41 protein-coding genes are annotated in these 47,884 nt (G+C 64.9%); 14 read left to right on the top strand and 27 right to left on the bottom strand.

What is annotated here, in order from left to right; all coding sequences use genetic code 11:
- Positions 1–121 precede the first annotated feature (121 nt).
- The 8 genes from QHF84_RS47775 to QHF84_RS47740 all read right to left on the bottom strand — a co-directional run bounded on the left by QHF84_RS47775 (position 122) and on the right by QHF84_RS47740 (position 7,375).
- Entirely contained in the window at positions 122–529 is a 408-nt protein-coding gene (locus tag QHF84_RS47775; RefSeq protein ID WP_281320334.1) for a hypothetical protein, read from the bottom strand.
- 18 nt (positions 530–547) lie between these two features.
- Entirely contained in the window at positions 548–799 is a 252-nt protein-coding gene (locus tag QHF84_RS47770) for a hypothetical protein (protein ID WP_281320333.1), read from the bottom strand.
- Between the two features lie 277 nt (positions 800–1,076).
- Entirely contained in the window at positions 1,077–1,913 is an 837-nt protein-coding gene (locus QHF84_RS47765; protein WP_281320332.1) for a hypothetical protein, read from the bottom strand.
- A gap of 21 nt (positions 1,914–1,934) precedes the next feature.
- On the bottom strand, positions 1,935–4,421 hold the full coding sequence (locus QHF84_RS47760; RefSeq protein WP_281320331.1) for a hypothetical protein: 2,487 nt from the start codon (positions 4,419–4,421) through the stop codon (positions 1,935–1,937).
- A gap of 48 nt (positions 4,422–4,469) precedes the next feature.
- The gene (locus tag QHF84_RS47755; protein WP_281320330.1) at positions 4,470–5,111 is read right to left on the bottom strand and encodes a hypothetical protein; all 642 of its coding nucleotides are present in this window, start codon (positions 5,109–5,111) and stop codon (positions 4,470–4,472) included.
- A gap of 91 nt (positions 5,112–5,202) precedes the next feature.
- Positions 5,203–5,661, bottom strand: coding sequence for a transglutaminase domain-containing protein (locus QHF84_RS47750; RefSeq protein WP_281320329.1), 459 nt, complete (start codon positions 5,659–5,661; stop codon positions 5,203–5,205).
- Positions 5,658–7,148 carry a hypothetical protein gene (locus QHF84_RS47745; RefSeq protein WP_281320328.1) on the bottom strand — a complete coding sequence of 497 codons (1,491 nt, stop codon included), beginning with the start codon at positions 7,146–7,148 and terminating at the stop codon, positions 5,658–5,660. The genes QHF84_RS47750 and QHF84_RS47745 overlap by 4 nt, the downstream gene beginning before the upstream one ends.
- The gene (locus QHF84_RS47740) at positions 7,145–7,375 is read right to left on the bottom strand and encodes a hypothetical protein (protein ID WP_281320327.1); all 231 of its coding nucleotides are present in this window, start codon (positions 7,373–7,375) and stop codon (positions 7,145–7,147) included. Before QHF84_RS47740 ends, QHF84_RS47745 begins: the two co-directional genes overlap by 4 nt.
- A 1,339-nt stretch (positions 7,376–8,714) precedes the next feature.
- On the opposite strand from QHF84_RS47740, the gene QHF84_RS47735 reads away from it, so the two are divergent.
- Both QHF84_RS47735 and QHF84_RS47730 read left to right on the top strand, forming a co-directional pair.
- Entirely contained in the window at positions 8,715–8,942 is a 228-nt protein-coding gene (locus tag QHF84_RS47735) for a hypothetical protein (RefSeq protein ID WP_281320326.1), read from the top strand.
- A gap of 506 nt (positions 8,943–9,448) precedes the next feature.
- A complete protein-coding gene (locus tag QHF84_RS47730; RefSeq protein WP_281320325.1) occupies positions 9,449–10,306 on the top strand; it encodes a site-specific integrase in 858 nt (285 codons plus the stop codon).
- Positions 10,307–10,840: 534 nt separating this feature from the next.
- Here QHF84_RS47730 and QHF84_RS47725 read toward each other — a convergent pair.
- From QHF84_RS47725 to QHF84_RS47705, 5 genes are all read right to left on the bottom strand, one after another.
- Entirely contained in the window at positions 10,841–12,763 is a 1,923-nt protein-coding gene (locus QHF84_RS47725) for a hypothetical protein (RefSeq protein WP_281320324.1), read from the bottom strand.
- Between the two features lie 4 nt (positions 12,764–12,767).
- On the bottom strand, positions 12,768–18,773 hold the full coding sequence (locus QHF84_RS47720) for an AAA family ATPase (RefSeq protein ID WP_281320323.1): 6,006 nt from the start codon (positions 18,771–18,773) through the stop codon (positions 12,768–12,770).
- Between the two features lie 440 nt (positions 18,774–19,213).
- The gene (locus QHF84_RS47715) at positions 19,214–19,555 is read right to left on the bottom strand and encodes a hypothetical protein (RefSeq protein ID WP_281320322.1); all 342 of its coding nucleotides are present in this window, start codon (positions 19,553–19,555) and stop codon (positions 19,214–19,216) included.
- A 20-nt stretch (positions 19,556–19,575) separates the two neighbouring features.
- Positions 19,576–20,205: a hypothetical protein gene (locus QHF84_RS47710; protein ID WP_281320321.1), complete on the bottom strand. Its 630-nt coding sequence runs from the start codon at positions 20,203–20,205 to the stop codon at positions 19,576–19,578.
- A 252-nt stretch (positions 20,206–20,457) separates the two neighbouring features.
- A complete protein-coding gene (locus QHF84_RS47705) occupies positions 20,458–21,516 on the bottom strand; it encodes an RNA polymerase sigma factor (protein WP_281320320.1) in 1,059 nt (352 codons plus the stop codon).
- Between the two features lie 258 nt (positions 21,517–21,774).
- On the opposite strand from QHF84_RS47705, the gene QHF84_RS47700 reads away from it, so the two are divergent.
- Entirely contained in the window at positions 21,775–22,665 is an 891-nt protein-coding gene (locus QHF84_RS47700; RefSeq protein WP_281320319.1) for a serine protease, read from the top strand.
- Between the two features lie 66 nt (positions 22,666–22,731).
- On the opposite strand, the gene QHF84_RS47695 is transcribed toward QHF84_RS47700, so the two are convergent.
- Together QHF84_RS47695 and QHF84_RS47690 are read right to left on the bottom strand one after the other, a co-directional pair.
- Positions 22,732–23,811 carry a hypothetical protein gene (locus tag QHF84_RS47695; RefSeq protein WP_281320318.1) on the bottom strand — a complete coding sequence of 360 codons (1,080 nt, stop codon included), beginning with the start codon at positions 23,809–23,811 and terminating at the stop codon, positions 22,732–22,734.
- A gap of 1,172 nt (positions 23,812–24,983) precedes the next feature.
- Positions 24,984–25,301: a helix-turn-helix domain-containing protein gene (locus QHF84_RS47690; RefSeq protein WP_281320317.1), complete on the bottom strand. Its 318-nt coding sequence runs from the start codon at positions 25,299–25,301 to the stop codon at positions 24,984–24,986.
- A 140-nt stretch (positions 25,302–25,441) separates the two neighbouring features.
- Between QHF84_RS47690 and QHF84_RS47685 the strand changes: the two genes are divergently transcribed.
- The 3 genes from QHF84_RS47685 to QHF84_RS47675 all read left to right on the top strand — a co-directional run bounded on the left by QHF84_RS47685 (position 25,442) and on the right by QHF84_RS47675 (position 27,897).
- On the top strand, positions 25,442–25,672 hold the full coding sequence (locus tag QHF84_RS47685; RefSeq protein ID WP_281320316.1) for a helix-turn-helix transcriptional regulator: 231 nt from the start codon (positions 25,442–25,444) through the stop codon (positions 25,670–25,672).
- Positions 25,673–26,039: 367 nt separating this feature from the next.
- A complete protein-coding gene (locus tag QHF84_RS47680; protein WP_281320315.1) occupies positions 26,040–26,807 on the top strand; it encodes a lysophospholipid acyltransferase family protein in 768 nt (255 codons plus the stop codon).
- Positions 26,808–27,075: 268 nt separating this feature from the next.
- Positions 27,076–27,897 (top strand): hypothetical protein, encoded by an 822-nt coding sequence (locus QHF84_RS47675; protein WP_281320314.1) that lies wholly within the window; start codon positions 27,076–27,078, stop codon positions 27,895–27,897.
- A gap of 28 nt (positions 27,898–27,925) precedes the next feature.
- On the opposite strand, the gene QHF84_RS47670 is transcribed toward QHF84_RS47675, so the two are convergent.
- The 11 genes from QHF84_RS47670 to QHF84_RS47620 all read right to left on the bottom strand — a co-directional run bounded on the left by QHF84_RS47670 (position 27,926) and on the right by QHF84_RS47620 (position 37,739).
- Complete coding sequence (locus tag QHF84_RS47670; protein WP_281320313.1) at positions 27,926–28,672, bottom strand: hypothetical protein; 747 nt, start codon at positions 28,670–28,672, stop codon at positions 27,926–27,928.
- A gap of 2 nt (positions 28,673–28,674) precedes the next feature.
- Entirely contained in the window at positions 28,675–29,349 is a 675-nt protein-coding gene (locus QHF84_RS47665) for a SpoIID/LytB domain-containing protein (protein ID WP_281320312.1), read from the bottom strand.
- Positions 29,346–29,744, bottom strand: coding sequence for a hypothetical protein (locus tag QHF84_RS47660; RefSeq protein WP_281320311.1), 399 nt, complete (start codon positions 29,742–29,744; stop codon positions 29,346–29,348). Before QHF84_RS47660 ends, QHF84_RS47665 begins: the two co-directional genes overlap by 4 nt.
- Positions 29,745–29,757: 13 nt before the next feature.
- Complete coding sequence (locus QHF84_RS47655) at positions 29,758–30,933, bottom strand: hypothetical protein (RefSeq protein ID WP_281320310.1); 1,176 nt, start codon at positions 30,931–30,933, stop codon at positions 29,758–29,760.
- Positions 30,934–30,951: 18 nt separating this feature from the next.
- Entirely contained in the window at positions 30,952–31,335 is a 384-nt protein-coding gene (locus QHF84_RS47650) for a hypothetical protein (RefSeq protein WP_281320309.1), read from the bottom strand.
- Between the two features lie 141 nt (positions 31,336–31,476).
- Entirely contained in the window at positions 31,477–32,313 is an 837-nt protein-coding gene (locus QHF84_RS47645; RefSeq protein ID WP_281320308.1) for a hypothetical protein, read from the bottom strand.
- Positions 32,314–32,334: 21 nt separating this feature from the next.
- Positions 32,335–34,785, bottom strand: coding sequence for a hypothetical protein (locus QHF84_RS47640; protein WP_281320307.1), 2,451 nt, complete (start codon positions 34,783–34,785; stop codon positions 32,335–32,337).
- Between the two features lie 48 nt (positions 34,786–34,833).
- Positions 34,834–35,475 (bottom strand): hypothetical protein, encoded by a 642-nt coding sequence (locus tag QHF84_RS47635; protein WP_281320306.1) that lies wholly within the window; start codon positions 35,473–35,475, stop codon positions 34,834–34,836.
- 91 nt (positions 35,476–35,566) lie between these two features.
- The gene (locus tag QHF84_RS47630; protein ID WP_281320305.1) at positions 35,567–36,025 is read right to left on the bottom strand and encodes a transglutaminase domain-containing protein; all 459 of its coding nucleotides are present in this window, start codon (positions 36,023–36,025) and stop codon (positions 35,567–35,569) included.
- Complete coding sequence (locus QHF84_RS47625; RefSeq protein WP_281320304.1) at positions 36,022–37,470, bottom strand: hypothetical protein; 1,449 nt, start codon at positions 37,468–37,470, stop codon at positions 36,022–36,024. Before QHF84_RS47625 ends, QHF84_RS47630 begins: the two co-directional genes overlap by 4 nt.
- The gene (locus QHF84_RS47620) at positions 37,467–37,739 is read right to left on the bottom strand and encodes a hypothetical protein (protein ID WP_281320303.1); all 273 of its coding nucleotides are present in this window, start codon (positions 37,737–37,739) and stop codon (positions 37,467–37,469) included. Before QHF84_RS47620 ends, QHF84_RS47625 begins: the two co-directional genes overlap by 4 nt.
- A 1,409-nt stretch (positions 37,740–39,148) precedes the next feature.
- Here QHF84_RS47620 and QHF84_RS47615 point away from each other — a divergent pair.
- The 7 genes from QHF84_RS47615 (at position 39,149) to QHF84_RS47585 (ending at position 46,578) form a co-directional block, all read left to right on the top strand.
- Positions 39,149–39,376, top strand: coding sequence for a hypothetical protein (locus tag QHF84_RS47615; protein ID WP_281320302.1), 228 nt, complete (start codon positions 39,149–39,151; stop codon positions 39,374–39,376).
- A gap of 67 nt (positions 39,377–39,443) precedes the next feature.
- A complete protein-coding gene (locus tag QHF84_RS47610) occupies positions 39,444–40,607 on the top strand; it encodes a site-specific integrase (RefSeq protein ID WP_281320301.1) in 1,164 nt (387 codons plus the stop codon).
- 1,501 nt (positions 40,608–42,108) lie between these two features.
- Positions 42,109–43,161: a hypothetical protein gene (locus QHF84_RS47605; RefSeq protein WP_281320300.1), complete on the top strand. Its 1,053-nt coding sequence runs from the start codon at positions 42,109–42,111 to the stop codon at positions 43,159–43,161.
- Positions 43,162–43,401: 240 nt separating this feature from the next.
- Positions 43,402–44,292, top strand: coding sequence for a hypothetical protein (locus tag QHF84_RS47600; RefSeq protein WP_281320299.1), 891 nt, complete (start codon positions 43,402–43,404; stop codon positions 44,290–44,292).
- A 15-nt stretch (positions 44,293–44,307) separates the two neighbouring features.
- Positions 44,308–45,321 (top strand): sigma-70 family RNA polymerase sigma factor, encoded by a 1,014-nt coding sequence (locus tag QHF84_RS47595; RefSeq protein WP_281320298.1) that lies wholly within the window; start codon positions 44,308–44,310, stop codon positions 45,319–45,321.
- An 800-nt stretch (positions 45,322–46,121) separates the two neighbouring features.
- Positions 46,122–46,292, top strand: coding sequence for a hypothetical protein (locus tag QHF84_RS47590; RefSeq protein WP_281320297.1), 171 nt, complete (start codon positions 46,122–46,124; stop codon positions 46,290–46,292).
- A gap of 31 nt (positions 46,293–46,323) precedes the next feature.
- On the top strand, positions 46,324–46,578 hold the full coding sequence (locus tag QHF84_RS47585) for a hypothetical protein (protein WP_281320296.1): 255 nt from the start codon (positions 46,324–46,326) through the stop codon (positions 46,576–46,578).
- Between the two features lie 24 nt (positions 46,579–46,602).
- Here the strand turns inward: QHF84_RS47585 and QHF84_RS47580 are convergent, their stop codons facing one another.
- Positions 46,603–46,944 carry a hypothetical protein gene (locus QHF84_RS47580; protein ID WP_281320295.1) on the bottom strand — a complete coding sequence of 114 codons (342 nt, stop codon included), beginning with the start codon at positions 46,942–46,944 and terminating at the stop codon, positions 46,603–46,605.
- Positions 46,945–47,183: 239 nt separating this feature from the next.
- On the opposite strand from QHF84_RS47580, the gene QHF84_RS47575 reads away from it, so the two are divergent.
- Entirely contained in the window at positions 47,184–47,714 is a 531-nt protein-coding gene (locus QHF84_RS47575) for an HNH endonuclease (RefSeq protein ID WP_281320294.1), read from the top strand.
- Positions 47,715–47,884: the final 170 nt, after the last annotated feature.

Below are 47,884 nucleotides of genomic sequence, written 5' to 3'. Positions count from 1 at the left end.
ACCTGCATATGTCGTCAGCAATCAAAAATGTACCGACGACTGGACCGAGCCTCGTTCGATTGATCCTACAAAGTGGGATGTTGGAGCCGATGGACCTACTCGACGGTTTATGAGATGAGTTCTAGTGACCGTCCTGGCGCATGACGAACTTGGCGTCGCGCGCCGTCCACTTGTTGAAGAGCTCGCGCGCACCGGTGTTCGGCGGGATGTAGTTGGGAGGCAATTTCGGGCGCGGCTTCACCTTCTGGGGCTGCGTCTTCTGCGCCTTCTTCATGCCGGCGCGCTGCCCGCGCGCCCGCGAGCGCCGCAGGAGCGTGGGCAGTTCCTCGAGCGGCACGTGCTTTTTCCCGCGTTTGCGCAGCGCGCGAATGTCGCCCGTGTCTTCCTCCTCGGCCTCGAGCTCGATCGCAGCCGTGTCGTCGTCTTCGTCGTCGGGACCGGCGGTATCGGATTCGTCGATTTCCTCGAAGGGCGAGGCGGTTTCCCCCTCTTCGTCGGATTGTCGCAAGATATCCAGTACACTGCTCATGGTCGCTTGTCCTTCTGGTTATGCGGTGTTCTGCACGCGGGTTGCCTGCATACGCCGCGAAATATGGGGCAATCGCACGAAACGGCCGTCGGGCGTCTGGAGCCAGAAGCCCGACTGCGGTCCCGGCGGCAGTATGCCGACGGGTGCGGCGGTGTCGTCGGCCCTGAAAACGGCCTGCTGCGGTCCGGCGGGGGCCTGCTTCTGCGCAGCCGCGGCCTTTTGCTGCGCCATGTACGCGAGCGCAAACATGGCGCCGCCCACCGCGATCACTGCGTTCGCGTGCGCATTGCGCCGCTTCCGCAGCGATGTATCCGATCGCGACCAGCGCGACCGGCATGAGCCACCAGTGGTCTTTGACCTCCTTGCTGTTCCGGATGTCGTCCAGGTTCGCGAGGAGAGCGACCACCGCACCGGCACCCGCGGTGTAGAGGAACCCGGTCCCCACATCGCGAGCCCAATGCCTACCGCTGTGCCGGCGCCGAAGCCGGGCGCGTGGAACCGCCACGAGGGAGCGGTCCACAGGAACTTTCCTTTCTTCTGCCATGCGTTACGATCTCCTTTCGTCATGGTGTTTGATGAGGAAGAAGGCTGCGAATACGAGTAGAGCCATAGGAAGGAAGCTCGTCGTCGCCTTGACGAGCTCCGTTGCGCCCTGGAAGGGCGACGGAAGCGGCCGGTGGCGCTGCGTGGCGAGGCGCCGCTGCACGTCTTCGAGTGCGAGGAGCATCGATCGCTCAGTTTCGTCGAACGGCAATTCGTGGCCGGCGATGCGCTCGCGTTCGATGTGCAGCGAGAGGATTTCCATGCTGCGGGCCTGCGCGGCGAGGAGGCGCTTGGTAATCTCGTCGTCGAAGTTGATGGCGTGGATGGACTGCACGGCGATGCCACCCAGGTACGCCGCTACAATGGCGACAAAGGTGACCAGCAGAATGGTCACAGCATGGATGATGCCGGTCTCGATCGTTCCTTGCGTCGGGTCACCCTCGTTCGTGACGATGTCGGACCCGGGGCGGATGTTGTCCGGCGCGAGAAGGACGAGCGTGCGAGCAATCGCCGAGCCTGCGGCATTTCGCTCTGGCGTGCTGTAGAGATGCGGACCGAGTTGCCCGAGTGGCACCTGCCGCCAGGACAGCGGCGCGATGCGGAGTGACATCACAACAAACGCCCGGAACTGGCGCGCACGCTTCTTCTTGTCGAGCGACGTCCACGTCCCGCGCTTCGCCGTTTCGAGCGCCGCAGCGCCCACGGTGGTCAGATCCCGGTCCTGGTGCATCCACCGAAAGAGACCGGAGGAATGGGGAATAGGGGCCGGCGTCGGGGCAGGCTTCGGCTGCTGGTGCCTTTGCCACCACTTCCACCACCAGAAAGGCAGGTAATCAGGCATGTCGACGCGGCCCCCTATTGGTCACGAGAATGCGAGCCCGGCACCAATGATGGCGATCACGGGCAGCAGACCTCCGCTACTGCCGCTGGACGAGGTGGAGGGCGTCGAGCTGCCGCCGTAGCTGCCGCTCCAGTTGCCGGAGCCGCCGCTCCAGTTGCCGTAGCCGTCCTCCTGCTCTGCGATCATCCCCCCTTCCGCAATGAGCGCCCGGCATTTTTCGGCGCGCTCGCGGAGGGCTTTGGCGGCGAGTGGATGCCCGTTCGATTCGTATGTGTCCGCCAACTGATCGAGCACATCCGGGTCAGTCACATAGTCCATGACCAGGATGATTTCAGCTCTCTCGTCTGGCCTCAGGTTATCGTCGAGCTGGGTGCCCGTCGTTTGCGAGCTCGTTGTGGTATTGCCCGAGCTCGTCGAGGAGGATTGCTGCGGCGCAGGAATTTCGTGCTTTCCGAACAGCGGCACGTCGACGACCACCGTCCCCGGCTTCGAGCCCGGCGTCGCGGGTAGGTCGAAGCTCCCCACAGGCGTCACCACGAGGACATGGCCGGGCTTTGTGCTTTGCTGGACGCTCACACCAGCCGGCAGCCCCGCGGAAGGCGCGGCGGGAGGAGGTGGGGGCGGCGGAGGCGGGGGCGGCGAAGGCGGGGGCGGCGGAGTCGGGGGCGGCGGAGTCGTGGACTGCTGCTGCGGTGCGGTCGGAGCCGGGACTTCGCGCTTTCCGAGCAGCGGCACGTCGACGACCACCGTCCCTGGCTGCGAGCCCGGCGTCGCGGGCAGGTCGAAGCTTCCCAGAGGCGTCACCACGAGGACATGGCCGGGCTTCGTGCTCTGCTGGACACTCACGCCAGCCGGCAGCCCTGTGGTTGTAGGAGCAGGAGGCGGTGGTGGCGGTGGCGGCGGCGGCGGTGGACTGGTCTTGGATTCTGACGTCGATTGGCCATCCGCCTTCGTTCCGCCGCTCGACGCGTTGTCGAAAGGCGTACCCGAAGCGTTGTTTTCCTCGACCAGCGCATTGTACGTCGCCTGGTCGAGCTCGCCCGTGGTGGGCAGCGGCCTCGTCGGCTGCTTCTTGTTCCACCACGTCTGGAACGAGGCGAGCGCCTGCGTCGTCCGCGGCGTGAATCCGCTGACGAGGTCCATCGGATTCCTCCCGAAGTCCGAAGGGTTGCAATCGCCAGGGTTCCGCAATGCCCAGCTCGCGAGAAGCGCCTGCGTATGCGGAACGACGGCAGGATCGAGCGTCGTCGTCTTCCCCGGAGCGGGCACGCCCGGGGTGGACGGCTGCGCAGGGGTGCCATTGACCGCGACCGCGAGCGGGTGGTCCGGCCACTCGTTGGGGATTCCGATCTCCTCACCCGGGTAGAGAGACGTCCAGTTCCCGTTCTCCGTGGCCTTGTGCGGGTTCGCGGCCCGGAGCTCGGACCACCACTTCGGGCGCGCAGGGAAGGCGCCCAGCTTCGAGGCGATCTTCTGCGGCCAGTCGTCCTTGATCACGACGTACTTGCGCGCCGTGCTGAGGTTCGCCCCCGTGTCGCCCGCATAATGCAGCCAGCCCGGCGGGATGTTCCACACGGGATCCGAATCCGGTTTGCCGGGGTTCGCCGCGAGTAGCTCTTGGGTGCGCTGGGTCTGCCCTGTGAGCTTCTTGGTAATACCGTGCGGCGTCTCGCCGGGAATCGCGTGATACGTGCCCGTGGTCGGATCGACGCCGGAGACGTCGCGCGCGCCGCCATCACCCGTGAGCGCGCGCAGGAGCCGCGGATCGTGCATGCGGAGCAGCGGGACAGCGTGGACCATTGCCGCGAGTTGCGCGGCGTTCATCGGCAAGGCCGAGACGTGCTGCAACGGGCGCGGCCTCGCGTCGGGCGACGCGGTATCGTTGTACGTCGCGTCGGGCTCCTTCAGGTGGGGCGAATTCGTCATCGCACCGAAGTTGAGCCGGGGACGCCGCTGCGGAGGCTCCGGCAGTGCCTCCGGCTCGGAATCGGCCGCAAGGACCTGGGACAAGAGCTGCCCCGCGTCGCGCTTGCGCTTGTACTCCGCCGGGCGATACACGCGGAGCCGCGCCTCTTGCGCATACATCGGATCACCGGTGCGCATCGTCATCTGCTCGCCGTCAGCGAGGATCTTCCGCTCGCGCTTCGTGAGCTGGCGCTGTTGCTTGCCGGGCTTCGGCTTCTTTTTGACCTGCGTGCGGACGAGGTTCTCCACCGCGCCGCCGGCCATCTTTCCGAGATTCGCGCCGATCGACGCGCCAGCCCCGCCCGCGAGGGTCCCGAGCCCCGCACCGGCGATCATTCCGAGGCTTTCGCCGATTCCACCGCCGCCCCCGCTGGGTTTGGCGCCGCCTCCTCCCCCCAGGACGGACGAGAGCAACTGCGCCCCACCGCCGAGCAGCGTATCGAAGAAATCGCCCGTGTCGTCGAACGGCGTCGCGCTTTCCTCTTCGGGGACGCCGCTGGTCTCCTCATCGGTCTCGTAGGACAAAGTGATAGCGTTGGGCATACCGAAATGCCTCCTCTCCCTGCTTCGGTTGTGTCTCGTGCGACGGCTCTACGAGGCCATCGGACGCTCGATCGTGCGCGGGCAAAGGCTCCAGCGGCACTTGGTTACTTCAATGTTCTTCGGCCGGACGATGGCCGTCGCATCGACGTCGTATTCGTTTCCCATGGGGCCCGCGAACTGGCCCGCCTTGTTGAAATGCGAGACGACGAGCACGGTGGGGCGCATCGTCGCGACCGTTTCGAGGAGCGTGGTCTGCTCGGCGTAGCTGCGCGCCCAGCGCTGAAGCGAGTCCACGACGATCACGGCGGCGTCGGGCGGTACGGCCTGGAGAGCGTCGCGCCATCCGACCTTGCATCCGCTTCCGCTGCGCCTGCTCACGAGGCGAATGTTCCGCGAGGACGAACCCGTGCGCGGAAAAAGCTCCTGCACGAGGTTCCGGTTCTGCTCCGCATCGAGCCAGTAACCGAGGCCGTCCAGCTTCTGAGCGATCTGCGCGGCGAGCTCGGCGCAGAGGGTCGACTTCCCGGCTCCGGGCGCACCGCCGACGAGCACCTTCAACCCGAGCACGACGCCGCCGAGTGCACGTGAGAGCAGCGCTGAGAAATGCGTGGGCCGCAATGGCGTGCTACGCTCTTCGAGCGATTCCACGACGATGCCCGGCGGGACCTCGTGCGGGATGAGTTCCCACACGGTCGCGCCGCATGCGCAGTATCCACCGCAAAGCTGGGGTCGCCGCCGCAGACAGACGGCGCATCGAAGGGGCGGTTTGTGCGACATGGCATCACCAGTAGTTCGTTCTCGCGAGCCAGGCGGGCGGGATACGCCCGATCGTCGAGTTCAGGATCGTCGGGTCCGCGGGTTGCCATCGGCCATTCACGAAGACTTCCGCGAGGATGTGCGGAAAGTCTTGCTCGGGGCGGACTGGCTTTTCACGGGCCGGGATCCCGCAGGCGCGGCAGAGTGTCACGAAGACACGCGTCTTCGCGTCGCAATCGCCGAACCCGCGGAAGAGCGTCACCGCCGAGTCTTCGAGGACTTCGCGCTTCGGATCGCGCACGTAGTCGATCGCGTACTGGCAGAACTTCAGGATCGCGGCGGCCCGCTCCTGGATCGGCAATCGCCGAAACACCGCGGCCCAGCGTTGGACCTCGGGAAGCAGGAGATCGCGCTTGCTGCCCTCAGCCATGTACCGCGCTTTCGCGAGGTTCGATGGGAAATGGATGATGCGCGGCCGGATCACTTGGCACCGTCCTTTTCGGCCATGGCGAGCACCTCGCCGAAGGCTTCGGGCGAGAATCCGGTCGTGGCGAGCGCCTGGAGTTTCGCGAAGAGGTCGGGGTTGTTGCTGAGAAGCTGCATCCCCTGCGCAACGGCCCCGCCGAGCGGGTCGGCAGACGGCGACGGCTCCGAAGGAGCGGCAACGAAGCCTGCGGCCGTGAGGTGCGGTGCGAGATTCGCCGATTTGTGCGTCCGGGACTCGGTCCGCGTGCTCGCGGGCGGAGGCGGTGGAGGCGGCGGCGGCGGCGGGACCGGCACGCTCATGAACGGAGGCTCCGGCACGGGCGGAGGCGGCGGCGGCGGCCGCGGCGGAGGCGCGACATGCTTCACGCCGTCGATGCATTGCGCGGGGGCCGCGGGCTGCACACGCACAGGCGCCACGGGCTCGAGCTGCGCGAGCTCGACGGGCACGGGGTCGTGCGGCACGGGCGCGGGTTGCGCGGGCGTGGGCTGCGCGGGCGCGGGCTGCGCGGGCGTCGCCGTCTGCCGCATGATCATGCCCATGGGCGTCTGGATCATCTCCCAGCCCTCCCAGGCTACCGGCGCCCCCATCGGCCAGGCATTGGCCATCTGCGGAGGCGGAGGAGGCGGGGGCGGAGGAGGAGGAGGAGGCGGGGTCTGCGAATTCGCCACGGTCGCGGACTTCACGAGCGTGAGAAGCTTGGCGATCTCGCCGAACTCGTCCCCGCCGCTTCCCCCACCGCCCCCGAGGGACTTTGCGAGCTCGAGCCCGCGCTCCATGCCTCGCTCGTAACCAGCGCCGCCGATCGGCTTGCCTACGTCGTTTCCGCGGATCAGCGGGACGATCTCGCGCACCACTTCGAGCGTCGAGGTGGATTGCGGCTGCTGGCGGTCGAGGAGCGGCACGATCACGTCGCGAATGACTTCGAACGCCGGGTTGGACTGCGGCTGCTTCGCCGTTTCGATGAACGACCGCATGAACGCAGCCTGCTGATTCGCGCTGGTTTCGAGGATGACCCGGAGTAGCGTGAGGAACTCGGCCCCCATCATCGGGGGGGCAGCCGGTGCGGGCGCGGGCGGCGGCGCAGGGACCGCGTAGTATTGCGGCGGCACCACAGCCGAAGCGACGGGGGCCGCGGGCGGAGGGGCCGGCGGAGTCGCGGCTGCGAAGAACGGCTTTCGCGCGGGACCCGCGACGTAGAATTTGTCCGACCATGCCTGGAAGCGGTGGGACTTCCCGCAAATCGCGGAGAACTGATACGTGCACTCACCGCCGTAATGATCGACGACCTGCTCCAAGCTCCGGAGGTCCGAGCCTTTCCACGCTTTCGGGCACACCTCTTTCGTGCCGTCCGGAAGGGTGCGGTGGATGTAGATGAGGTCGAATCTGCGCGGATCGGGGCCACTCTCCGATTCCGGGCGCGGAAACAGAGGATGACCGCCGAGCTCGGGCTCGGCCGCGGGGGCGCTGGGTTCGGCCTGGGTCATGGTTCGGACCTCCGTTTCCGGTACATCCCGGCGAGCTGAAACGTGCCCTCGCCACCGTAAAGCTCGATGAGCTGCTCCCAGCTCCGCAGCTCGGCCGCGGGGGCGCTGGGTTCGGCCTGGGTCGCGGCTCCGCCCGTGCCCTGGCGCGGAAAGAGCGGATGACCCCCGACATCCGGCTCGAAGGCAGACGACTGCCCTTCGAGCCCCGTAGGCTCTCGGTGTTTCATAGCGCTTGGCAGAGAATGAAGAACTCGAACGACGATTGCAAGTCCCCATGTGGGGCTGCACACGACGCATGCGTGGATGTTTTGTGATCAAACTATATGATCGCGGATTTGCGGTGTAGAGCAACAAATGAAGGGTTCTCGACACGTCTCCGACACGCTCGTGGAAGCGTGGTCAGCCGCCCGAGGAGCCCCCCAAAAAAATTTTCGGAGCGGCGAAGGCGCAGCGAACTCCGCTTCCGGGTTTGTATTGGCGAGCCGGGGCAACAAGACCGACGACGTGCCGATCGTTGGCTGGTCCGCGCGACCTCGGAAAACGTGCTGCATAGGGTTCGGCGAGGAACGAATTGGGCGGGGGGTTCGGATTTCGACGCTCGTGCCAGGTACGCCTCGCAGGCCGTTTGCAGGGCTCTGTAGGCATGTTCGGCGCGGTTGGCGCACCAAGGGTCGGTCGGGGCGAGCCGTTCGCGGCCGGCGATCTGCGCGTTCGCCAGGAAAAGACGGTATCGACGTTCGCGAATGTAGAACGGGCGGGGTTCGGATTGCGAGACGGAATGTTCGGAGCGACGAACGAGACGCTCCGGCAGGGCCGAACCAGGGCGTCCTGCTACTTTAGTAGTATTGCGTTGGCCGAAGACCCGGTCGCCGACGGGTACGGGAGCGGCTTCGAGGTGGGGCGTGCCTGGGTCGTCCCACCGGGAGATCCCAGTGCCGGCCAGTGGCCGTCCACGTCAAGGTCCACTGGACCGGGCATGGCCCCCTCGGCGAACGTGGGCGAGCTCCTGTTCGAGGGCACGCTGTCCGCGAACGACGCCGTCGAGCGCACCCTGAGCTGTGCGGAGACTCACGCTGCATCGCGAGGGCGGGGGCCTGCTGTGGTCGGAGTTCCACGCAAACCCCAGTGATTTGCCAGGACTCCCGCCGGAGACCCTTGGTTTCCAGGGGTCGGGTCCCAGGAAGGTCCACTTTTCGATCCACTTTTTGCCTTCCGCTGAGGGGCCGGCGCCATGTTGTCCCGCTGGTTTGCGCGACCGGCTCGAGAAGCCGATCGAAAGTGGATCGATCACTGGGCGGGAGTGGATCGACGACGCGGCGAAACAAGGGGGCGCGTTCCGGATCCTGCATTGAACGCGATACTTCGCGCGTGTCGCTGCAACCTGCGGATTTCTTTAGCAAATAGTGCTTGCAATCGGTTTCCGATTTCCTCAGAGTCCGGCGTCAGGAACGTTGGGAGAGGGGTCGCTCGCCAGGAGCTCGAGCGCCTTCTCCCTCTTGCTTTCACTCCACCCCACGGCTGGCCGTCGCGGATGCGGCGGCGCGGGGGCGGGGAGAGGAGGTCCGCATGTCGGCGAATCGGGGAGAGGCCGAGCGGGGGCCCGTGCCGTGGGTGTCGATCGAGCGCGCCGCGGCGTTTCTCGGGTTGAGTCCGGCGGCGCTGCGCAAGGCATTGGAGCGCCGGGCCGTGCGCGCTTGCGACGGGGCGACGGAGGCGCTGCTCGACGGCGTGCGGGCGCGGAAGTTCGGGCGGCTCTGGCGGGTGAAGTTCTCGGAGGCGTGGGGGGCGCCTTAGCGCCCGGAAAGGAGGGCGGCCATGGCCCTGCTCAAGGAACGGCTGGGTATCTGGAAACCGAGGCAAACGCGAAAGGGTTTTGGGGCGTGGTGCCGTCCCGTCAGCGCGCGGCACATGCTACAGTCGGGACATCGCGAAAGTGACCGGAACGACCAGAAAGGAAGCTGGTCATGACGGTACGCAAAGCCACGCGCCGCGGATTGCCGCGGTTGGTCATTGACATCGTGTTTACGAAACCGGACGGGACCCCCGGGCGGTATCGCAAGGATGCCCAGGTGCAGACGATGGCGGCGGCTCGAGCGGAGGAGCGACGGCTCCTGTCCTTGATCGCGCAGTATGGCGAGCCGCCGTCGGAAACCCCCGCAGTTCTTCCGGCGGCGGCGAAGGTGCCGCAAGCTCCGAAACCTGCGTCAGGTCCCACGCCGTCACCGGCGGGCGTTGTCGAACAAAGCTCGCCCCCTGAAAAGACGTTCGCCGAGGTCGTCGCCGAGTACCGGTCGACTTTCATGATCACCGATCTGAAGCCGACCTCCCGGCGCGGCTACGCGTCGAACCTCGAGTGCACTCTGCTCCCGAGGTTCGGCGAGGACCCGATCAGCAAGGTCGACGGCCCCGCCGCCTCCGCGCTCGATGTCGACCTGTCCAAGCGGCAGCGAGCTCGGGCAACCCGGAACAACATCCAGATCGTGCTCCGGTCGGTCCTCCAGTTCGCGGTCCAGCGCAAGTACCTCGCCGACATGCCGGCGAATCTGCCGAGGCTCAAACCCGTCGAGCAGACCCTCCTCGAGATCCCCTCTGACGATCAGGTCAAGAAGCTCCTCGACAGCGCGAACGAGCTCCATCGTCGCGCCTTCGCCCTCATGGCGTTCGCCGGGCTCCGCCCGAACGAACTCCGTGCGCTGCGCAGGAAGGACGTGAAGCTACGGCGGGAGGAGGGCGCCGTGGTGGGCGGCTTCCTCAGCATCCGCGAGGGCCGGTCGTACGGCGAGGTGCACACGCCGAAGACCGGCCAGCGGGAGATCCCGATCGCCCCGCAACTCGCGCCCCTGCTCGCTCCGATCGAGGAGGGGCCGCGAGACGGGCACGTCGCCGTCAACAAGCGCGGCACCCCGTGGGGCCAGTTCGGGATCGACCGCGCGTTCAAGCGGGTCGGCAAGCGGATCGGGCTGGAAGAGTGGTCCGTGTACTGCCTCCGGCACTACGCCATCACCCTGTGGCTCCGGGCTGGCATCCCGGTCCATGTCGTCCAGCGGATGGCAGGTCACAAGCACCTGTCGACCACCCAGAGGTACGTGCACCACCTCAAGCAGGACCTCGACGAGGCCGCTCGTCGGCTGGGGAGCCTCCAGAAGGGGTCGTGGTAACGGACTGGTAACAGCGTGGTAACAGGTCTCGGACGAACCTTCCGGGCGACCCTGGCGGCGGTCGCTAAGTCCGCGGAACCTATCAAGAAACGGCTGGCACCCCCGGCAGGAATCGGACCTGCGACCTTCGGTTTAGGAAATGATGGAGGGGGGCGCGAGGTAGTCCTCGCTAACTCCTGAGAAGGACATCGGAAACAGCATCATTCCAGCCACTTTTGCGAAGTTTGACGGGGGCGGGGTAGGCGACATGGTGAGACGTCTGGAGACGTCTTGGGATGCGGGTTGAGGCCACAGTGAGGCCACGGGCCGGGCCTGCTCGGCCGTCCCCAAGCTTTTTTGCTCGACCGCCACAAGGTCGTCCCCCCCCGGCCTTGCTCGCACGCCGCCCGCAGCTCGCTGACCGCGTCGGCGTGGCGGCCGCGGCCCAAGGTCGACCTCGAACGACCGTGGCACGGGCAAGGTTCGGGCTGCCGGCTGCCGTGTAGGGGAAGCCAGGAGGCGCGCGGTCGGGGACGGCTTCCCACGCAGATTTTTCTACGCCCAAATTGCCACGTTGTCCTCACCAACAACAGGGAGGGGCTCAACGTATGCGAGCAGTTCATCGCGCGAAAATGCCTCAACATGTCCTCTACAGGATGGCAACAGCGTATCGAACCAGCGGTCCACAAGCTCGAAGAGCTGGGTGCGCACTCTGCGGCTAGGTATTGTCAGGGCGTGTGCAGCATCCCTACGTACATCGAGCGTGGACATGGCTTTCGCGAGATCTCGGAGGCTCTGCTCGGGCATGGTGCATTTCATCGTTGCACGCAGTGCCATTGTCGTCGCAAAGTAAGCAAAGAGCTCAAAGCTGGTGAAGTGGCCTCCGGATGAGGGACGAGTTAATGTCTCATGGGGCCACTCTCGCCCAACCTCGGCCCATATGTCCTCGTGGTCCTGGGGGACTGTGTAGTAGCTGAGACCTAGGTTCCACATTGCCCAGACGCGGAAAACTTGCTCCGGAAGGGCCAGGATTGCGTGACAAGCCGAAGCGTCTCCGCTGATCGTGCGACCGGATTCAAGTCTCAGTATGAGGAGTAAAAGTGCCGTTCGTGGATCTATCGGGGTTCCGTCCACGCACCCAGCGAGAAAGTCCACAACCCTCCGATTGCCGTCCCTGGTGGCATTAGTAACGGAACTCGCTATGCCGTCGAGTTCGTCGTATCGCCTCTCGATCTCGGCGCACATTGGAACCTTTTCTCGGAAGGACGCAAGAACACGGCGTGCCTCGCCAATCTTAGCTCGTAATCCTCGCCAATCCGTGTCTACCCCGGGATCATACTCTTCACTTCCATACAGCTTAGCCATGATCTCCGCGTGTTCACGCAGCAGCTTTAAGTATGCTGGCCTCTGCAGTTCATTGCAGCTCGTATCGACAAGCTTAACTGCAGATGTATACTGCTTCCGCTGGTACATCCGGGTTGCCTTCGTCATTATATCAACAGCAACGGAGACCTCGACGCGTCGCTCAATAGATTCTTTGATTGCCGCCTCGACGGCAGCGCGCCCTAGGGCCTCAGCACGTAACCCGTCCTCGGTCAGAAGCAATCTGTCCCATGGGTGCCGGGAGAGCACCTGGAACGCCTCATCAGCTTCTTCGTCCCTAAGTTGATAGAGATCAATCAGCGCGTCACGGTACCGAGTCTCGCCAGGGGCGTCGAGTTGACGAACAAGTGGCGCCATGCGTTGCGCGGCTGTATCTCGCAATCGTTCGGCGACATCAGGCTTGAACGCGGGTTGCCCGTGCCGAATCCAATCCTCAATAACGCCCCTGAACGGCATCGGGTATCCGCCTGTATGTCGGAGCGCGAAGTCTACAAGATGCCGTGGGATCGAGCGGTCCCTGCAAACTCTCTCGATCTCCTGCGGGGACATGAGCTCTACCTCCTTAAGGCTGTGGAAGTCGCCATAGTCGCTTGCAATCAACAGTTTGCCTCGTCGTTCCCAGCGGCGCTTTAGCTCCTCGTAATCAAACGGTGCGATTGTTAGCGTCCGAAGCTTGCCCGCTTGCTCGGCATTGCGGACACTTCCAAGAACCCACTGATCGAGGGAGTCAAGGATCTTGTGAAACCGAGTAAGGATTTGTACGGCTGGCCGATCGGCCGGAACGGACATAAGGAGACGTTGTAAGGCCGCGTCAGCGGACGTGCCCCGTGTTGGCATAGGTAAACGTGCTGTCGCGCCCCATTGCTCGGAGAGCTTCTCGACATAATCGAAGGGCGTGTCAATCATGTCCGACGAGAGGACCGCAATGAGCGGCGCAGGTTCTTGCCGGCGGAGCTCCGCGGCAATATCCTCGCTGAGCTTCGCATCGTCGAAGACCGGCGGCAGCACGACGTTCCAGCTTGTTGGTACGCTCGGGTGTAGCAGCCCAGAGACAAGCTGCGAGACGACACCCTGATGGTCCTTGAACGAGATCATGCGCCTACCTTTCCTCGTGCGCGCGTAGCTCGCTGCTCGCTCCTTGGCGTATCAAGACTGCATCCTCTCGAACGGCAGCAGCAGTGAGCGGCACCCGGATCCGGACTCTCGGTATCCCTGCGCCACGATCGATCTCCAGCGCTCCTTCGCTGTCGAGAGCCTTGAGCGCATCAAGCCGTCTTGCGTCACCAACGGCACGCAGCTCCGAAGCATCAATAGCATCCGTCAATAGCAGCCACGGATACTCGGGAGTTGTCCGCTGAGCAATTTGTGTCAGCAGGATCTTAGCAATCGCACGCGTCCGAGTGCTTACGCGCTTCAGCGTCTCGAATATCGGCGCGTAGAACCGAGACGCATTGATCTTCCACCCAAGCGATCGCACTCGCCCGCCGATCATGTCCTCGACCACGCGATTAAGCTGATGTGGCGTCAAGCCCCGACCATTCAATACAATGGCGGCCGAAAATCCCAGCATTGCCAAATAGTAAGGATGACCGCCGCTAAGTTCGTACGCGTAGCGCGCAACGTCGTCCCAGACGTCATCTCGGCACATCTGCCGTCGAATCGAATGCGGCATAAACGTGCGTTCTATGGCGTCTCGATCGTTCTCCCAATTGAAGGGACCGATCTCAACCTCATTTATGCTTCCAAAGAGCGCCGCCTCGTAATCATCAACGAAGAGGCGCTGGATGCCAGATCCCGCAAGGACAAGGGCCAGCGACGGTGACTGCTGGATAATTTTCCGCAGCTCCCACATGAATTTATCAACCTCGCCCTTCTGTCCAGCTAGCAACGGCTCGACGAAGCGATCGAACTCATCCACGAATAGTGCCAGCCTTGACATGACGTTGCGTGAATGATGGGCGAGCTTTTGGACAAGGCCATCAAGTGCATAGTAGAGCGATGTGCTCGGATCGAGACCACGCGCCAGGCTCTTGACAGTAATGTCCCGAGTGTGCCGCTGAAGCTCCTTTCGGATAGGTTCGTTTCGTGGGTCGTTATCGAGGGCACCAACAATCATATTAAAGAACGACTTTGCGATAGCCCCAGGCTGCGGATCCAAAGCCGACACATCTAGGTACGCCGCCACGACAGCGCCGGGCCTAGGTGGAAGTTCACTCACGAGCTGCAATAACAACGACGTCTTACCAATGCGTCGTTGCCCGAATAACATCACACTCTCCTGTCGATCGTTCGCACGGATATGTGATTGTATTGCTTTGAGTTCGCGCTCGCGGCCGAAAAAGCTGCCGGAACCCGTGACAGGTGCGCCTGAGGCCCCTGGCCAAGCGTGCTTTAGCTCCTCCTCGCGGATGGGCGTGAATTCGCCAGCCTTCGCTGGCCGCACCGACCACGAGCCGCGGACGTCAATCTTGTTACCGTTGATCGTTTTGCCCGTAATTCGATATGGTATCTCAAGCTGCTCGGCTGATGCGCGAGTGGCTAGACGCGGTATCGGTACTGGCAGAATCTTCTCCTTCAGCAGGATCTCGTCTTCCAGTAAGATCCTTGTTGGACGCGCACCAGGGGTACTCGCCTGCTCGCCCCCTACCTCCAACTCGATAATCTCGGGCGGATCAGAAGCGGGGGGAACCAGTCTCAGGGGTATAACCACAGTACCGTCTGTCTCCTCCTCAGCGCGATCCGCGTCGATTGTGCACCGGAGCGCGCCCCCCTCCGCGGAAGCAGGCTCGATCCGGGCGAGCAAGAGAGTCCACGGCTTTGTGTTGGGTTTGCCCCGAGCCTGGTCACGCACTGCAGCGGCGATCTGAGACGTGCGGCCGCGAACCTCAGGGTCGGATTCAGCTCGCGCGAAAGCCGTAATGCAAGCTACAATCAGATCGTCCAGCGGCTTGGCTGTGCGAGCGAGGTACTTCAGTGTGTCGATCTGCCTCATCCGGTATAGTGCGTAGAGTAAATCGCATCGAGGCTTGGCTACGTCCTTATACCCTTTGAGAACCTCCCATAGCTGGAGGGCGAGCCGCGCGCTCCCCAGTACCCCTTCGGCATTAGTAAAAGAACCTGCCGCGCTCATGAGGTCTGATAGCCATTGATACGCGGGTGATGATGAAGTGGCATCGGCGATTGATGCCAGCACTCTGGCGAGAGACTCGCTCAGATGCGCCTCCTCATCCGCGGCACCGGCCACGAGCACTGCTCGCGCGACCATCTCGTCAATGGTATTACTTGTTACGTAATAATGAATGTCGCGTGTGTCCAAAGTGGCAAGGCAAGCATAATGCAAAAGCTCCGCTCGCCTAGAACGCTCCTCTGCTACGGAACCATGGGCAAGGCAGACAGCGTACGCGGTCTCTGCTTCTGACAGTCGCTGTCCCTCGGACTCGCTTCGTCCGAGCACCAGCTCGCCGGCAATACGTTGCGCACTTTGCCAATCACGTTTTCGCATCACGTCGCGAAGCGTCTCTCTCCGGGCCGCAACTGCCGGCGCGGGCTCGCTCTCTGCACGCTCCCTGAAAAAGGCGCGCATCTCGCTGACGATATTTGTAGCTTCAGGTGTAGCCTGTTTGACGAGTTCGTTACGCAGCCATGCGCCTCGCGGCACCCGCTGCCGCACCCACTCTATACCGTCGCTCTGCCAACTGCCTTGCGGTGCGATCGGCGCGACGCTCCCCGCCGCTTCTCCGAGAAGCTGCAGCACGCGCTGTATAGGACAAAAACTCTTGATCTCATTCGCCAGTTCTACGATCGGTGAACGCGTCTTGCGCTCCAATGCTTCCTTCATGCGTGCCGGAGTCCACTCCGCGAGACTCTCGACAAGAATATCGACTTGCGCAGGCTCTACCTCTCGGTGCCGGAGCCTCGTCTTCATGAAGCGCACAATCGTCTCTACGCTCTCAGCAAGCTCAAGCGACTGATCACCGTTCGGCCATAGCGCTGGTCGGTCAAGTCGTCTAGCCGCGGCGCTCCAGGCTTCACGGAAAAATGGGGGCAACGCTGGGTCGTCGGCTGCTTCGCGCAAACTGTGGAGGTGGAGGCGGCTATATTGATATTCGCTCCTTAATGCCTCGACCAGCTGCTCTAGTTGGTCGGTTGATGCTTCAGCGGGCGGAGTACGGCCGGCCTCAGTTAAGAGCTCAACAAGAGGCTGGCGTTTGGGATCGCGCTCAAGGTGGTACCTACGGACGAGCGCATCAAGTTCGCGGAGCCGCTCGGTTGCGTCTTGAAACTCAAGCGCGTTGAGGGCCTCCTCGACCTCTAGGAGCCCCAAATCGATGTACTCGTCGTGAACGCGCGCTGCCTGCGCGTTTGCGAGCAGCTCGGCGTTTTCACTACGGATGCTGGCACGTTTCTTCTCGATTTCCTCGGCAACGAATCGCTCAAGTTCGGCGTTTCCCAGCGCCGCAGAACGCGCGGCCAGTAACTGGTTGGCGTTCAGATACTCTCCGATCGCGGCCTCAAGGGTGCGCGGTCCGGCTCCCAGCGCACTCCGGAGGGTGTCGGCAATCAACCGCCAAAGCGGGACCACACCCTCCGCAGCTGCCTGTGGAAAACTCCATGTCAAGAGCGGACTAACGGCGCCCAACGATGCCCGGAGCAGCCGCTCCCCCTCAGGTCCCACCTCACACCGCTGACCGAAGTCCTCTCGTGGGTGTTCTGATGCGCTCGGGTTCAAAAGGACGCGCTCAATAGTTGAGAGGAGTGCCGCTCCTTGGGGGCTTCGGCCGCAACTGGACTCCAAGCGCAGGACGTCGAGGGACTTGGTCGTCTCAAGTCTTTCGCTGCTCTGAGTGAACTGTGAATTTCGCCACTGCAGGATACCGCTTTCAAACGCCCCCAAATAATTACGCGTCTGTTGTCGGTGCACGTGATCGACGATGCCAAGATGTTTAGCAGAACGCACGCATTGCTCTACCATGTCGTCAAGCGATCCGTGCATCTCCCATTGCCTAACCGCCTCACCAACGTCTCCTTGCTCAATGAGGTCCTTGAGCGGAAGAAAAAAACGTATTCGGGCTACCTGACGCAGGCGGTGGAAGTTGCCTGTCATCCCAGGTGTATTTTGGATGAGGTCGAGGAGGTGGCGCTTGGCTTCCTTGCTGTTGTCGGCAGGAACCGTCGCGGGCGCCTGCCCAAAAATTGGTCTCAGCTGAGCCGCTAAGTCCACGAGAAGTCCACGACGCCAGTCATGTACCGCAGCGCGATAGACGTCCTCGCAGGTTGGGTGCAGCCCTGGCGAGGAGAGCAGCGGTTCGATGAAACTCAACAACTCCGGCTTATTTGAGGCGATAGCCGCAGCAAAGAGGCCTTCACAAATTTCCGGTGTGAGGCTTGGGTGTTCCTCGGACAGTTCTCGAAGTTCGGCAAACGTAAGGTATGAGAGGACCTCCGCGCGCTGCATGCGGGAGAGCCTGTCTGACGTTCCGAATATCTCTGACAGCGTGCTGGACGCCTCAATGCCAGACGTTCGGAGTATCAGATATGCCAAGAGCGGGCCGAGGATCCCGATACTCTCAGCAATGTTTGAGTAACGTCGGCCAGCATCTGTGCACGGGTTTGCATTCCCTACGAAGAAGGCAAAATGCCTGATCTCTTCTTTTGTAATCTCTCGTACGAGCGACTCTGCCACACGCCTGTCGGCGGTCGATATGCGCTCCAGGAACGCACTCACACACGATTCCCTGGCATTAATGCGGCGCAATTCATCCTTAGTGTATTCGACTCGCGCCTCAATAAAATCTGTAACGGCATCAAGTGTCTTGATGTTTCGAGGTACGATTGGACCTGGCTCGCGCCCAAGCCTTTGCGTCAGCGCCTCAAGTTGGACATGTGCCTGCAAGAGCCGCGCGACATGTTGCTCGAGATGCGCAAAATTGTCGGTGGCCTTTGCTATGGTGTCGAGCTCAGGCACGTAGAGGGAACCGGGTGTCTCCAGCGGTGTAGCAAGCCAGGGGAGCTTTTTCGCCTCCTCTAGCTGACGATTGACTCGCAGACAATGATCCTCGACCGCACGGAGCTGCCACTCGAAACGATCCGCTCGTTCCCGTAGTAGTTGTACGCAATGTCGAACATCACCAATGCTTAGGCTTGAAGTCGACTCCAGGTCGCTAAGCGTCCGGAGCAGGTCGTGCACTGCAGTCGTGGACGTTGTCGGCGAAGCCGGGGTCTTGGTGTGGGGTGGCTCCGAGGTGCGCGTCTCGGCCGTGAGAGGCTGAGAGGGTCTCGGCGCCGGGATCTTACTGTGAGTGGGCTCTGAAGTAGACGCCGGGGTCTTGGTGTGGGGTGGCTCCGAGGTGCGCGTCTCGGCCGTGAAAGGCTGAGAGGGTCTCGGCGCCGGGATCTTGTTGGACGCCGGGGTCTTGGTGTGGGGGGGCTCCGGGATGGGAGCCTCCGCGATGGATAGTTTAGACGCCGGCGGCGCTGGGAGCTTGGCGTGGGTGGCTTCGGGTTCGTTCAGGTCGCCATCATCTGTCCCTGTGGCGTAAGCATTTGCCCACGCCCGAAAGGTATCGCCTCGCGCGTGCAACGCATCGCGGATTTCGTGTGCGAGCTCGGGCTGCAGCAGGGCGAAGGCGCAGCCATAGAGAACGACTAGCTTGACACTGTCTTCACCGTCCGGAGCCAGTCTTGCCAGCCATGCGGTGAATTTTTCGATGTTTAAATAATAGACGCCTTGCCGAAAATCGCACGAGTCAGTCCAGCCTAAGATCTGCTCTCCGTGCTTTGTGCAGAGAAGATAGTGGAGCTCTTTGGCGATATAAACATTTAATTTTATGGGGGGCTTTTTCTTGTGCTGGTTTCGCTCGAATTCACGAGCGAGCTCCTCCCGGCCGCCGCGCGACGCAAGGACCTTGAGAAATTGCGTACCGAATTGGCCGTCGTCCGTGACGTTGATGGTATGATTGTCGCGGACGCTCCTACGCTTAATGACACGCTTGAAGTGGTGCCGCCAGGCGATGTCACGGATGAGGGTACCCCAGAGCGCAGGATCATGGAGGGCCCTGCAGAGCCCATCGTGCTGGAACCAGGGGTAGGGGTTTTGCGCACCCACAAGCCTTTGAGGGAACGTGTGTAACGAAACCCGCTGCTTGCGTCAACTCCATCTTGGAGAACCACGTGCGCCTGTGCCTCCGCCAGCGTCTCGCCGCCGAGCACGTGCTGCACCTGCAGCTCGCGGTCCTCGCCCTGGATGCGGCGAAGCGCGCAGCGCACGTGAGCCCGCGCAAGCCCGTCCTCGGGGGCGGCCGCTGCACGCCTCACCACGCGAAGGTCGACGATCTCTCGCCGATGGCGATGCAGGCGCCCATAGTTCGCCGCGACCCTCCGCGCCGTCTGAACCAGCCAGCCACGCGCCGTAACGCCTCGCCGGAATGGCCAGCACGAGGACGTCCTGGCGGAGATCCTCGACCTCGGGACCGCTCATGCCGAACCGCCGGAGCGCGGCTTCCACGAGGGCGATCACGCGGGGGTCCGAGACGCGGCGCACGAAACCTACCGCGCTCGCAGCGCGGCGCCCGTCACGTTCAGCGCTGTGTGGTGGAGCTCCTGAAACACGCGCCCGGCTTCTTCGTCGGTCAGCGCGTATCCACGGAACACCTTGCGCCGTTTGGCCTCTATCGCGCGCTCCTCGACGTACACGCGCCCATCGCTCCCGAGCGCGAGGGTCTGGAGACACGCCCACCGGAGCAAGCCGCGCGTCCCATGCTGCGCCCGTTCCTTGGCAGTCAACGCGTACCCGACGAACACGCGCCGCCCCGGAGGCGGCTTGTTCTCGATGCGGACGTAGATCGTGCCATCGCTCGCGAACACGAACTCGGTCGGAAGAGTCGCCATCGTTCTTGACCTCCCTCTATTCACAGCGGGATCCGGAGTTGGATCCGCTCGGGTCGTGAACCAGGGTCCCGGCTCGTTGACGAGAGCGAGACGATTCCGCCCCTTTGCAGTCGAAGCAGCGCGGGCACGAGCGCCCCTGAATACGAAAGCTCGGGAAGCCGATCACGGAGACGCGCGACGGAGACGAACCCGTCCGCGTCTGCGCGCATCCGAGAAAGCGCGAAGTGCAGCAGCCCCTCGGCGTACGCGTCGTCCCCAAGCCTTCGAAGCGCCCCCGCGTAGTTGGCGACGAAGATCGCCGCATCCTGGTAGGCCGCATCCACGCGCATGAGCTCGAGCAGGAGCATCTCCCCGCGCTCGTCATGGCCGACGGCGCCCGCGGAGACGCGGGTTGCTCTCGCGGATCGCGGATGCGGAAGCGGCGGGAGGCGATCCGAGAGCCGGGCCTTGCGGAAGCGCTCGCGGACGCGGAGGACCATGGCGCCCATGAAAGCTCGCGCGCAGCTCCACGCCGAAGGCGGATCCACGATCGTATCGCGCGGCGGCTCGGAAAGCGCCACACTCATCCGTGTCCCGCTCTGCGGCGGCACCGCCGAGCGGTCCATCACGGTCGTTGCTGCGTCGTCGTCGACATCCCGAAGAGCATTCATGGTTCCTCCATGGGCGTCGCCGACCCGAGGCGACGGCGAATCAAGGGCGTGCGCGCGAGCAGTGGGGCGCCCCGACTCGCTGCCGCCTGAGATCGGCGACAAACGACCCCCAGGAGAGGGCGATGGGAACGCGTACCCAGAAAAAACATCCCCATCGCCCCCTTCTGCGGGTCGTTTTTCAGCTACGTGCGCCTTCTGGCGCGCACATACATAAAATTGGGTTGGCCGCCCCGAAGGGACACCAAAAAGTGATCAGGGAGCGCGGCGCGGTCGCTCGGCCCTCACGAGCTCGCCGAGGACGAACGCTCTCACCTTGGGCAGCGGGTTCGACGGGAACCGACGATCGTAGCGCTCGAACGCCGCTCGTGCGTCCGCGATGTCCCCTTGCTCCAGCGCACCCACCGCCCGATTCAGCAAGGCCCGAGCTTCGGTCACCGGATCCGCAGGACGCAGCATCGAGCTCGGCGGGCTCGGCGGCGGCGCAGGTGGCGGCGCTGCTGTCACAGGCAAAGCGGCAACAGCCGGGGGAATGCGCTCGTCGAGATGGCTCCTCGTGGCCTCTGGCACGACCGCCACGGGGCGCATGAGGAGATAAACGACGACCGCGCCGACAATCCCGCCCGTGATGTTTCCTCCGAGAAACGATCCGACGTCCGGCGCGGCCTGCCCCATCGCTGGAGCCTCGCCGTCCGGCGCGGTCGCGGGCGCTTCCGGCCCCGCAGCTCCCGAGCCCTGCTCGACGACGGCGCGGAGCCGCTCCCGCAGCTCCTCCGGCACGTGCTCCGTGCGAGCGCGAAGGAACGCGAACAGCCCGTCCACCGCAAACGGCAGGACGACCATGCCGTTGTCGCGCATCTTCCTCTTGATCCGCCGCGTGAAATCTTCCCGCGCGCGTTCGAGGCGATCTTTGACGGTGCGCTTCGAGACGCCGACCAACTGTGCCGTCTCCTCGTGGCTCAGCTCCCCGAGCTCGACGGCGGTCAGCACTTCGCGAAGGTCGGCATCCATCTCCCCGATGGTCTCGTGCATGAGTCGCACGTACTGCGCTGTAGCCATGGCCTCCTCGGGGTTGCGCGCGCCGCTTGGCGCCGCAATTACATCTTCATCAACGAAAAATCCTCCTCGATACTGCTCGCGCACCTGCCGATCGCGCGCCTTTCGCAGCGCAATCGCATACAGCCAGACAGCCATCGACCCCTTCGCCGGATCGTACCGCGGCAAACCCGCGACGGCTGCCGTCAAGACCTCCTGCGCGAGGTCTCCCACCTCGGCGGGCGGGACGGGCCCCCAGGGCGGGGGGAGCCGGGCCAACCATATCGGCACGCGGAGCGCAAGCTGCGCGAGTTGCTCACGAGGATCATCTGGGGTGTCGGATCGTCGGGTCACGTTCTATGGATTGGGTTGAGCACCCGAGAGGGACACCCAAATCGTCACTTGTCCTTCGGGCGGTAGCCCGGAGCAGGGGTGAGGTCCCCGGACATGAGGTCTGGAGGCATCGGATCCAGACTCGCTCCGGTTCGTGGTGCGACTTCCCCGGTCGAGATCACGAATCCACGGATGGTATGCGCGTTGCTTGAAGCGCGCCACGCCCGCGCCGTGGGCGTGACTTCATCCGACCTGGAGCGACAAACCATGAACCAATCCCCTGCTCGATCCTCCTTCGCGCTGATCTCGATGCTCGCCAGCTCCCTGCTGCTCGCAGGCTGGGGCGGGGACGGGCGTGAATCACCCCGTGACGAGGCGAAGCTCGGCGAGTCGTTCGAGGCCATCGTGGGTGGCACCCAGGCCGCCACCGGCGAGTTTCCGTGGGCGGCCGCTATGCTGTCGAATGGAAGCTTGATCTGCGGCGGCGTGATCATCGGCACGAAGACGGTCCTCACGTCGGCGCGCTGCGCGGCCGGACGCACCCTCTCCACATTCACGGTTCGGGTGGGGAGCAACTCCCCCACCTCAGGCGGCCAGGTGATCCAGGCCAGCGAGATCATCCCGCACCCCAGCTACAGCTCCAGCACCCTCGATTACAACATCGCCGTCGTCAAGCTGGCGAGCGCCGTTCCGTCGTCCTACGTCATCCCGATGGCTGCAGACGGCTCGGACCCGGGCGCTGGTGTGGTGGCGACCGTTGCTGGATGGGGGAGGACCGCTGGGGGCGGGGCCCTCCCCAGTACGCTTCAGAAGGCCGACCTCAACATCATCCCTCGCGCGACCTGCCAGGCGAGCTGGGGAAGCGTGAACACCATCACGGCACGCATGCTCTGCGCGGGCACGAGCACCAAGGGCACTTGCAGCGGAGACGACGGTGGGCCCCTCGTGATCCGCGGAACCGACGGGAGCTACCAGTTGCATGGGCTCGTGAGCTGGGGGGTGAGCAGCTGCCCGGCCGACACCACCATCCGCCCCATCGTGTTCACCCGCATCGGAGCGCTCCGATCGTGGATCCAGTCCACGTCGCCCGTTTGATCAGAGGCGCCGCGCCGCGAGGGCCGTGTTTTCGTCCCGCACCCGGGCGAGCGGCTCCGGGAATCGTCACTTGTCCTTCGGACGGCAGCAGATCGTCGAGGGGCGGAGCGCCTCCACCTGCCCGATGGGTTCCCCGCCCGTCGGCTGACACGTGCCCGAGTGGTACGTGACGTTCGAGATCGACTTGCTCCCGAGGGCCGAGCCCGCGGGCAAGTCGAAGCAGGCTTCCTTGAGGGATGAGATAGGGTAACCGAGGAGGAGAGGATCGACGCACGCGTCGTCCTTGTAGATCGAGGCCGTCGCCGTGCACATGCTGCCCTCGACCTCGGGCGTGCACTCGCACGTGGTGCATCCGCGTTTGTCCTCGAACCCGCTGTAAATAACGAGCCGGTCGGTGTAGTTCTCGCCCTCGCAGGGGACGTCCCCCTCCTTATACACGCAGACCCGAAACTCGGGCGGCGGCGTGGGCGCGGGGGCGCACTTCGCGCCGGATCCGCACCCGCCCTCGCCGCCTTCCGGGAATCCTTCGCAAGCAATGACCGTGAGCCCCCACGTTGGCTCGTCCGAAGTCCCGGTCAGGATCGGCTCGTAGTCGACTTCGCAGAATTCGTCCACGGCCTGCATGGGCCCGATGGTGAGCGACTCGACGCACGTCTTCCCGCCGCATTGCTTCCCGGCGGCGATCGCGTTGGAGCTCGAGCAGCTCCCATCCCAGTCAGCCGGGGGATCGAAGGACGTTGGGACCGCGCCGGGGGTGTTACAAGCCGCGTTGCTCGCGGTCATCGTCACCGGAAGGATGCACGAACCCGTCGAAGGCTTGCAGCCGCACTTGCAGGCGAGCGGTCCCGCGACCAGATCGGCGTACTTGGTGAAGTGGTGCTCGGGCGCTTCGGGCGGGCACTCGATGAGAGGGCCGGGGGACGTCGCCACGAGGATCGGATCGCTCCATCCGAGGGGCCGGAATGGGACGCACTGGCCCGTGCAAGTTTTGGCCTCTGTGCCGCCGTCTTCGGAGCCGGCATCCTCCACCCCGGCGTCTCCGGCATCCGTCCCGCCGTCACCCACCCAATAGATGACGGTTGTCCCGGTCCCGCACGCCATGGAACTCCCGGCGAGGAGGAACAGTAGTGCTGTGCGCATATTCATTATGGATTCCATACCAATGCCATTCCTACCGAAGGTAGTACCGCTGGTGTCGTCCAAAGTGTGCGCCCGCTTAGCGAATCCGGGGACACGTATTCCAAGCGGGCCCTACGCAAGCCGAAGAGGACTTCGGCATAACCCCGCAGCCCGACGTGCTTGCTGAGCGTTACGTCATACGAACCACGCAGCCCCACTCCCCCGAACGGCTGGGCCGCGTCCGCTTCTACTGTCAGCACGTCAGCCAGACTGAGTTGATAAAATCCGCCGGCGATGGGAATGCAGACGCGCCCACGTTGGAGCACGAGGCATGGCAGGGCGCTCCCCGTCGCGAGCCACGTGCGTAGCGGCACGTTGTCCACGTCTCCCCGGTGATCGACAACGCCGCGCAGCTCGACGCCAAGGGACACCCACGGCCACCGCAGCGCCACGTGAAGGGCCCCGCCCAAGGCGACGCCCGGGGTATCGAGAGGTGCCACGACCAAAGCCGCAGACAGCTCAGGGCGAAACGGAGGAGCGGCAGAATCCGGCAGACGGGCCTCCTGCGCCGGAGGCGGCGGGCGAGGCTCTGCGGGGACCGGCGGCGCCGGAGCTGGCGGGGGCTCCGGGGGCGCCGCCACCGCAGGCGCCGGTTGGGCAAGGAGCGTCCACGCCTCCGGCGTCTCGCCCTTGGGCGTCATGAACCGCGCGTAGATCATGAGCGCCACGTCCTCGACGAGCTCATCGCACCTCCACCGCGGGGTCGCTGTTTCCTCCCACTGGACCGCCCCCTGGTCGTCTCGCGCGACGAGCAGCGCATCCAGGCGTCCACCGGCACGCCGCACCGTCACGGAAAGCGACGCGCGTGCCGCGTCCGGGAAGGCATCGTACCGGTACTTCGCGCTCGTCAGCTCCGCCAGGGCGGACTTTGCAGGACAGTTCGCCCCAGGGGGGGCGACATACTCGAGCCGAAAGGCGATGCGTCGCGCCGTGGGTGCCTCGTCCGCCATCACAGGCGGCACGAGCGAAACCAGCGCGACAGTCAGCAGGTTTGCGAAGGCGCGACGCATCGATCCTCGGACGAACCCTACGCTACCAGGAAACGCGGAAAATGCGCAAGATGGTCCCTCCTGGTTTGGCCGGACCGCACACGGTCGGGTGTCTGGCAACTGGCGTCGGACTGGGGGCTTGCGGGAACATCACGCTCCCTGCATGAGCACGCTGAGGTCCGTGCCAAGCACGCGGGCGACCGCCCCGGCGAAGTGGACCGTCACATAGAGCTTGGCGTCCAGGACCGCGCGCACGTATTCGCGCGGGTAGCCGAGCGCCCCCGCGACGTCGTGCAGGGTTTTTCCCTGTGCATACATGAGGAGCGCGATTCGTACGCGCTCCTGCTGGTCGGGCGTGAGCACCGCCGGAATGCTTGCGGGCTCCTGATCGGATCCGCTCTCGACGGACCCTTCGGGCAGAACCGTGCTTTCTTGCCCTGCGCATGCAGGACGAACGATAGTTGTCATGGGTTGCGACTCCGCTTCGGACGGGGTTGCGGCCAAGTCGCCCCGGGGGATTTCCAGGTCCCCCGGGGCGGCGCCTTTAGATGCTAATCACGAAAACTGTAGAGACGAAGCCATCGCGTGGCGTAAACTACTCCTTCACCGTGAGTGAGACGCTACAGCAGCGCATGGGTCGAATCGTTCGGGATCGACGCGAGGCCCTTGGCTTGACCCAGGAGGAGCTCGGCGAACGCTGCAATTTGCACCGCACCTACATCGGCAGCATCGAGCGCGGCGAGCGAAATCTGTCCTTACAGAACATCGAGCGGGTCGCGCATGCCCTGGGGATTCTTGCCTGGGAGCTGGTTCGGGCCGCGGAGGAGGCTGGTGAGTGAAGCCGACTCCGCATGTCTGAGATGACCATCCATAGCGCGGAAAGATGACGATCCATAGCGTCATGCTTGCGCAGTTGTCAAAGACAAATTTGCGGCCACGAAACACGGAGAATGGCGAAAAACTGGTCCAACCCATGGCGGGCTCATCGCCTGCTGGCAAGAGCGACCCAGCGGAGTTCCGCGGGAGCAGTGAGGAGATGGGGCTGGTCTAAAGGCGAGCAGCGCCCGCTACGCGTTCGCGATTTGCGCGACCATCCCGACGAGCGCCCGCATCCAGCAGGGATGTTTTTTTATTCATCAGCGACGCGCGGCCTCGTTCAGGTTTTTGCCTTGATGTTTCGATGAGTGGCGTGAAAGACTAGGTCCCATGAGCGTCCGGCGTTTCTGGCAGCTCCTCGCGAGCTGGATCTGTGGGATCGGGATCGGGATCGTGGGCTCTACGATCACCCTCCTGACGTTCGGCGCCTTCTCGCGAACGTTGTCACCCTGGATCGTGCGGGCGTGGGGGAAGTCGATGCTACGGCTCGCGCGGGTCACGGTCTCGGTCGAGGGCGCCGAGCACCTCTCCTCGGACACGATGAAGATTGCGACGTTCAACCACGGGTCGCTACTCGACTCTTTCCTCATCGCGTCGATCATGCCGAGCGGGAGCGTCGCCGCGGTCAAGCGGGAAATGTTTTACTACCCGATCCTCGGTTTCACCATGTACCTCTGTGGTTTCGTTTTTCTGGACCGACGCAACAGCGCGCGCAGCCGAAAGCAGATGGCCAAGGCTTGCAAGCGCATGGAGCGTAATCGGCTCACGGTCTTCATCTCGCCGGAAGGGACACGCGCTCGTACACACGAGTTGCTCCCCTTCAAGAAAGGCGCGTTTTTTCTTGCCCTCGACAGCGGCGCGCCCATCGTCCCGGTCGTCATCGAAGGCGCCTTCGATTTACATCCGCCGACCCGCTGGACCACCGACCCCGGCCACGTGCGAATCCGCGTGCTCCCGCCGCGTTCGATGGTGGGGCTCAGCGTCGAGACCATCCCCGACGAGATTGAATCGCTCCGAAAGCTCTACGCGACCGAGCTCGCGACGATGCGCGCCGAGGGGGGCAAACCCGCGATTGCACCCGTCGCGCGTGCTGCTTGATGCGACGGCTAGCGCCCTTCAATCAGCGCGGCACCTTGGGGAACACAGCGCTATCGCCCGAATGACGCTCACAGAACCTGCAAGGGCGGCGTGAGCTCGCGAGGCGAGGGGGGAGGGGCCCTCAGCGTCGTTCGGCCGCGCACGTCCAAGACACAGGTACCAGGATCTCGCTTACGTGGAGCCGCCGAACTCCCGCACTGCCCGTGTTCACGCTGCGGGGTACTGCTCGACGCGTCGTGATGAGGAGCATCGCGACGGAGGAACCTCGATGCAGTCCCCCACGATTATCCTGCTCGCGATGTCACTGGGCCTCACGGCTTGCAGTGGCCCTACGCCGAACACGGTGATTCATGCGGCAACCGGCGACGCGGCGCTTATGCCCGTCACGTGGGGCGCGAAAACTCCTCCGGCCACCCCGCCGGCCCCCAGCGCGCCATCCGTGACCCAGACCCAAACGGTGAACGTCGTGGTTGGACCGACCAGCAGGCTCGAACCCGCAGAGAGGACGGCCGACAAACTCGACAAGGCCGAAGGCGTCGACGAGACGAAGACTGCCATCGTGACTGGTGTGCCGGGGATCGAACTCGGAAACGGCAAAAGGATTCGATACTCCGGGCCAGCGACGTTCTTTTTGCTCGATGCGAACAAGGGCGTGCGAGGCATGCTTCTCGTCGACGTACGCGAGCCTGGCAGCGGCTACATTTCCGACGTCTGGAAGTTCGACGGCGCAGATTGGCGCCATGGCACGATGCTGAAGCGAGTTCCACTCAGCGAGCACATCAGCCTGCCGATATCATCGCCTCCACCGCGCCGCATCTTCGATAGGTTCGACCTGGGGCTCACGTGGCTCGTCTCGAATGGCGCCGTGGTGCCAGGTCCGAGCTTTCGCCAAGCGCTGCTTGCCCTTGGAAGGCCGAGCGACCTCGCTGGTGAACCCCGCGCAAGTGCAGGACGCCGCAACATGCTCCGGTTTGCTCTCGCACAAGAGCATTTCCGGCGCGAGGAGATGAAGCCGTGTGATCACATCAAGCCTTTGTCAGAGACTCTGCTCTCGGGATTCGCGCGGATGAATGCCGTCGAAGTCCAGTGACCGGGCGGCTTGGCCAAATCGTTCGTCGCTATCGCGCCCTGGGCGGGCAACCGAGCAACGATGCCAGGACCCCGATGATACCCAGCGGCAAGGCCGGGCCCTCCCGCTTCGCCGCCATCTCAGGTGGCAAGATCCACCTCCGCAAATGCCTTGCACTCAACTCCGGGACGACGTGGACGAGCTGCGCCGCGTGGGCGGCAGCGTCGATCCTCCCGCTCGCGTAGGAGTACACCCAGAGCGCGCCTTCGTGCGTCACCACGGGCCGATCCCGGGGGCCTGCCCGGTCCAGGCTCCATCCCGTTGCCATCCGGAGCACGCGCACCGTCGAGGCGAACGCTTTGCCCATCGGTAGGTTTTCCACATAGGTCTGCATGGTATGCGTGGCGACGACGAGTGTTCTCCCAGCACGCGCATCGCGCGCGAGCTCGCGCAGCCATGCTATCTGCCATTCTTCCGGCGGCCACGACGCGTTGGTTCCGTCCGCGAGGAGGTACGCACTCGCCCGCACTCCTGCCATCCAGAGCGCCCGCACCCGGTGGCACCCGGCCGAATACCCAATCAGCGCCAGGCGCGAGACCTCACGTAGCCCCGCCCGATGATGGGCGTACTCCAGCAGCTCGCCCATCATCGGCCCTTTGGCCAGGCCATCCGCCACAATGCAGGGCCGCGGCCCGAACGCTGCCCAGAGCTTCGGATCGAGGTCGCCTCCCACGAGAAACGCCAGTACGAGCGGCCTCGGATGCCCTTCACCCGCCTGCACGAGCCGAAGCGCCACGGCTACCTCCGCACCATGGCTGTCCCGAAGACGGCGAGCGCCAGAATGCCGAACAGCGTCCGACCGATACCTGTGCTCTCCCCGGTGCCGAGCTCGTGAAACTCGATGTCCTCCCCGTAGAAGAAGCGCAGAATCGTCCTGTGGTCGTACCCCTGCGCAGCCAGCCAGTTCGCGCTGTTCTGCCCCAAACAACCCCGATTCCCAGGGTGCGAGCGCAGCGAAAGGCGAGTCGGAATGACGTCAGGACCATTGCGCTCCACGTTGTACGTTACCCATCGCTCGGTGTTGGTCGGATCGGAACCGAGCGACCCATCTGGGTTCCAATGAGCTCCTGCAACATGGTTTGCGAGGATCATGCGACCCTGGTATCGCAAAACGATCCCGTGCGTCGCGGCGGCGGCGACTACGCATTCCTCGGTCGCGCCTTGCGCGAACACCTGAAACTGCTCCCCGTTCGGGATCGCCGTCGTGCGTCCCAGCGTCGGCCGGTCCCGCATCGCCCGGAGCACAAACGTCCGCGCCGCGATGGCGAGGGCCGCTTTCGCCTCGGGGTGCGCGTGCAGATGCTCGCCCGCGACCACGCGCGGCACATACTCGCGCTCGAGCGAGAGCCAGCCCGCGGTCGTGAGGATCCGCTCCGGCGCCTCGGTAGGCTCGGCACCGATCGGAATGCTCATTCCTTCCACCCGTGCTGGACCACGAACAGCCCGCACTCCGTGACTGGAGAGGTTCCAGGATGCAGCCAAACCCGGGCCGTCGCGCGCCCTGCGTCACTCTCGAACCGGAACGACCAGCGATCGACGGGACTCGGGTACTTCGCTATCGCAACGACCTGCCGCTTGTGAATCAGCGGCCCTACGATAACCGTAGGCAAATCAGCCAGCACCGCACCTTTTCCGAGAGCCTTGTCACGAAGCGTGAGCGTGACGGAGACCCGCCACTGCGGGGGAGGTTCGTCCCCCATCAACGGCGGCTGCTCCATGATCACAACACAATGTGTCGACGGGACGAACTGCGGCTCCGTCTCGACGATGTTCTGTCTCGCTTCGCTATCAATCTCCGCCACGCTCATGGCATCCCCCCCTTCAGGCCGTCACGCTCGAGCTCTTCTGATGCTCGAATGCGATCCCGTTGAGTGAAAGCTGCACGTACAGACCCACCTCGATCGGGCGGATCGGCGCGCCGCTCCCGAGATCGATGGGCCTGATCGGGAACGCGATGTCCTCGGGGATGTGGATGAGCGCCGAGAACGCGCCATGTTCGCTCCGCTCGGGGTTGTCGGTGAACACGTATCCATCCGGCACGGGCAAGACGGCCGCGCCCCCTGAGGTCCGGGAAAGCGTCCGCACCTTCGTGTCCGGCACGTTGCGCAGGTGGTCGATCAGCACCTTGCGGGACGTGGCATTACCGCCCGTGCGGGCCTTGTCCCAGTTGAAGTAAACGACGGCGGAGCGCCGCACCGTGCGGTAAAGGAGGTTTTCCCCGCTGAAGTCATGGAAAATCTCTTTCGGTAAGAACGTGCCCGCGTCGTCCCACAACCACGCCTGCCCCGTGAGGACGCCTTTCGCTTCGCCGAGGCCCCCGATCTTGTCGATCTCGGCGCCGTCGTACCGGACCCGGAGCCCGGCCTCCTGCATCGTTATCGACTGGATCAGGAACTCCTGGTCGCTGTACGTGTTCTTCGAGGGACGTTGGAGGTTCGTCCAGTTCGTCGTCACTGTCGCGTTGTTGCCGAGGAACGTCATCGACTCGCCGACGGCCACGTTGAAGAGCGTGTATTCGCCCTTCGCGATGTGCAGCCATGCGATCTTTTCGGTCCCCTGGCACTTGCACGGGATCTCGACGACGGAGTAGTAGTGACCGTCCTGGCGCATGACGAACTTGGCGTCGCGTGCCGTCCACTTGTTGAAGAGCTCGCGCGCGCCGGTGTTCGGCGGGATGTAGTTCGGGGGCAACCTCGGGCGCGGCTTCACCTTCTGAGGCTGCGCCTTCTGCGCCTTCTTCACGCCGGCGCGCTGCCCCCGCGCCCGCGAGCGCCGCAGGAGCGTGGGCAGTTCCTCGAGCGGGACGTGCTTTTTCCCGCGTTTGCGCAGCGCGCGGATGTCGCCCGTATCTTCCTCCTCGGCCTCGAGCTCGATCGCAGCCGTGTCGTCGTCTTCGTCATCGGGACCGGCGGTATCGGACTCGTCGATCTCCTCGAAGGGCGAAGCGGTTTCCCCCTCTTCGTCGGATTGTCGCAAGATATCCAGTACACTGCTCATGGTCGCTTGTCCTCCTGGTTATGCGAGGTTCTGGCGTGTTGCCTGCATACGCCGCGAAATATGGGGCAATCGCACGAAACGGCCGTCGGGCGTCTGGAGCCAGAAGCCCGACTGCGGTCCCAGCGGCAGCATGCCGACGGGTGCAGCGGTGTCGTCGGCCCTGAAAACGGCCTGCTGCGGGCCGGCGGGGGCCTGCTTCTGCGCAGCCGCGGCCTTTTGCTGCGCCGTGTACGCGAGCGCAAACATGGCCCCGCCCACCGCGATCACCGCATTCGCGTGCGCATTGCGCCGCTTGCGCAACATGTATCCGATCGCGACCAGCGCGACCGGCATGAGCCACCAGTGGTCTTTGACCTCCTTGCTATTCCGGATGTCGTCCAGGTTCGCGAGGAGAGCGACCACCGCACCAGCACCCGCGGTGTAGAGGAACCCGGTCCCCACATCGCGAGCCCAATGCCTACCGCTGTGCCGGCGCCGAAGCCGGGCGCGTGGGACCGCCACGAGGGAGCGGTCCACAGGAACTTTCCTTTCTTCTGCCATGCGTTACGATCTCCTTTCGTCATGGTGTTTGATGAGGAAGAAGGCTGCGAATACGAGTAGAGCCATAGGGAGAAAGCTCGTCGTCGCCTTGACGAGCTCTGTTGCGCCCTGGAAGGGCGACGGGAGCGGCCGGTGACGCTGCGTAGCGAGGCGCCGCTGCACGTCTTCGAGTGCGAGGAGCATCGATCTCTCCGTTTCGTCGAAGGGCAATTCGTGGCCGGCGATGCGCTCGCGTTCGACGTGCAGCGAGAGGATTTCCATGCTGCGGGCCTGCGCGGCGAGGAGGCGCTTGGTGATCTCGTCATCGAAGTTGATGGCGTGGATGGACTGCACGGCGATGCCACCCAGGTACGCCGCTGCAATGGCGACAACGGTGACCAGCAGAATGGTCACAGCATGGATGATGCCGGTCTCGATCGTGCCTTGCGTCGGATCGCCCTCGTTCGTGACGATGTCGGAGCCGGGACGGATATTGTCCGGCGCGAGAAGGACGAGCGTGCGAGCAATCGCCGAGCCTGCGGCATTTCGCTCTGGCGTGCTGTAGAGATGCGGACCGAGTTGCCCGAGTGGCACCTGCCGCCAGGACAACGGCGCGATGCGGAGTGACATCACGACAAACGCTCGGAACTGCCGCGCGCGATTCTTCTTATCGAGCGTCATCCATGTCCCGCGCTTCGCCGTTTGGAGCGCCGCAGCGCCCACGGTGGTCAGATCCCGGTCCTGGTGCATCCACCGAAAGAGACTGGAGGAATGGGGAATAGGGGCCGGCGTCGGGGCAGGCTTCGGCTGCTGGTGCCCTTGCCACCACTTCCACCACCAGAAAGGCAGGTAATCAGGCATGTCGACGCGGCCCCCTATTGGTCACGAGAATGCGAGCCCGGCACCAATGATGGCGATCACGGGCAGCAGACCTCCGCTACTGCCGCTGGACGAGGTGGAGGGCGTCGAGCTGCCGCCGTAGCTGCCGCTCCAGTTGCCGGAGCCGCCGCTCCAGTTGCCGGAGCCGTCCTCCTGCTCTGCGATCATCCCCCCTTCCGCAATGAGCGCCCGGCATTTTTCGGCGCGCTCGCGGAGGGCTTTGGCGGCGAGTGGATGCCCGTTCGATTCGTATGTGTCCGCCAACTGATCGAGCACATCGGGGTCGGTCACGTTGTCCATGACCAGGATGATTTCAGCTCTCTCGTCTGGCCTCAGGTTATCGTCGAGCTGGGTGCCCGTCGTTTGCGAGCTCGTTGTGGTATTGCCCGAGCTCGTCGAGGAGGATTGCTGCGGCGCTGGAATTTCGTGCTTTCCGAACAGCGGCACGTCGACGACCACCGTCCCCGGCTTCGAGCCCGGCGTCGCGGGTAGGTCGAAGCTCCCCACAGGCGTCACCACGAGGACATGGCCGGGCTTTGTGCTCTGCTGGACGCTCACGCCAGCCGGCAGCCCCGCGGAAGGCGCGGCGGGAGGAGGTGGGGGCGGCGGAGGCGGGGGCGGCGGAGTCGTGGACTGCTGCTGCGGTGCGGTCGGAGCTGGAATTTCGCGCTTGCCGAGCAGCGGCACGTCGACGACCACCGTCCCAGGCTGCGAGCCCGGTGTCGCGGGCAGGTCGAAGCTTCCCAGAGGCGTCACCACGAGGACATGGCCGGGCTTCGTGCTCGGCTGGACACTCACACCAGCCGGTAACCCTGTGGTTGTGGGAGCAGGAGGCGGTGGTGGTGGCGGCGGCGGCGGTGGACTGGTCTTGGATTCTGACGTTGATTGGCCATCCGCCTTCGTTCCGCCGCTCGACGCGTTGTCGAAAGGCCTACCCGAAGCGTTGTTTTCCTCGACCAGCGCATTGTACGTCGCCTGGTCGAGCTCGCCCGTGGTGGGCAGCGGCCTCGTCGGCTGCTTCTTGTTCCACCACGTCTGGAACGAGGCGAGCGCCTGCGTCGTCCGCGGCGTGAATCCGCTGACGAGGTCCATCGGATTCCTCCCGAAGTCCGAAGGGTTGCAATCGCCAGGGTTCCGCAATGCCCAGCTCGCGAGAAGCGCCTGCGTATGCGGAACGACGGCAGGATCGAGCGTCGTCGTCTTCCCCGGAGCGGGCACGCCCGGGGTGGACGGCTGCGCAGGGGTGCCATTGACCGCGACCGCGAGCGGGTGGTCCGGCCATTCGTTGGGGATTCCGATCTCCTCACCCGGGTAGAGAGACGTCCAGTTCCCGTTCTCCGTGGCCTTGTGCGGGTTCGCGGTCCGGAGCTCGGACCACCACTTCGGGCGCGCAGGGAAGGCGCCCAGCTTCGAAGCGATCTTCTGCGGCCAGTCATCTTTGATGACGACGTACTTGCGCGCCGTGCTGAGGTTCGCCCCTGTATCGCCCGCATAATGCAGCCACCCCGGCGGGATGTTCCATACGGGATCCGAATCCGGTTTGCCGGGATTCGCCGCGAGTAGCTCTTGGGTGCGCTGAGTTTGCCCCGTGAGCTTTTTGGTGATCCCGTGCGGCGTCTCGCCGGGAATTGCGTGATACGTACCCGTGGTCGGATCGACGCCCGAGACGTCGCGTGCGCCGCCATCACCCGTGAGCGCGCGCAGGAGCCGCGGATCGTGCATTCGGAGCAGCGGGACAGCACGAACCATCGCCGCGAGCTGCGCTGCGTTCATTGGCAAGGCCGAGACGTGCTGCAACGGGCGCGGCCTCGCGTCGGGCGACGCGGTATCGTTGTACGTCACGTCGGGCTCCTTCAGGTGGGGCGAATTCGTCATCGCCCCGAAGTTGAGCCGGGGACGCCGCTGCGGCGGCTCCGGCAGTGCCTCCGGCTCGGACTCGGCCGCAAGGATCTGGGACAAGAGCTGCCCCGCGTCGCGCTTGCGCTTATACTCCGCCGGGCGATACACGCGGAGGCGCGCCTCCTGCGCATACATCGGATCTCCGGTGCGCTTCGTCATCTGCTCGCCGTCGGCGAGGATCTTCCGCTCGCGCTTCGTGAGCTGGCGCTGTTGCTTGCCGGGCTTCGGCTTCTTCTTGACCTGCGTGCGGACGAGGTTTTCCACCGCGCCGCCGGCCATCTTTCCGAGATTCGCGCCGATCGACGCGCCAGCCCCGCCCGCGAGGGTCCCGAGCCCAGCACCGGCGATCATTCCGAGGCTTTCTCCGATGCCACCGCCCCCGCTGGGCTTGGCGCCGCCTCCTCCCCCCAGGACGGACGAGAGTAACTGCGCCCCACCGCCGAGTAGCGTATCGAAGAAATCGCCCGTGTCGTCGAACGGCGTCGCGGCTTCCTCTTCGGGGACGCCGCTGGTCTCCTCGTCGGTCTCGTAAGACAAAGTGATAGCCTTAGGCATACCGAAATGCCTCCTCTCCCTGCTTCGTTGTGTTTCCGTGCGACAGCTCTACGAGGCCATCGGACGCTCGATTGTGCGCGGGCAAAGGCTCCAGCGGCACTTGGTTACTTCAATGTTCTTCGGCCGGACGATGGCCGTGGCGTCCACGTCGTATTCGTTACCCATTGGGCCGGCGAACTGGCCTGCCTTGTTGAAATGCGAGACGACGAGCACCGTAGGACGCATCGTCGCGACGGTTTCGAGGAGCGTGGTCTGCTCGACGTAGCTGCGCGCCCAGCGCTGGAGCGAGTCCACAACGATCACGGCGGCATCGGGCGGTACGGCCTGGAGGGCGTCACGCCATCCGACTTTGCTTCCGCTTCCGCTGCGCCTGCTCACGAGGCGAATGTGTTGTGACGACGAACCCGTGCGCGGAAAGAGTTCCTGCACGAGGTTCCGGTTCTGCTCCGCATCGAGCCAGTATCCGAGCCCATCGAGCTTCGCGGCGATCTGCGCGGCGAGCTCGGCGCAGAGGGTCGACTTCCCGGCCCCGGGAACACCACCCACGAGCACCTTCAAGCCGAGCACCACGCCCCCTAGCGCACGTGAGAGGAGCGCGGGGAAATGCGTGGGCCGCAATGGCGTGCTACGCTCTTCGAGCGATTCCACGACGATGCCCGGCGGGACCTCGTGCGGGATGAGCTCCCACACGGTCGCACCGCATGCGCAATACCCACCGCAGAGCTGGGGCCGGCGCCGTAGACAGACGGCGCATCGAAGGGGCGGTTTGTGCGACATGGCATCACCAGTAGTTCGTTCTCGCAAGCCAAGCGGGCGGGATACGCCCGATCGTCGAGTTCAGGATGGTCGGGTCCGCGGGTTGCCATCGCCCATTCACGAAGACCTCCGCGAGGATGTGCGGAAAGTCTTGCTCGGGGCGGACGGGCTTTTCGCGGGCCGGGATCCCGCATGCGCGGCAAAGCGTCACGAAGACGCGCGTCTTCGCGTCGCAGTCGCCGAAGCCGCGGCAAAGTGTCACCGCCGAGTCTTCGAGCACTTCGCGGCGCGGGTCGCGGACGTAATCGATCGCGTACTGGCAGAACTTCAGGATCGCCGCGGCGCGTTCGTGAACCGGCAATCGTCGGAACACCGCAGCCCAGCGCTGGACCTCGGGAAGCAGAAGATCGCGCTTGCTGCCCTCGGCCATGTACCGCGCTTTGGCGAGGTTCGAGGGGAAGTGGACGATACGCGGGCGGATCATTTGGCACCGCCCTTTTCCGCCATGACGAGCACTTCGCCGAAGGCTTCGGGCGAGAACCCCGTCGAGGCGAGTTCCTTGAGTTTAGCGAAGAGGTCGGGGTTATTGCCGAGGAGCTGGATGCCCTGCGCCACGGCACCGCCGAGCGGGTCGGCGGGGGGCGGCGGATCCGACGGAGCGGGAACAAGGCCCGCGGCCGTGAGATGCGGCGCGAGATTGGCCGATTTGTGCGTTCGCGGCTCGGGGCGCGCATTCGCGGGCGGCGGTGGCGGGGGCGGCGGTGCAGGCGGCGGGAGCGGTGCGCTCACGAAAGAAGGCACCGGGGGCGGCGGAGGCGGCGGCGGGGGCCTCGGCGGCGGCGCGACATTTGGCACGCCGTCGGAGCACCGCATGGGTGCTGCGGACTGCACGCGCACGGGCGCTACGGGCTCGAGCTGCGCGAGCTCGACGGGCTCGGGGGCGGGCGCCACGGGCGCGGGTTGCGCAGGCGCGGGCTGCGCAGGCGCAGCGGTCTGGCGCATGATGATCCCCATCGGGGTCTGGATCATCTCCCATCCCTCCCAGGACATGGGCGCACCCGTGGGCCACGGATTCGCCTGCGGGGGAGGCGGCGGAGGCGGAGGCGGAGGCGGCGAATTCGCGGCGGTCGTGGACTTTACGAGCGTGAGCAGCTTGGCGATTTCGCCGAACTCGTCTCCGCCGCTGCCGCCATTGCCCCCAAGGGCCTTCGCGAGCTCGATTCCGCGCTCCATCCCTCGCTCATACCCGGCCCCGACGCTCGGCTTCCCGGCATCGTTTCCCCGGAGGAGCGGCACGAGTTCGCGCACCAATTCGAGCGAGTTGGATTGCGGCGGCTGCTGGAGGAGCGGAGCGATCGCTTGTACGACTTCGAGGGTCTGGTTTCCTTGCGGTGGTGGTGGTGCTGGCTGCTTCGTGTTCTCGAGGATCGAGCGCATCGTTTCGAGAACGACCTTGAGCAGGCCCATGAACTCCACCCCCATCGCTGGCGCGGCTGCGGGAGCGGGCGCGGGAGCAGGCGCAGGCGGGGCATAGTAGTAAGGCGGTACCGCAGCCGGGTTGATGGGAGACGCAGCGGGCGCCGGTCGGGGCGCCTGCGGCTCCTGGACGAAGGGCTTCCGCGCCGGTCCTGCGAAGTAGAGCATCTCGGACTTTGCCGTGTATTTGTGCGACTTCCCGCACATCGCATTGAGCTGATACCAGCACTCACCACCGTACATGTCGATGATCTGCTGCCAGCTCCGCAGCTCGGATCCCTTCCACGCCGTCGGGCAGACCTCCCGGGTCTTGTCCGGGAGGATGCGGACGATCTGAATGAGGTCGAATCTTCGCGGATCGGGACCTACCTCGGTCTCCGGCCGAGGGAATAGGGGATGACCGCCGAGCTCGATCGGCTCGTCCGGCAGCGCGCTGGGTTCGGCCTGGGTCATGGCTTGGACCTCCTTTTCCCGTGGGGCTTTCGCGCCGGGCCCGAGAAGTAGAGCTTCTCGGACTTGGCCGTATATCGAAAGGTCTTGCCGCATTGCGCGATGAGCTGATACCCGCACTCACCCCCGTACAGGTCGATGATCTGCTGCCAGCTTCGCAGCTCCGAGCCTTTCGGGCGTGCTTCTTTCGGAGCAAACAGCGGATCACCGCCGAGATCCGGCTCGACAGCAGACGACTGCCCGTCGAGCCCAGTGGGCTCTGGGTGGTTCATGGTGCTGGGTCAACAATGGGATAAGTCGCTCGGGCATTGCAACACAAAAATTGTTGCGTGGGCTACCCGTTGTCGAACGTGCCGACGAACAAACCGTTTGAGAGCAAAATAAATGTCGCGCGCATGGCGTGCTTCCCGAGAAAGTGCCGAGGATTTTGTAGTCCCGAGGGGGCGGCTGACGTGGCTTCCCCGGGGGTGGATTGGTGGCTCATCCGCGAACCACGGGAGACCGATCGCGTGCAAACCAGCTTGAAAACGTGACGTGTCGCGGCTCAACGCGGCCCCCTTACGGGAACATCGACCGCAAGCGACCGTCCGGACGATGCCGAGCCGTACGGGAAACGATGCGGGTCGAGGTTTGCCTGTCGCCCAAGTGGGTGTTCGTGCGGACGTACAGGTACGCTGTGACAGCGTGAAAGAAGGCAAATCGAGCACGCGACCGCGTCGAACGACCTCCAATAGTTCTTTGTGGCATCACGTGCGCGGAACGCGCGCGTTGCTTTCGGCAGTGAACATGCCTGTTCAGCGTTCGGCCATTGAAACAGCGAAGGCTAGCCATGGCTGAACTGCATGCGGGGAGACGAACCCCCGCCTGAGCCGCATCCGGGATCGCATGCACCGAAGTTTAAGGTGATCGCCGTATGGGGAATGTTCGAGGTGGAATTGGTTCTTGGTGCAGGTACGTGCTGAACGAAATCGTAGCCCTACTGATGGTCCGTGGCGCCAGGAGAATGCCGAGATTTCCCGAGCATGCGCCGAGGCCGAGCGCGGCTACGCCGTGGCGTCTCCCCCGGGAAGGCCGGGGACCCGTGCCTCGGAGCTGATCACGATGACGAGCTCGCGCCTGGCGTTGTGAGATATGCGTCGTTGGAATGCGGCGGCGAGTGCGAACTCGTACAGAGCCGTTCGCTCGAGCGGGCTTCGTGCGTTGTCCGGGCGGATCGGTTTTCCGAGAAAGAGAAGGGGATTTCGGAAGACGCTCGTCGACGGACCTTGATTTCCAGGGGCTCAGTCTGACGAGTTCCGAGAAATCAGCCGAGGATCTGCTCGTCGCCGGATGGCAAGCGCGGGGGTTCGCGCACTTCCGCGAAAGGGCCTCGGCGAGCATGCGAAATGTCGTTTGATTTCTCGGCGGTCCTCGGATCGCCATGCGGTGAAACAAGAGGGGACCCACAGGAACTCCGATCAAAGCTCGGGATTTTCGATCTGTTTGGGCAAGCTGTTGATTTTGCTGTCGAAATGGCTTGAAAGTCGTCGCTTGATTGCCGTACATTCCGGGGACCGGCGCGTGGGAGGGGTCGCTCGCCGAGAGCTCGAGCCCCCTCGTCTGGTCGTCGATTCATGGCGCCGCGGAGCCCTCGCGCGCGCCGGGGAGGTGGACATGGGCGGCAAGGAAGGGAGGTCCCGGCATGTCGGCAAAGCAGGGAGAAGCCCATCAAGCAGTCGGGGGCTGGGTGCCCATCGACCGCGCAGCGGCGCACCTCGGCATGAATGTGGGCGCGCTGCGAAAGACGCTGGAGCGCCGCGCCGTGCGGGCGTCGGACGGGGTGACGGAGGCAAGCGTCGACGGCGTGCGGGCGCGCAAGTTCGGCCGGATCTGGCGGGTCCGGTTTTCCGAGGCTTGGGGTGTCCCGTGAGGACGGACCACGTGCTACAGTCCCAGCCTCGCAAAGGTGGCTGGGATGGTCGGAAAGGAATCTGACCATGGCAGTCCGCAAAGTGGAGCGATACGGGGAAACCCGGCTGTTGATTGACATCCAATATAAGAAGCGGGACGGCACGCGGGCCCGCTTTCGCAAGGATGCCGAGGTCCAAACGTGGACCGCGGCCCGTGCGGAGGAGAAGCGGTTCCTGCTCAACATTGCCAACCATGGCGAACCGTACGAGCCGGGGACTGCGCCGACGGCGCCCAATTCGGGCGACTCGTCTGGAGCGAATGCCGCGCCGAAGCCGAAGAAGACTTTCGCCGAGGTGGTTACCGAGTTCCGGGAGACGTTCATGGTCGCGGAGCTCAAGGTCACCAGCCGGAAGGGGTACGAATCGGTCCTTCGGGCCTCGTTGCTTCCGAAGTTCGGCAAGCTGACCCTGGACAAGGTCGACGGGAAGGCTGCGGCGGATCTCGACCTCGCGCTCTCGAAGCGCAAGTTGAGCCGCTCGACGCGGAACAATACGCAGGTCGTGCTTCGATCGGTTTTGCGGTTTGCGAAGAGCCGCGGATATGTCGAGGATCGGCCGGCGAATTTGCCGAAGCTCAAGCAGGTTGGGCAGCGCATCCTGGAGATTCCGAGCGACGATCAAGTCGAGCAGATTCTCGGGGTCGCCTGCGATACGCACCGCCTGGGCTTCACCCTCATGTCGGACGCCGGGCTTCGTCCCAACGAAGTGCGCGCGCTCCGAGGCAAGGACGTGCAGCTCCGGTGGGAGAATGGCGTGGCGGTCGGCGGGTTCCTCACCGTGCGCGAGGGTCGGTCACACGGCGAGATTCACACGCCGAAGACTGGCCAGCGCGAGATCCCCATCTCGCGCGAGCTCGCGAGGCTCCTCGCCCCGGTTGTCAAGAGCGCAGCGCGTGAGGCGTACATCGCGCTGAACGACGCCGGGGAGCCGTGGGGCCAGTCCGGGCTCAAACAGGCGTTCGCGCGCACGAGCAAGCGGGCCGGGGTCGAAGGGTGGTCGGTGTACTGCCTGCGCCACTACGCGATCACGGCTTGGCTCCGCGCCGGCATCCCCGTGCACGTCGTCCAGCGGATGGCAGGTCACACGAACCTGTCGACCACGCAGCGCTACGTGCACTTCCTCAAGGAAGACCTCGAGGAGGCCGCTCGTCGGTTGCCTGTCCGCCGTCGTGGCGACGGGGAGAAGAACTGACGCCCGGCACCAGGGCCCTTGGTGCAACGCCGGGGGGCAGGGGTCGACCAGAGCATGGTGGGCGAGGCCACGGCGCCGCCGCCCGCATCCCAGGAACGTCTCCAGACAGTCGAGCAGGGCCCGGATGAGGACACGTCCTCTGCTGGGCTCGACCGGCGTTCTCGGTTGAGGCCACAGTGAGGCCACAGCTTTGGGCGACGGGGAGGGAGCGAGGGGGCCTGGCTCGTAACCCCTCGAAATCATTGGCACCCCCGGCAGGAATCGGACCTGCGACCTTCGGTTTAGGAAGTCGCTGTGATTCTAAACGAAATCAACCAGTTGTCGAGCAAAATGGATTGATCGTGGATATATCCCGCAGAGCCGTCGATGGCCTCGCCGCTGTCGCCCTCGGGGGACTGGACGCCGCGCCCGAAGTAATGAAGACTCTCGCCGCCGTTGCGAAGGCTCCGCAGCTCGGCGCGGACCTGACCGTGCGAGCGGTGGACGCTCTTGCCGCCGTTGCCGCGGGGGGCCCGGATGCGTGGCGGAAGGTGACCGAGGTCCTGGCCGCCGTCGCGAAGGCCGCGAGCGAGCTCAGAGCGGAGAGAGCCACCGGAACGGATCGCCGCCACTGAAGCCCCCTCGGGGCAGCCAGAGACGAGCCAGGACGCACCCCGAGCGGTAGGGGTCGAGCCCATGGCGGGTGGTGGCAGGCACCGGCCACGCGTCACAACTGGCCGGACATCCATGCGGCCATCATCGCCGGGTCTCGTCGTCGGGGAAGAGGGAGAGCAGCTCCGCGCCTAGCAAGCCTCGATGCATGCGATGTACGCGCTGCACTCTGGGTCGCCGCGGCAGACCCCGAAGTGGCCTTGGTGCGCGCAATAGTCGCTCGCAAGCGTTGTCTGCACGCACGGAAGACAGGCGTCGCTCGGCTCCTCTTTACGGGTGCAGACGCTCTCGTAGCAGCTACCCGTGCATGCTGTGTTGACGTCGCAAAGGTACACGACGGATACCAGATCGTAGGTCTGGAGCCCCTGCGGATGCTGATTGCCGCACGCCTCGGCACATGAGCCGGGCGGTTGGGGATATAATGTACACGCTGCGAGGTAAAGCGCCGTCACCATGGCGGCTGCGACCGGTCCGACGACTTGCCCCAGCTTCTTCTGCCCCATGACCCGGAGCGTACGCCTCGTGGGAGCATTCGGCAAAGGTCGCGGAGGATCGCCCCGTCGGTGCCTCAGCGCCAGCGGGGCGACCTTCGGTGCTCGCTGCGCACGGGACGAAAGTCATGGTTTCGCCGCTGGAGCAAGCGCGGTATCGCAGCACGGTCCGCATCGTCGAAGGTAGCCGCGCGGGAAAACGGGGAGTTGTCGACAGCGCCTTCGTGCATGAGGCGCCGCCCCGGTAGCGTGTTGGGTTCCACCCGGACGAACCGCTCGCCCGCATCCCGAGCGCCCGCCAGGGCAAACGGTGCTTGCCTGTCCCGCCAGACGGAGCTTAATCTGGCCCCCGCCTCATCATGCGTCGCCTCCTCCTAGTTGCCGCTGCGTCGTTAACGCTCGCCTTCGCGTCGAGCGCCGCCGCCGCACCCAAGGAGAAGATCGCGTTCCGTCTCGACTACCACGCCCCGGACGCCTCGGCCGGCTGCCCCGACGCCGAAGAGCTCGCCTTGATGATGGCGGGCGAGTTTGGATACTTGGTTGTCCGGACCGACGTCTCGGCCGTTCTCCGGGTGGAGGTGCGCCGCGTCGGGCAAGACTTCGAGGGCGAGTTATGGGCCCCCGATCCCTCGGGAAACGGGAAGGAGTGGCACTCGATCACGGACAAGCAGGGGACCTGCCGCGAGCTCGCCTATGACATGGCTTCGCTCGTGCGGATCGCGCTCGGGCCGCGCGCGTGGGGAAGCGACACGCCTCCGCCCGAGCTCGCGGCCCCGACGGACATCGAGGTAGGCACGCCGGAGATCCACCCCGTGGCCTTTCGCATGCCGCAATTCCTGGCCGCGCTCGCCCCGGGCTCCAAAGCCCCTACGGCGGGCACGACGTCCGAGGGGACGCCGGTTCAGGTGACAGCAGCCCTCGGGCCCGTTGTCTCCCCGCTTGGCCTGCCAAGCGTGGCGGTGGGGGGCCAGGGAATGGTGGAGGTTCGATGGCCGAGGTTCGCCCTCGCCGCGGATATGCGTGGAGTCGCTACACCAGCCTCGGGAATCGGACCCCGCGACGTCCCAGCGCGGACGTCCTTCTGGTCCGGGACGATCCTGCCATGCGCGAGGGCCGGCATCGTGGACATCTGCGGCGCCGCAGCGATCGGCCGCATGACGTTCCACCTCGAGAAGCCCGGGTCGCTGAGCCTCTCCGATGGCTTGTTGGTGGGCTTCGGTGCACGCCTCGCGGCTCGATGGAGTTTCGCTGAGCGGTACTCATTTCTCTTTTTCGGCGAGGGGATCGCCGACGTGAGGAGCGTTGTCTTTAGGACCGCCGGCCCAAACAGCGGCCAAACCGTAGAGGAGTGGCGCGCGCCGCCCGTGCGCCTCAGCCTCGGGATTCTTCTTTCCATTATGCTGAACGAATAGAGGGGAACATTCATGAAAAACCGTGTGCGCAGACGAGCCTTGATCGTGCCTCTGTTGGGACTCGCCTTCGGTTCCCTTCTGTCTGGATGTCCCGATGCGATCAACATCGCCGAATTCTATGAAGAGGACGCCGGAGACGCCGACGCCGGTTCCGACGCTGCCGGTGACGACGACGAAGACGGAGGTCCAAGTACCAACGGGGGGGATGGCGGGTGTGAATTCGCATGCGAGGGGGAATGCGTGCCCCTTCGCCCGGGCGATTTCTCCTTTCCCCTCCTCGCGTGGATCGGCCCCAACGAGACCGCCGCGCCGCCGTGCCCGGATGCCGCGCCCGTCGAGCAATTCATCTGGCATGGCGATCCCATCGTTCCGCCCTCCGCCTGCGGGGAATGCACCTGCGGCCCCTCGGTCGGCTTTTGCTCGCTGCCTTCGAGTATCGTCGCCCAGGACGCCCCTTGCACCTCCGCTGAGGGAGCCACCACGACGCCCACGGATCCGCCCGAGTCCTGGGATGGCACTTGCGCGCCGGACAACGCAATCCCCGCCGACGCGTGCGGCACGAACAAGCCCTGCATTCAATCCGTGACCATCGGACCGCTTGCGATCACGGACGAAGCTTGCACCGCCCTGGGCAGCTCGACGGCGCCCCTTGAAGCGGCCTCATGGGGGCTCTTCGCCCGGCTCTGCGAAGGGATCACGTCGACCGGATACGGCGGATGTAGCCCCGCCGAGCTCTGCGTTCCTAGGCGGGAAGAAGGCTTCCGGCAGTGCGTCCAGCGGCCCGGGATCCACGATTGCCCCGCCGAGGGATACGCCGAAAGGTTCGTCCTCTACGAAGATTTCAACGACAACCGCGCATGCTCGGCTTGCACGTGCGACGCGCCCGAGGGGAGCGAGTGTGCGTCTACGGTCTCCCTTCACGCCGACGCGTCATGCACGAGCCCGATCGCTTCGGCCGACGTGTCATCCGCCGGCCCGACGTGCCTCGACCTCACAACGCCCGGGCAGGCCATCGGCGCGAAGAGCGCGACCGCGCCCGTCTACCACTCCGGAACCTGCCAGGCCCACGGAGGCGAGCTCCTCGGCGCCGTCGAGCTCCTCGGGGCCCGCACCCTTTGCTGTCTCCCCTGATTGGAGGGTCCACTCATGGACGAGGAACGAAACCAGCGCTTAAAGCTCCTCGCGACGCACCAGCGCAAGATCGAACACTGGCTCCGAACCCGCCACGTTCCCGCGCAGGACATGCCCGATCTCTGCCATGACATCTACGTCCGGACCCTTCACCAGCTCGAGGGGAAGGAGATCACGGACAAACTCGGCGGGCTCTTGCACCTCAACATGCGGAGCGTCGTCTCGGAGTACCGCGAGCGCGGCAAGACGCGGAACAAGGCAGTCCCGCTCATCGAACTCGAGATCGAAGACATAGCCGCTTCGGATCCCGAGCAAAAAGCGTACGAGCGGCAGAAGATCAAGACCCTCGAAGCCATCCTGTCCAAGCTCCCCGCGCGACAACAAGAGTTTGTCTGCGCGAGGCATCTCGACGGGTTGCCTGTGGCTGAGATTGCCGAGAGCTTCGGCGTTTCCTCCGCGACTGTCTTCCGGGAGCTCGCCGCTGCGCTCGTCGCGCTTCGCCGCGAGCTTGAACGCGTCGGGATCACGAGCCCTGTCGTCCTTCCGTTCCATTCGCAGGACATCAGGCACGAGGGGAGCGCTGGCGAGGCATGGTCGAACATCACCGAGCCGCGCCGCGAGAAGGACCATCGCGGCTGGCTCCACGTGCCGACGTTCTTCGGCGGGGCCGCCGCTGGCGCGATCGTCGTCTTCCTTCTCCTCCATCGCGCCACGATGCTCGCCGAGCTCCCGCCGATTGTCCTGAACGTCGCCGCGACGAACGAGCACACCACGCCGGCCGGCGTCCTCGAACAGCTCGCGCCGCCGGTCTGCCCGGAGCCCGTCTCGCCGCAGTGCCCTCCGCCCGCCGGACCCGCGCCCGCGCCCGACCAGCCGAAGATCAACGGGCGGCCCCGCTTCGCTGCCCAGGCCTGCGACCGCGCGTTAGAGCGAGGCGACCTGGAGGAGGCGAAGCGGATTTGTCCCCAAGCCACGGGAGCCTTCGGCGCCGCCCTCGCCAACCGGGAAGCCAACCGGGCCGCGAAGTAGGCCGCCCGTCCCGCTTTTTTCATCACGCATGACGATTTGTTGAGAGTCGGAGCCGCGTCGACCTCATTCCATGGGTGAGAACACGACGACGAGGCCGCCGCGCGCAACCCTACCCACTTACGGGCGACCATAGGGCCAGCGCGGACGCCTCGGCGTCGACTTCTCATTTCGCCCCACGTCGTGGCTTGGCGCTGGGTGTGCTCCATTCGCGGGCCAGGTGTTTGTTGCACACCCAGCGTCAAGCCATGGCTCCCACGCTGGGAGGAACCATGGCCACCCATCAATTCGCCGAGGCCCATGCCGCGGACGAAGACGCCGAACCTACGCCCGCCTCATTCCGAATCCCCGAGCCGCCGCTATCAGGCTTGCGCCCGAGCATGCCACCGAAGGGCGACCGGGATACCCTGGTGGATCCACAGTGCGTTCCGCCAAGTAGGCCCGTTCGCCGGGTCGTGCGCTTTCTGCTCGGGATTCCCGTATTTTTGTGGCTCGCTCTTCGGAGCGTCGGTCAGCGCTTGGCCGAGAGGCTGGATCCTCCGCCATTAGCGTCCCTCCTCCCACCGCCGCCCCCGCATCGCAGGGGAGCACTGAGCCAGGACGAGCTCGGCGAGCACGTCCTCCACAACCTCTTTCGACTCTCCCCCACTTATGCGCGCGCGGCCGTCCATGTGGCCAAGCTGGTCCAAGAGATCCAGCATTACCCCGCCCAGGAGCGCCTCACATGGTTCGTCCACTTCGCACTATCTCGCATGTCCCCCACGAGCGACAAGCCCGTGCCTATCGCGTGGATCCGGGCCCGCATGCCTGAGGTCCTCCGGTCTGACGTCAACCGCGCCCTCGAGCAGCTCGAGGGGGAGGGGATGCTCGTGCTCCTTTCACGAGAAACCAACGATGCGGCCGTCGTCGCCGGAGGGATCTCGGACCCCGTTCGAGGCCGGCTCACGCACGCCGAGCTCCTTTGCGACCTGTAACCCTCGCCCTCATAAAGGAGAGAGCCAAACCATGGCAGACCCCAACAGCACGGACACGCCGAGCGACGCGGAGTTGCCGACCGAGTTCGCCATCGGCTCGGATGGTCGAATTTACATCAACGCGGAGAGCCTACCTCCCGAGAAGCGCGAAGGCCGCCCCATGTTCCAGGGGTACGCGATGACGCCCGAAGAGGCGCGCCACGCAGTGGAAACGCTGCATAAGCTTGCCTTCAATATCACCGTCGAAGTCTTGCAAGCGACCCGGGAGAGCAGCGGGAAGGAATAACCCGCTGCCCTCCCCATCCCGTCGCTACGTCGCAGCCTCCCGATACCGCCGCACCAGCTCCGCCCCGACCCGCAGCCGGATCGCCCAGCCGCCGAGCAGCGTTCCGAGGGCTGGATTCCCGTCCGCCATCATCACGGCCGCCGCTTCGAGCTCGTCTGCGACCGTAACCACGACACCCTCGATTGGATGCTCGTCGCCCCGCGCGAGGCCGCGGACCAGGAGGTCCGGGAGCGCCGCCCGACGAATTCCATCGGGCGCGTAATTCGTGAGGTCTTCCGCGCTGGGAGCCGAAAGACCTACCGCGGCAAGGCGTGCGTCGTCGCCTTCCGTGGGTTTTCCTTTCGAAGTCAAGCCTCTTCCGCTCATGCCTCCTCGCTTCCAACGGGCGACCAAGGGGGAGCCTACGGGCTCGAACGACCATACGGCAATCCCCCGATCGGACATATACCGTCCGATGAGCCAACCTATCCCGGGATCTTGGGCTCGCCGGCTCTGTTGCCTTCGTGCTTCGAGTAGGGCGCCAGATTTCCCTTGACGCCCGCGCCGAATCGCAATCAACCCGGGATCCGATGCCTCCGTCCGAGCCCAGCGCATCCCGACGAACCGTGAGCGATCTGCTCCGTTGGTCCTATGCGAACCTCGCCATGGCGCACGCCGCGGTCGTTCAGGGGGCGACCAGCTACGCGCCGCGCCACTACGCGATCCGTTCCAAGGTCAACGCTGGGCTCCGTGATGGGACCATGAGCATCGGACCACTTGCCGATGATGAGCGCCTGAAGCTCGTTCTCCCGATCGCGTGCTGCTACTGCGGAGCCCGCGAGAACCTGACCGTCGACCACTTGATCGCCACCAGCCGAGGCGGCCCCGACGCGGGCGATAACCTCGTCTGGGCTTGCCGCTCGTGTAACAGCGCGAAGGGCGCTCGTGATGCGCTCGCCTGGCTCGAAGGACGGGGGGAGTTTCCGCCCTTGCTCCTCCTTCGCCGCTACCTGAAACTCGCGTTCCAGCTTTGCGCGCCGCTGGGAGCCCTCGAGCAGACCCCCGAGGAGGCGCCCCAGCTCCCGATCGACCTCGCGCGAGTTCCGCAGAAGTACCCCGCGCCGAGCCAGCTACGGCTTTGGGTTACGCCCCTTTGAGCGAGACGAGCGCGCCTACCAGATCACTTGAGACACGCTCCCGCCCCAAGCCGTAGGCCGCCACCGCGCCCCCGTCCCATCGTCGAAATGTGTGAACTCCGCCCACGCTTGGCTATTCGGCGGAAAACCGACCATCCCGCTATCCTGCCGGTGGAAGTTCGCACCGAAGT

Source organism: Polyangium sp. y55x31 (assembly GCF_029946505.1).
Lineage (GTDB): Bacteria > Myxococcota_A > Polyangia > Polyangiales > Polyangiaceae > Polyangium.
This window is presented reverse-complemented; position numbering and strand designations above follow the sequence as displayed.

What these genes read in the sequence shown, in the direction of transcription:
- QHF84_RS47725 (WP_281320324.1), bottom strand. Translation starts at nt 12,763, where the DNA reads ATGATCTCGTTCAAGGACCATCAGGGTGTCGTCTCGCAGCTTGTCTCT.
- QHF84_RS47715 (WP_281320322.1), bottom strand. Translation starts at nt 19,555, where the DNA reads ATGGCGACTCTTCCGACCGAGTTCGTGTTCGCGAGCGATGGCACGATC.
- QHF84_RS47775 (WP_281320334.1), bottom strand. Translation starts at nt 529, where the DNA reads ATGAGCAGTGTACTGGATATCTTGCGACAATCCGACGAAGAGGGGGAA.
- QHF84_RS47765 (WP_281320332.1), bottom strand. Translation starts at nt 1,913, where the DNA reads ATGCCTGATTACCTGCCTTTCTGGTGGTGGAAGTGGTGGCAAAGGCAC.
- QHF84_RS47655 (WP_281320310.1), bottom strand. Translation starts at nt 30,933, where the DNA reads ATGAGCAGTGTACTGGATATCTTGCGACAATCCGACGAAGAGGGGGAA.
- QHF84_RS47730 (WP_281320325.1), top strand. Translation starts at nt 9,449, where the DNA reads ATGATCACCGATCTGAAGCCGACCTCCCGGCGCGGCTACGCGTCGAAC.
- QHF84_RS47615 (WP_281320302.1), top strand. Translation starts at nt 39,149, where the DNA reads ATGTCGGCAAAGCAGGGAGAAGCCCATCAAGCAGTCGGGGGCTGGGTG.
- QHF84_RS47660 (WP_281320311.1), bottom strand. Translation starts at nt 29,744, where the DNA reads ATGAGCGTGGCGGAGATTGATAGCGAAGCGAGACAGAACATCGTCGAG.
- QHF84_RS47595 (WP_281320298.1), top strand. Translation starts at nt 44,308, where the DNA reads ATGGACGAGGAACGAAACCAGCGCTTAAAGCTCCTCGCGACGCACCAG.
- QHF84_RS47645 (WP_281320308.1), bottom strand. Translation starts at nt 32,313, where the DNA reads ATGCCTGATTACCTGCCTTTCTGGTGGTGGAAGTGGTGGCAAGGGCAC.
- QHF84_RS47665 (WP_281320312.1), bottom strand. Translation starts at nt 29,349, where the DNA reads ATGAGCATTCCGATCGGTGCCGAGCCTACCGAGGCGCCGGAGCGGATC.
- QHF84_RS47745 (WP_281320328.1), bottom strand. Translation starts at nt 7,148, where the DNA reads ATGACCCAGGCCGAACCCAGCGCCCCCGCGGCCGAGCCCGAGCTCGGC.
- QHF84_RS47680 (WP_281320315.1), top strand. Translation starts at nt 26,040, where the DNA reads ATGAGCGTCCGGCGTTTCTGGCAGCTCCTCGCGAGCTGGATCTGTGGG.
- QHF84_RS47710 (WP_281320321.1), bottom strand. Translation starts at nt 20,205, where the DNA reads ATGAATGCTCTTCGGGATGTCGACGACGACGCAGCAACGACCGTGATG.
- QHF84_RS47610 (WP_281320301.1), top strand. Translation starts at nt 39,444, where the DNA reads ATGGCAGTCCGCAAAGTGGAGCGATACGGGGAAACCCGGCTGTTGATT.
- QHF84_RS47605 (WP_281320300.1), top strand. Translation starts at nt 42,109, where the DNA reads ATGCGTCGCCTCCTCCTAGTTGCCGCTGCGTCGTTAACGCTCGCCTTC.
- QHF84_RS47625 (WP_281320304.1), bottom strand. Translation starts at nt 37,470, where the DNA reads ATGACCCAGGCCGAACCCAGCGCGCTGCCGGACGAGCCGATCGAGCTC.
- QHF84_RS47760 (WP_281320331.1), bottom strand. Translation starts at nt 4,421, where the DNA reads ATGCCCAACGCTATCACTTTGTCCTACGAGACCGATGAGGAGACCAGC.
- QHF84_RS47580 (WP_281320295.1), bottom strand. Translation starts at nt 46,944, where the DNA reads ATGAGCGGAAGAGGCTTGACTTCGAAAGGAAAACCCACGGAAGGCGAC.
- QHF84_RS47590 (WP_281320297.1), top strand. Translation starts at nt 46,122, where the DNA reads ATGCCTGAGGTCCTCCGGTCTGACGTCAACCGCGCCCTCGAGCAGCTC.
- QHF84_RS47675 (WP_281320314.1), top strand. Translation starts at nt 27,076, where the DNA reads ATGCAGTCCCCCACGATTATCCTGCTCGCGATGTCACTGGGCCTCACG.
- QHF84_RS47690 (WP_281320317.1), bottom strand. Translation starts at nt 25,301, where the DNA reads ATGACAACTATCGTTCGTCCTGCATGCGCAGGGCAAGAAAGCACGGTT.
- QHF84_RS47695 (WP_281320318.1), bottom strand. Translation starts at nt 23,811, where the DNA reads ATGAATATGCGCACAGCACTACTGTTCCTCCTCGCCGGGAGTTCCATG.
- QHF84_RS47620 (WP_281320303.1), bottom strand. Translation starts at nt 37,739, where the DNA reads ATGAACCACCCAGAGCCCACTGGGCTCGACGGGCAGTCGTCTGCTGTC.
- QHF84_RS47640 (WP_281320307.1), bottom strand. Translation starts at nt 34,785, where the DNA reads ATGCCTAAGGCTATCACTTTGTCTTACGAGACCGACGAGGAGACCAGC.
- QHF84_RS47630 (WP_281320305.1), bottom strand. Translation starts at nt 36,025, where the DNA reads ATGATCCGCCCGCGTATCGTCCACTTCCCCTCGAACCTCGCCAAAGCG.
- QHF84_RS47585 (WP_281320296.1), top strand. Translation starts at nt 46,324, where the DNA reads ATGGCAGACCCCAACAGCACGGACACGCCGAGCGACGCGGAGTTGCCG.
- QHF84_RS47735 (WP_281320326.1), top strand. Translation starts at nt 8,715, where the DNA reads ATGTCGGCGAATCGGGGAGAGGCCGAGCGGGGGCCCGTGCCGTGGGTG.
- QHF84_RS47740 (WP_281320327.1), bottom strand. Translation starts at nt 7,375, where the DNA reads ATGAAACACCGAGAGCCTACGGGGCTCGAAGGGCAGTCGTCTGCCTTC.